Origin of the sequence: Streptococcus oralis, from assembly GCF_021497945.1 — a bacterium.
Classification (GTDB): domain Bacteria; phylum Bacillota; class Bacilli; order Lactobacillales; family Streptococcaceae; genus Streptococcus; species Streptococcus oralis_BR.
In genome coordinates, this window is the sequence record NZ_CP046524.1 from 147,501 (window position 1) to 202,500 (window position 55,000).

Sequence of the window (55,000 nt, forward strand, 5' to 3'; positions counted from 1 at the left end):
AGTTGCTTCTGCACGCTATCAGATGTTAATGAACTATTTGAAGTTGAGCAGAACTCTTCCAGGTATGGATTTACACGATTATCCACGATATGGTGCTTTTATCTGTGGGAGCCAAGTTCAATTGGATGTTTCAAAGTCTAACTTTCTGCGGGTCATCAATGCTTTTACTCAAATTGAAGCAGCAAAAGCCTATTTGTTTGCCAATTCTGTGTTTTCGGGGGCAGACTGGGATACCAAAGTTTCAAGAGATATTTTTTGGGAAAAATCTATGCATGGGATCTATCCAGAGAATGTAGGTGTCAATGCTAGACTCTTTAAAGATGAAGCTGATTTTTTGGACTATCTAAATCAGTCTGCGATTTTTACAGCAGAGCGGGATGGTGAAACCTATTATTTTTATCCAATTCGAGCAAAAGATTACTTAGGAACCCCTGAAATTCATGCCTTCGCTCTTGATGGGGAAGAGATCCTTCTTTATCCTCAGGAGAAGGACTTTCAGACACACCGTAGTTATCAGTACCAAGACTTAACGACTCGAGGAACAGTTGAGTTTCGTAGTGTGTGTACTCAGCCGCTTGATAGGACTTTTGCTTCTGCTGCCTTTCACTTGGGATTGTTGGTTAATTTAGATCAATTAGAAACTTATTTGCAAAAGGCTCCATTTTTTATCACATTTGGACGTGATTACAAGTCATTGAGACGGCAATTTTCTAAGAAAAAACTCACATATGAGGAAGAATCTGCAATTGTTGAGTTTTCAAAAGGCTTACTCCTTCTTGCTGAGGAAGGACTGGAGAAGAGAGGCCAGCATGAAATGACCTATTTACAGCCTTTGAAAGAAGAATTGAGCCTATAATTTCTCTTATAAAGGGAGAATTTTCTGAAAAATCATGATATAATGGAATGGACTATAGATAAAGGATAGAGATTATGACATTAGTTTATCAATCAACGCGTGATGCGAATAATACAGTAACTGCCAGCCAAGCTATTTTGCAAGGTTTGGCGACGGATGGTGGTCTATTTACACCTCTTACTTATCCAAAGGTCGATTTGGACTTTGACAAATTAAAAGATGCTTCTTACCAAGAAGTAGCTAAGCTGGTCTTGTCAGCATTTTTGGATGACTTTACAGCAGAGGAGTTGGATTACTGTATCACCAATGCCTACGATAGTAAATTTGATACCCCAGCTATTGCTCCTTTGGTGAAACTAGATGGGCAATACAACTTGGAACTCTTCCACGGGTCAACCATTGCCTTTAAGGATATGGCCTTGTCCATCTTGCCATACTTTATGACAACAGCTGCTAAGAAACATGGTTTGGAGAACAAGATTGTCATTTTGACAGCGACATCGGGTGATACTGGGAAAGCTGCTATGGCGGGGTTTGCAGATGTCCCTGGTACGGAGATTATCGTTTTTTATCCAAAAGATGGTGTCAGCAAGGTACAAGAGTTACAAATGACTACTCAGACTGGCGACAATACTCATGTTATTGCTATTGATGGTAACTTTGACGATGCGCAAACTAACGTCAAACATATGTTTAACGATGTAGCTCTTCGTGAAAAGTTGGCTGCTAATAAACTGCAATTTTCATCAGCTAACTCTATGAACATTGGTCGTTTGGTACCACAGATTGTTTATTATGTTTATGCCTACGCTCAGTTGGTCAAGACTGGTGAGATTGTGGCTGGTGAAAAGGTCAACTTCACAGTACCAACTGGGAATTTCGGCAATATCTTGGCTGCCTTTTATGCTAAACAAATTGGTCTGCCAGTTGGCAAATTGATCTGTGCTTCAAATGACAACAATGTCTTGACAGACTTCTTTAAAACACGTGTCTATGACAAGAAACGTGAGTTTAAGGTGACGACTAGTCCATCTATGGATATCTTGGTATCTTCAAACTTGGAGCGTTTGATTTTCCATCTTTTGGGGAATGATGCGGTTAAGACAACTGAACTCATGAATGCCTTGAATGCACAAGGACAATATGAATTAACAGATTTTGATGCAGCGATTCTGGATCTCTTTGCAGCTGAATATGCGACTGAGGAAGAAACTGCGGCAGAAATTAAACGTGTTTATGATACAGATGCTTATATCGAGGACCCACATACGGCGGTTGCCTCAGCTGTTTATAGAAAATACCAAGTGGCTACTGGCGATGCGACTAAGACAGTGATTGCTTCAACAGCTAGTCCATACAAGTTCCCAGTGGTTGCCGTAGAAGCTGTAACAGGGAAAGTTGGCTTAACTGACTTTGAAGCTTTGGCTCAATTACATGAAATTTCAGGAGTGGCAGTGCCACCAGCAGTTGATGGCCTAGAAACAGCTCCAGTTCGTCATAAAACAACAGTGGCAGCTGCTGATATGCAAGCAGCGGTTGAGGCTTATCTAGGACTTTAAGACAGAGGGAGTAAACTCGGTTGGGAAACCAACTGAGTTTCTTTGCATCAGGAGGAGAGATTGTTTAAAAAAAATAAAGATATTCTCAACATTGCCTTGCCAGCTATGGGTGAAAACTTTTTGCAAATGCTCATGGGGATGGTAGATAGTTACTTGGTCGCTCACTTGGGCTTAATCGCTATTTCAGGTGTTTCAGTGGCTGGCAATATTATTACGATTTACCAGGCGATTTTCATCGCTCTTGGGGCAGCTATTTCCAGCGTTATTTCAAAAAGTTTGGGGCAGAAAGATCAGTCCAAGTTGGCTTATCACGTGACAGAGGCTCTCAAGATAACCCTATTGCTGAGTGCACTTTTAGGCACCTTATCGCTCTTTGCTGGGCAAGAGATGATAGGACTTTTGGGAACTGAGCAGGCTGTGGCCGAAAGCGGAGGACTTTACCTTTCTTTGGTAGGCGGATCGATTGTTCTCTTGGGCTTGATGACGAGTTTGGGGGCTTTGATTCGTGCAACTCATAATCCACGTCTGCCTCTTTATGTTAGTTTTTTATCTAATGCCTTGAATATTCTTTTTTCAAGTCTAGCTATTTTTGTTCTTGATATGGGGATAGCTGGTGTTGCTTGGGGGACTATTCTGTCTCGCTTGGTGGGTCTTGTGATTTTATGGTCGCAATTAAAACTGCCTTATGAAAAGCCGACTTTTGGTCTAGATAAGGATTTGTTGACTTTGGCTATACCAGCAGCAGGAGAACGTCTCATGATGCGGGCTGGAGATGTCGTCATCATTGCCTTAGTTGTTTCTTTTGGGACGGAGGCAGTAGCGGGAAATGCAGTCGGAGAAGTTTTGACCCAGTTTAACTACCTGCCAGCCTTTGGCGTCGCTACGGCAACGGTCATGCAGGTAGCTCGAGCAGTTGGAGAGAATGATTGGGAAAGAGTAGACAATTTAAGCAGGAAAAGTTTTTGGATTTCTCTGATTTTCATGTTGCCCCTAACTCTTGGGATCTATATCCTAGGAACACCTCTAAGTCACTTCTACACTAGCAATCCAGTAGCGGTTGAAGCAAGTGTTCTCGTGACACTTTTCTCTCTACTAGGAACCCCGATGACGACAGGAACAGTCATCTATACAGCAGTTTGGCAGGGTTTGGGGAATGCTCGGCTTCCCTTTTATGCGACAAGTATAGGAATGTGGTGTATCCGCATTGGAACAGGATATCTGATGGGGATTGTTCTTGGTTGGGGCTTGCCTGGTATTTGGGCCGGAACTCTTTTGGATAATGGTTTTCGTTGGTTATTTCTACGCTACCGTTACCAACGTTATATGATGTTGAAAGGATAGAAAATGCAAAAAACAGCTTTTATTTGGGATTTAGACGGGACTTTATTGGACTCTTACGAAGCGATTTTGTCAGGGATTGAGGAGACCTTTGGCCAGTTTGCTATTCCTTATGATAAGGAGAAAGTGAGAGAGTTTATCCTCAAATTTTCGGTGCAGGATTTGCTGGAGCAAGTGGCAGAGGAAAGAGATTTGGATGCGGCGGTTCTCAATCAGGTGCGGGGGCAAAGTTTGGCAGAAAAGAATGCACAAGTTGTGTTGATGCCTGATGCACGTGAGGTGCTAGCTTGGGCTGCTGAACAAGGCATTCAACAGTTCGTTTACACTCACAAGGGGGATAATGCCTTTACAATCTTACGTGATTTGGGTTTAGCTGAGTATTTTACAGAGATTTTGACGGGGCAGAGCGGTTTTGCACGAAAACCAAGTCCAGAAGTGGCTACCTATTTGCTAGACAAGTATCAGCTGAATCCTGAGAAGACTTATTATATAGGGGATAGAACTTTGGATGTGGAATTTGCCCAGAATAGCGGTATTCAAAGCATCAACTTTTTAGAATCTTCTTTTGAAGGCAATCACATGATTCAAGCACTAGCAGATATTCCTCATATTTTTGAGAGTAAGTAACGAGAAGATTATGTCAGTTTTGTGACAGAGACCTAACAAACTATTTCAAGTAATCGAGTTTGTTACAAGGAATAGACAGTTCTATTAAATAGGCCCGAGAGGGCTTTTTTTCTGCTTTTTTTGTGATATGATAGACAGGTATTTATTTGAAAGGAATAGGAAAGAATGAAGAAAAGAATTATTTTAGCCTCAACAGTAGCCTTGTCATTTGCCCCAGTATTGGCAACCCAAGCAGAAGAAGTCCTTTGGACTGCACGTAGTGTTGAGCAAATCCAAAACGATTTGACTAAAACGGACAACAAAACAAGCTATACAGTACAGTATGGTGATACCTTGAGCACCATTGCAGAAGCCTTGGGTGTAGATGTCACAGTTCTTGCAAATTTGAACAAAATCACCAATATGGACTTGATTTTCCCAGATACTGTCCTCACTACAACTGTCAATGAGGCAGAAGAGGTGACGGAAGTTGAAATCCAAACTCCTCAAGCAGATTCTAGTGAAGAAGTGACGACTGCGACAGCTGATTTGACGACCAACCAAGTAACAGTTGATGAAGAGACAGTTCAAGTAGAAGATCTTTCTCAACCAATTGAGGAAGTTCCAACTGCAACAGAGACTGAAAAACCAACAGAAGTAGCGTCAAATTCAGAAGTTTCTGAGACAGCGACCACTACTGAAGAGACACCATCTACAGAAGTCCCTGTGGCAGAAGAAACAACTCCAGCGGAAGCACCGGTAGCAGAAACGCCTGCTGATACAAGAGGAACAAGTACAGCAGAAGAAACAACAAATTCTGACACTGCAACTTCGACTTATCAAGCAGAGCAGAGCCAAACTCCTTCAAGAACTTATTCAGCTCCAGCGGCTCCTGACTATGCAGGACTTGCTGTAGCTAAGTCTGAGAATGCTGGTCTTCAACCACAAACTGCAGCCTTTAAAGAAGAAATCGCCAACTTGTTTGGCATCACATCCTTTAGTGGTTACCGTCCTGGTGACAGTGGTGACCATGGAAAAGGTTTGGCCATCGACTTTATGGTTCCAGTGAGTTCAGCGCTCGGTGACCAAATTGCGGAATATGCGGTTCAAAACATGGCTAGCCGTGGTATCAACTACATCATCTGGAAGCAACGTTTCTACGCTCCATACGATAGCAAATATGGACCAGCCTACACATGGAATCCAATGCCAGACCGTGGTAGCGTAACCGAAAATCACTATGACCACGTTCACGTATCAATGAACTAACAGAAAAAGAAGCTGAAAATTCGCAAGATTTGAGGCTTCTTTTTGTGATTATGTGACTTTCAGTCCGTCTCGCTCCGCTAGGTGCGAGACAAATAAACCACTCACTATGCGGGTGCACGTTGAAGGTTATACCAAAAAACTCCAAACGCGATACAATAAAGGTGTTCAAGCCAATTGTAAAGCGAAAGGAGAAAAATATGGCACAAAAGGCACATAGTTTATCACACACAAAATGGATGTGTAAATATCACATTGTGTTCACCCCTAAGTATAGACGAAAAGTTATCTATAATCATTATCGAAGTAGTTTGGGAGAAATATTTCACCGATTATGTAACTATAAAGGTGTTGAGATTATCGAAGGACACTTAATGCCAGATCATGTTCATATGTTGGTGAGCATTCCACCGAGGTTATATTCTATGAAGTGTAGATTAGAAAAATAAAAAGGGGGAAAAGTCAATGGCTACAAACAAAAAAATAACTGCCCTCTACGAAAGACTTTCTCGTGATGATGAAATGGTAGGGGACAGTACTTCAATTATAAACCAAAAGAAAATGCTTGAAGATTATGCTAATAAAAATGGTTATACCAATATCTTGTATTTTACCGATGACGGATATTCAGGAGGCTCATTTGAAAGACCGGCTTGGAAGAAATTCATCGAGGGAGTAGAAAATAACATCATAGATACTGTGATAGTTAAGGATATGAGTCGTGTCGGTCGTGATTATCTTCAGGTAGGCTTTTATACCGAAGTGATGTTTAGAGAAAAGGGAGTACACTTTATAGCTATCGCAAATAGTGTTGATAGTAATAAAACAGAAAGTGCTGAATTTGCTCCATTTCTAAATATTATGAATGAATGGTACATCAGAGATGCCAGTAAAAAGATAAAGAGTGTATTAAAATCAAGAGGATTGGAGGGAGGACATCATATATCAAACCATGCTATCTACGGCTATCGTAAAGATAAAGACAATTCAAGCAAATGGATTATTGATGAAGAAACCTTTAATACAGTTCAAAAACTTAGAAAGACCATTAGAAGAACAGATAGCGTAGGGATAGCAAATCCATTAACTGGACTTGTTTTTTGTGCAGATTGTGGAGCTAAAATGTATAACCATCGTGGAAAAGCAGGATTTAAGAGGGATTGGTTAGGAAGAAAAACAGATAAAAGGCGTCCTCTAAAAGATGAATATATTTGTTCAACCTATAACTTGGCAAGAGGAAATTTTGAAGAAAAATGCTCATCACACTATATCCGAAGTGAAGTTATCAATAAATTAGTTTTAGATACCATAAAGGAAGTAAGTGAATATGTAAAATTGAATGAAGAAGAATTTATTAAAAAAGTATATCGGGCATCAAAGGAGCAACAGGGAAAAACCTCAAAGCTATTAAAGAAAAGATTAGCAAAAGAAGAAAAAAGAATATCTGAAATAAATAGTTTAATCCGAAAGCTATATGAAGATAATGTAAGCGGAAAACTTTCTAATAAGCATTTTGATATGATGTTAAAAGATTTTGAAAAAGAACAAACAGCATTAGAAAAATCAATAGAGCAAACAAAATACACATTAAGAGATTTTGAAGAAGACAGTATCAGAGCGGACAAGTTTATCGCACTTGTAAAGAAATATACTGACTGTAGCGAACTCACAACCCAAATGATCAATGAATTTGTCGATAAGATAGTAGTTCACGAGGGGAAATGGGAAAATTGTGAGAGGATACAGGAAGTTGAAATATACCTAAAGTTTATTGGTAAGTTTGAAATGCCGAAGAAAGAGCCTACAAAAGAAGAACTTGAGGAACTCGAAAAACTAAGGAAAAAGAGAGAAAAGAAGCGTGAGTATAATTATAGGTATATGAAAAAAGTAAAGGATAGAATTGAAGCAGAGGGAATATCAGGAAAGGTATAAAGCGAGGAGAGAAAAAACATGAAAGCTAAAGAGTTTAAGAAAAGACTATGAAAAAGCATAAAATAACAAGATTAAAATCAATTGACAATTTGTCAGTTTAGATGTATTATAGAAATAATAGGAGGTATAAAATGAGAGATGTAAAAGAACCTGAAATACGACGTGCAGAGATTATGGATGCTGCAATGATACTCTTTATGGAGAAAGGATATACTAATACAACAACTCAGGATATAGTTGATAAAGTAAATATATCAAGAGGGTTGTTATATTATCACTTTAAGAATAAAGAGGATATCTTATATTGTCTTGTAGAACAATATTCAGATAGACTACTGAAAGATATTTATATTATTGCTTATGATGAAGATAAAACTGCGATAGAAAAAATCAGATCATTTATAGATGTCACAATTATATCTTCGGAAAATATTTCAGCAGAGGGTACAGTGCTACAAAGAACAGTTGACCTTAAAGAAAATCAATATATGATAGATAAGTTATCCCATAAGCTTGTTGAAAAACTGACAATATATTTTGAAAAGATTATAAATCAAGGAATAACGGAAAAAGTTTTTTCTGTAAAATACCCATTAGAAACAGCAGAGTTTCTTATGACAGCTTATGTTTTTGCTTCAAATAACATAAGTATAAGATATCTAAAGAAAGAACCTGTTAATAACTACTTAAATGCGTTTAAGGTAATGCTTGAACAAAACTTAAATACAAAAAAGCTCTTTAGTAATTAAAAAAGAATAGAATTTTTGCAAAGAGAATAATATGCCGATAGCTACTGCTAAACAAGTTATCGGTTTTATCTTAAAGAATAACTGACAAATTGTCAATGGAGGTAGGAATTATGTTAGAGATAAAGAATTTTAGTAAATTCTATGGAGACAAAAAAGTTGTTGATAACTTATCCATTTCAGTACAGTCTGGAGATATTTATGGATTCATTGGTGCAAATGGAGCCGGAAAAACTACAACAATAAAAGCAGTAGTTGGGATTCATGATTTTGAGAATGGAAGTATAACGATTGATGGGCATTCCATTAAAGAGGAGCCTATTATTTGTAAAAAAATGATGGCATACATTCCGGATAATCCAGACTTATATGAACATATGACGGGATTTCAGTACATCAATTTTATTGCAGATTTATTTGAAATTTCTACTGAAATACGCAGAGAAAGAATTCGAAAATATAGTGATTTATTTGAAATGACTAAGCATCTTTCGGGGATGATATCTTCGTATTCACATGGTATGAAGCAAAGAACGGCGATTATTTCTGCACTGGTGCATTCTCCAAAGTTACTAATTTTAGATGAACCTTTTGTTGGGCTTGATCCGAAAGCAACTTTTCTACTAAAGAAAATAATGCACGAATGCGTATCAGATGGAGGAGCTATTTTCTTTTCAACACATGTATTGGATGTTGCAGAAAAATTATGTAATAAAATTGCAATTATAAAAAATGGAAAGTTAATTGCGAGCGGAAATACAGAAGAAGTCAAAGGCAATAAATCTTTGGAAACTTTTTTCATGGAGGTGCAGGATAATGAGCAAAATTTGGATACTAATTAGAGCACAATTGATAAATTTCTTTCCGATCAACGAAATGAAAGAGCCGGGAAATAAAAAACAAAGTTCAATTGTTATTGCAAGTTTTGGAATAATAACTCTTGCTATATTTTTCTTTGTTTATAATATCATAACAGCCAAAACATTGGTACGACTGGGACAGCAGGAGTTGATACCGGCATATATGGTATCGGTATCAAGCTTTGCAATATTATTTTTGACAATATTTTATTCGAATGGGATTTTATTTGGCAGTCGTGATATGGAAAATCTTTTGTCATTGCCTGTAAAAAGTTCGGATATTATAAGCAGCAAGTTTATGTTTATGTATTTATTGAATTTTTTAATAGGATTGATGTTTATGCTTCCGGGGGGAATTGTTTGGGTGTTAAACGGAAGTTTAAATGCATTACAGATTATATTGTATTTTACTTCCATAATTTTTGTTCCGTTGATACCTATGTGTATAGCAGCATGTATGGGAATCATTATTGTTGTTGCCTCATCTTTCTTTAAGAGAAAGAATGTTATTGCTTTAATTTTTTCATTTGCAATGATAGGGATAATTGGATATATTGCAGTGTCAGCTATGAAATCAGGTAATGAAAATAGTATTGGGATTATGCTTTCTAAGCAAATTACCGGATTGTACCCGTTATCTAAGCTATTTATGGAATACTATAATTTTCCAATGTACATTGGAGTAGAATTATTTATTGTTCTCTCAATAGTATTTTTTTATATATTTGCCAAAGTGGTTTCATTGAAGTATGGATTGCTTAATACTCTTGCTAAAACAACAACAAGATATTCTGACAACAAAAATTCGAATAATAGAAAATCAGTATTTTTTGCCCTATATAAAAAAGAAATGGGACGGTTTCTAAATTCATATATGGCAGTGTTGAATGCAGGCCTTGGTGTAATACTTTTATGTGTTTTCAGCATATTTCTTCTTTTTAATTCTTTACAACAAATAGGGGAATATTCGGGAATCGAAAATGTTAATGAATATCTTTCAAATTTTGCTCCGATGTGTATTGCTTCAATGTTTTTACTTAGTTGTCCGGCAGCATTTTCCATATCTTTAGAAGGTAAAAATGTTTGGATTTTGCAAAGTTCTCCTATTTCAATAAAAACGATTTTAAATTCTAAGATTGCAGTAAATCTTACGCTTCATTTAATTGGATATATTGTTTCTGTGTTTATATTTTTGCTAAAGCTTGATATGGATATTATTCAAACCATCAGCTTAATAATTGTTCCTATTTGTTATTCCGTTTTTATAACAGTGATTGGAATTTCTTTGAATAAAAAATTTCCCAACTTTGAATGGGAAAGTGAGATGATGATAGTAAAACAGAGTATGCCTGTTATTGTGTCTGCAATTATTGGAATGGCTGCGTTAGTTATACCAATTCTTCTCCATTGGTTTTTGCATTTTCCTATATTATTAACATTGTTAGGAGTAGCATTTATTTTGCTTATTATTGCAGGTGGTGTTTATATAAAAACTTGTAAATTAAATTTTTAGTTTAAGGAGGCGATATTCTATGAAAAAAAGATTTTTAAAAGATACATTGGTGTTGATAGGGATAATGTTTGTAATATTTATTGTTTGCATATTTCTCCCAGAGAAAATTCCTGTTCATCTCAATGCAAAAGGAATCCCCGATATGTTTGCTAATAAATATTATCTTCTATTTGCTGCGGTTATTCCATATTCTGCATATTGGAAATTCGTACGAGGAAGAAAAAATAAAAATAAATGAATGTATATCTATATTTGCAAATTGCTTCAGCGTTAAGAGTGTCTATTTTAAGAGGCGATTATATTACGGAACAACAGATGCCACCTATAAGGGCTTTAGCACAGAGGGAGGGATGTAATCCTGCAACAGTTCAAAAAGCTTTAAAAGTTCTTGAGAAACAGGGACTGATTGTTAGTCGTGGAAGTAAAGGATATTTTGTTATTGAAAGTGATCAGAAAATAATTGAGTTAAGAAATCAGGATTCGAATACACTAACAAAAATGTTGTTGGAAAAACTATATGAGTTAGGATTTTCGGATACTGAGATAATCAAGATGTTTGAAGAATATGTTGCAACTAAAAATAAATGATTAACATGGAAAAACTAATCTAAGAAGGGAGAAATATTTGATTTATATAAGTTTTATGGAGGGATAAATAATGGGAACACCAAATTCTGTTATTAGCATAAAATATGCCAATCTCAAATACAAGTTTGGGAATCGGCATTTCTGGGCAGAAGGTTATTATGTGAGTACAGTGGGACTTAATGAAGCCACAATCAGGAAATATATTCAAGATTAAAGAAATTATCCAGTGGATGATTTCTTCACGAGTATGAAAATTCGAGAACGAGTAAAGCATGATATAGCACTGGATAAATTGAGTGTAAAAGAATATGAGGATCCCTTTAGGGATAGTGGTAAGTAATACCCAAGCCTCTTCGAGAGGCAAGTGACGAGTCAAGAGCAATGAGGCTTGAACAACGTGAAAGCCAGCGTCTTTAGGCGCTGGCTGGTGATTTGGGCTTATAGCCCTGGTACAAACCACCCGTTTGACGGGTGGTTATGATTTTAAGTCGAAATGTTTTCAAATCTATGCTATAATCAAACTGAAGTTGACTGAAAATCAAGTATTTTTATTTTAGTAGAAGGTGGCAACACTATGATGAATAGTTTGAAAAAAACATTTGAGAAAACCATTGACGACTTTGAAAAAGAATTTTGTGGTGAAGTCGTTGAACTCTTGATTATCACCTTACAAAATGTGGGAGGCGCGGCTGTTTTAAAGAATGGATGGAAGTTGCCTTCGGTTCATTTTGTAGCAAGTGTGAATGTGGAGACAAAGGAGTTCTCGGAAATAGAGGGACGTTTGGAGTGGTTGGTGAGTCCAGAGGAATATGAAGAGAGGGGCTTGCTCTATAGCTATAGTTTCGAGCCCTATCAGATTCATCACATCAAATGTCAGAAAAGACCACAAAGGCAATTAGAACCTTATATGGCAGCAGTAGCAAATAACTGTTATCGTCTACTGGAATACATTGAAGATGGGCAGTCGGATAGTAGATTAGAGGCTCTGATTGCAGAATATGTTAAACCAGTCGTCATCAAAGATTCTATAGGCGAATTTACTTTAAATAGGGCTTATTCATGGTTTGAGGGAAATATGGATCTTGCGGGAAGCAAGGTTAGCGTGATGTTGGATGCAAATGAAGATGCCAGCTTACCACCAAAATCATTTGGTTACTTGAAAACATTTGTCGGAGATATTGACCGAAGAGACTCTGGAATCCGAGACGTTATAGTAAAAGAGATGTGGGAAACAGCAGAGGACTGGCTAGCTTCAGACGGAGATGCCGAAGTATTAACAGAGGACTATTTTTATAATTCCTTGTATCTGGGGGAACTGTCTATCAGCGAAGCGGGGGATTTGACTCTTTATTATGGAGATAAAGAGGATATTTTTGCTGGGCATGCGGTAGAGGTCAGGGCAACTATCGAAGGAAGTATAGAAAATGTGTGCTTGGTAGGGTAAATGGAAAGCATGTGACTCTTTCTTTGTTGTGAAGAAGCGACTTAGTCCTGTTACAGAAGTTATAGAATTAAGAAGAACACTTCATCACTATTTGAGTGAAAGATGTTTTGCTTAATTCTTTTTTTATTGAAGAATTTGAGCGAAAGGAGAAAGCGGAAAACACACAGGAAGCAGTCCACCCTATGGATATATCAAAGACAAAGACGATAAAAATCAGTGGATTATAGACGAAAAAGCGGCAGAGGTTGTCCGAAGAATATTCCATCTGACATTGGACGGAAAAGGACCCTATGCCATTGCAAGGAGATTAGAAGCCGACAAACCTGCCTATCATCAGCAGAAATTGGGATATGGACTACATCAAAGCAAAGTGTTTGAATATCCGTATCGTTGGGGTAGTTCCACGATTGAAAGTATCCTAAAAAAGTAAGAATACTTAGGGCATACGGTCAACTTCAAAACCAGAAAGCATTTCAAAGACAAGAAAACTAAATATGTATCCGAAGATAAGTGGCTCATCTTTGAGAACACCCACGAGCCGATTATCGACCAAGAAACCTTTGATAATGTGCAGAGAATACGAGGAAATGTCAAACGGTATCCCGATGGTTGGGGGGACTATCACCCCCTTACAGGGTTTATATACTATTCTGATTGTGGAAGTAAAATGTATGTTCACAGAACGAGCAATTACAAGAATATCCCCTATTATACTTGCAGTGCCTACACAAAAGTACCTTGTGGAACACTTTGTCCCTCCGCTCACAGGATAAAAGCGGAAGTGGTATTAAATCTCATTCAAAGCACCCTACAAGACATTAAGAAAAGCCTTGATGAAGATAACGAAGACTTTCTCCATTCCATTCAAAACGAAATGGAAGAAAGTGAGAAAATGGAAATGGAAAAGAAAAGGACAAGGCTCACAGATAGTACAAACAGGCTTCAGGAACTGGAACGCTTAATGTGTCGGATATACGAAGATATGATATTGGAGAAGATACCGGACAACCGATATGAAATCTTAAACAATCAGTATGAAACCGAGTAAAGGGAACTTAGCAAAGAAATCGATGGGTTGGAAAAAGCCATCAAGCGATACGAAAAAGAAACAGACAGAGCCAAAAAGTTTACCCGGTTGATTGAACGCTATGATAACTTTGATGAACTGACACCGACCATCATCAACGAGTTTGTAGAAAAAATCTTAGTCCACGAACGAGATCGAAAAGGCAGTCAAACCGCTAATCAGAAAGTCGAAATCTACTTCAACTTTATCGGTAACTATGAACCGTTGAAAGAAGAATTATCCGAAGAAGAAACAAAGAAATTAAGGGAGGAGGAAGAAAAAAACGAGCAAGAAAAGACAAACTTCACCAAAACTACCTCAAGCGTAAAGCAAATGGCAAGCAAAAAGAATATGAGGACAGATACAAGGAGAAAAGGGAGCAACTCAAACAGGAAAAAATGAAAACGCTGAAAAAAAGCGGAATACCATTAAGTAAATATAAAGAACTAATGAAAAAAGAAGCCTAATTATAGACTTCTTTTTTAATAATAATATCCGGAATTCTTAATAATTATATTTAATATCTCTTTGTATTTTTAGACTTGTTGAGTTCAGCAATATAATCTAAACCAAAGACCTCTATTTCATTTAATACTCTTTGGAATTTTGTACCTAATGCACTCAAAGAATACTCAACATGAGGAGGAACTTCCGGAAAAACTTTTCTGACGATTAGTTTGTCTTGTTCCAATTGACGGAGCTGTCTTGTTAAAACGGTTCGGGTAACATCAGGTATTAACCGTTCAAGTTCACTAAATCTTTTCGTGCCTGTACTTAGATGATATAAAACTACAATCGCCCATTTTCCTTGTAAAACTTTTTGAGTCGTAACATAGGGACATTTATCATAAACATTTGACATTGTAACCTCCTTAGAAAACTAACAGTATCTTATTAGATACTATGTATTATAAATGTTCGTACTTCTAAAATCAAGTCTTAAGGAGTATAATAATTACAAGAGAAAATCATTTCTCAAAAAATGAAAGGAGATCAGCTATGAAAAATGAAGTTATGAAAGTGTTTCATGCTTACACAGAAGCATTATCAAAAGGAGATTTTGGAGCGGTTTTTGAAATGATGTCGGATAATATTGTATGGCATATGGGAGGAGAGAGTTCACTTTCCGGTGTGATAGTGGGAAAACAGGTATTAGGGGAGCGTTTGGGAGAATTTTCAAAAAGAAGTAACGGAACATTTAGGGTGATAACAAATTGGGCTGCAAGCAATGACTGTTTTGTGGCTGCCAGTGTTGTTTCTTTAGCAGAAAGAGGAGAAGAAAAACTAAATGATCCGGGGATTGACCTATTCAGGATAGAGAATGGTAAGATACAGGAAGTTTGGACTTTCGCAGAAAAACAAGAGGAAGAAGATAAGTTTTGGGAATAAATTATATCTATACTCAATAAAAATTAGGAAGTTATGTGTAAATGATATGACAAGTGCTTTTTTTCTGAAAAACCAAAATAAATGAAATCAGCACCTTCTTTAGAAAGTGCTGATTTTTTTGAGATAGTAGAAAGTTTATATTTTTCGGCGTTTGAGAGCGAGTAAAGTTCGATAGAAAATGATTTGGCTGCTCTGGATATAGGGAAGGATTGAAAAACTAGCAATTCCAAAAGTAATCCAATTGAGGAAGTACCAAGGGAGTAGTTGTAGGTCGAGGACAAAGCGCTGGAATTTGTAACCCTTCATCAAGAAACGGCTAGTTTTAAGGATTTGGCTTGGTTTAGCTTGTCCTAAATCCAGAGTGTCGCAGAGGAGGAATTCTACCTGCGAGTAAGCATAATGTTGCGGTACGTAGAGGAGATTGCCCACAATCATCAAGATGAGGCTCGCGAAAAAGTAGAGCCCAAAGGTCATAAGGAATTGCTCGGTTTCAACAGATGAGAGGTCAAGATTAGGAAATTCAGGATGTAGGGCAACAAATCTTCGAGCCAAGAGATTGCTATAAAAAAGAAAATAAACCCCTACTAAGTTTGGAATGCTCCATAAAAAGAGGTAGAAACGTTTGAGGAGCAGAGTTAGGAAGGTTTGCGAGAAGCGCTCTTCAGCAAAGAGGGCCAGGCTTGATTTTACTGAGAGTTCCGTATCAGGATCCTTGAGGAGTCGGAGTGTCGCAAAGGCAGCACCTGCTAGAAAAATCGTGCTCATAAAAGAAACCACTAGCGGGAAGAGATAGGCTTGGAGCACTTGTGCCAGCATGCTGAAAAAGGATTGCTCTAAAACACTTTCCTGGAGACGAGCCAAGGGGTTGAGAAAGCCTGACAAGATGACTAGCATGCTAGGTAAGAGATAGACCAGAAAGAGGCGGGGATTTTCAGCCTGAAATTGCCTAGTCTGCAGACGAATGGTTTTTAAATCAATTTTTGGGTATTTCATTCTCTCATTATACCATAGTTCGTGACAGTTCCTGGTTTTTTTGATAAAATCATACAGTATGCCTTTGGGCACAAAGTATGAACTGGGACTGTCTTTCCCAGCTTCGGAGGTAGAAAATGTCAGATTCACCAATCAAATACCGTTTGATTAAGAAAGAAAAACACACGGGAGCCCGTCTGGGAGAAATCATCACTCCGCATGGTACCTTCCCAACACCTATGTTTATGCCGGTTGGGACCCAAGCCACTGTTAAAACCCAGTCGCCTGAAGAATTGAAGGAGATGGGATCAGGGATTATCCTCTCTAATACTTATCATCTCTGGCTTCGCCCAGGGGACGAACTCATCGCACGCGCAGGTGGTCTCCACAAATTTATGAACTGGGACCAGCCAATCTTGACGGATAGTGGTGGTTTTCAGGTTTATTCTCTAGCAGATAGCCGAAATATCACAGAAGAAGGAGTAACCTTTAAAAACCACCTCAATGGTTCCAAGATGTTCCTATCACCAGAAAAAGCTATCTCCATTCAGAACAATCTGGGTTCAGACATCATGATGTCCTTTGATGAATGCCCTCAGTTTTACCAACCCTATGACTACGTTAAGAAATCCATCGAGCGTACTAGTCGTTGGGCTGAGCGTGGTTTGAAGGCTCATCGCCGTCCGCATGACCAAGGCTTGTTTGGAATTGTGCAGGGGGCAGGATTTGAAGACCTTCGTCGTCAGTCGGCTCACGACCTTGTCAGCATGGATTTCCCTGGATACTCTATCGGTGGTTTGGCAGTGGGAGAAACCCACGAAGAGATGAATGCCGTCTTGGACTTCACAACCCAACTTCTTCCTGAAAACAAACCTCGCTATTTGATGGGTGTGGGAGCGCCAGATAGCTTGATTGATGGTGTGATTCGTGGTGTGGATATGTTTGACTGTGTCTTACCAACTCGTATCGCTCGTAACGGAACTTGTATGACCAGTCAAGGTCGTTTGGTTGTCAAAAATGCCCAATTCGCTGAAGACTTTACGCCACTGGATCCTGAGTGTGATTGCTACACATGTAAGAATTATACACGCGCTTATCTTCGTCACCTGCTCAAGGCTGATGAAACCTTTGGTATCCGCTTGACTAGTTACCACAATCTTTACTTCTTGCTTAACCTGATGAAGCAGGTCCGCCAAGCTATCATGGATGACAATCTCTTGGAATTCCGTGAGTATTTTGTGGGAAAATATGGCTACAACAAGTCAGGACGCAATTTTTAAAATGGAATTTATAGAAGCTAAAAATCCTACGTTTTCTCGTAGGATTTTTCTTCTTTTTTTGATAGAATAAAGTGTATAACGAAAGGGAGAATAGACTCGTATGCGTATTAAATGGTTTTCCTTGATTAGGATTACAGGTTTACTTCTGGTGCTTCTGTACCACTTCTTTCAGACCATCTTTCCTGGAGGATTTTTCGGGGTAGATGTCTTTTTCACATTTTCGGGATTCTTGATTACCTCCCTCCTTTTAGAAGAGTTTGGAAAGAAAAGCCAGATTGATTTGCTGGGCTTTTTTAAGAGACGGTTTTATCGGATCGTGCCACCTGTGGTTCTGATGGTTTTGGTGACCATGCCCTTTACCCTCTTAGTTCGCCAAGACTATGTTGCTGGAATTGGTGGCCAGATTGCTGGAGTTCTCGGTTTTATGACCAACTTCTACGAAATGTTAACAGGGGGAAGTTATGAATCCCAGTTCATTCCGCATCTCTTTGTTCACAACTGGAGTCTAGCTGTTGAGGTTCACTACTATATTCTCTGGGGCTTAGCGGTTTGGTTCTTGTCGAAACGTTCAAAATCTAGTAGTCAATTGAGAGGGATGGTATTTCTTCTTTCTACGGGAGCTTTCATCATTAGCTTTTTCTCCATGTTTATTGGTAGTCTAATGGCTAGTTCCCATTCATCTGTCTACTTTTCAAGTTTAACCCATGTTTATCCCTTCTTTTTAGGAAGCATTTTGGCGACAGTTGTGGGGGTTCGTCAGACGAGCGATTTAGTCAAGCAGTTTGACCGGACATGGGATATTCGTCAGAATCTACTGGTATTTGCTGCAGGTCTCTTGGTGTTAATGCTCTTGACTTTCTTTGTCAAGTTCACCTATCTGTTTGCATACTTATTTGGCTTCTTGCTAGCAAGTTTAGCGGCAGTGACCATGATTTTTGCTGCGCGTGTCTTGCATGAGAAAACGCCTGAGATACAAGAACCTCGGATCATTACATTTTTAGCGGATACCAGCTACGCGGTTTATCTCTTCCACTGGCCTTTTTATATTATCTTTTCTCAGTTGATGAGTAATCTGCCTGCTGTTATTCTGACAATCATCTTTTCTTATTTCTTTGCTATCCTATCCTTCTATATTATTGAGCCGTTGATTGCTGGTAAATCCAATCCTTTAATACGGAAGATTAGTCGATTGCCTCATATTAAACCAATTAGTGCTGGTGCTGCTGGCATTCTTACCTTGCTTACCTTGATTATCATAGCTGTGGCTCCCCAAGTTGGAGCTTTTGAGACAGACTTGATGGTCAATGGTTTCAAACAAGCCCAGACCAATATAGGGCAAACAAAGACTCTTGCTGAACAAGCTGAACTGAGTCGCCTAGGAATTTCTGAGGGAACAAGCCTAATAGGAGATTCGGTAGCTTTGCGTGCCAATACAGCCTTACAAGAGGCACTTCCTGAAGCAAATATCAATGCCCAGGTTAGTCGAACGACCAAGCAAGCCAATGACATCATGCTCAATAATAGCCAGAACAAGGCGCTTTTAAAAACAGTTGTCATTGCAACGGGGGTCAACAATCCTGAAGGTTATAAGAATGATTTGGACAGCATCGTGAACAATCTACCGAAAGGACACCATCTGATACTGGTGACACCTTATGAGGGAGACAAGAGCAAGGACACTTATGCATCAGTGGAGCAGTATGCGGCTTATGCGAGAGAATTAGCTGAAAAGAATCCATATGTGAGCATCGCTGACTGGAATAAGGTCGCTAAGGAACACCCTGAAATCTGGGCTGGAACCGACCAAGTCCACTTTGGAAATGATAGCAACATGATTGAAGAAGGTGCTAAGCTTTACGCAGAAACGATTGCAGCTGCTGTTAAGGCTGCTCAAGAACTGCCTGTAAAATCAAAATAAGATTAAAGAGTTGGAGAAATCCAGCTCTTTTAAAATATCCACGAAAAATAGGTCTATACCATTTACAAATGAAAAAGAAAGGTTTATAATGTAATTGACATAATAAATTCTAGAAACAATCTATCAAGGAGGTTATCATTATGCCTAATTATATTAAAGCGGATCAGTTTTTCTACCCACACGGAGTTCGTCGTGGTGGTTACTTAGAACTTGTGGATGGCAAGTTTGGAAAACATGTAGAACAGATTCCTGAAGGAGCTGAGGTGATTGACTATACAGGTTATAGCATTGCCCCAGGACTTGTGGATACCCACATTCATGGATTTGGCGGTGTGGATGTCATGGATAATAACATCGAAGGAACCCTTCATACCATGAGTGAAGGACTACTTAGCACGGGTGTTACTAGCTTCTTGCCAACGACGTTGACTTCCTCTTACGAGCAGTTGCTTGCGGTAACTGAAAATATCGGTGCTCGTTACCAGGAAGCAAGTGGAGCCAAGATTCGTGGAATCTATTTTGAAGGCCCTTATTTCACAGAGAAATACAAAGGAGCTCAAAACCCTGCCTATATGAAAGATCCTCGTATGGATGAGTTTCGTGCTTGGCAAAAAGCTGCCAATGGCTTGCTTAATAAAATTGCCCTTGCGCCAGAACGCGAAGGTGTAGAAGACTTTGTTCGTACAGTTACGGGTGAAGGAGTGACTGTTGCTCTTGGACACTCCAATGCGACTTTTGATGAAGCTAAAAAAGCAGTCGATGCTGGAGCAAGCGTTTGGGTACATGCCTACAATGGGATGCGTGGGTTGACTCACCGTGAACTCGGTATGGTCGGAGCCATGTATGAGTTGCCACATACTTACGCAGAATTGATTTGTGACGGTCACCACGTAGATCCAAAGGCCTGTGACATTTTGCTCAAACAAAAGGGAACTGAAAATATTGCCCTTATCACAGACTGTATGACAGCGGGTGGCTTGGAAGATGGAGACTACATGTTGGGAGAATTCCCGGTAGTAGTTGCCAATGGAACTGCTCGCCTCAAATCTACAGGCAATTTGGCAGGTTCTATCCTCAAACTCAAAGATGGTTTGAAGAATGTGGTTGAATGGGGCATTGCGAATCCACATGAAGCAGTCATGATGGCCAGTCTCAACCCAGCAAAATCTGTTCACATTGATGATGTCTGTGGTCAAATCCGTGAAGGTTACGATGCTGACTTTATCGTACTAGATAAAGATTTGGAATTAGTTGCAACCTATCTAGATGGTGTGAAACGTTATCAAGCATAATAAAAAGCAGAGGCTGTGACTCAGCCTTTGCTTTTCTATTTAGAGGTATCTTCAGAAAGCTAGAAGATTATTCTATAATGAAGCAAAATCCTTTCATTGTTCTAGAAAATTCGTTATAATATACGGTACAAAGGAAGTAGTGAAAATGTATCGTGTTATAGAAATGTATGGGGATTTTGAACCGTGGTGGTTTATAGAAGGCTGGGAAGAAGATGTCATCATGAGTCAATCTTTTGACAAGTATTATGATGCCCTAAAATATTATAAATCATGCTGGTTTGAGTTGGAAAAGAAGAATCCTCTTTATAAGAGTCGGAGTGATTTGATGACTATTTTTTGGGATCCTGCTGATAAACGCTGGTGTGATGAGTGTGATGAGTACTTGCAGCAGTATCATTCTTTGGCTCTTTTACAGGATGAGCAAGTCATCCCCGATGAAAAGCTACGTCCAGGCTACGAAAAACAAACAGGTCAAGAAAAACACCGTTCTTGCCGCATGAAATGGAGATAAAAAGTAACTTTTAAAAGTTGCTTTTTATTTTTTCCAATTTTTTCGAATAGTATAGGTGAGGAGGTAAGTATGGTTCAAGAAATCGCACAAGAGATCATTCGTTCGGCTAGGAGAAAAGGTGCACAAGACATTTATTTTGTTCCTAAATTAGATGCGTATGAACTCCATATGAGAGTGGGAGACGAAAGATGTAAAATCGGTTGTTATGATTTTGAAAAATTTGCTGCTGTGATTAGTCATTTCAAGTTTGTAGCTGGGATGAATGTAGGAGAAAAGCGTCGCAGTCAGCTGGGTTCTTGTGATTATCAGTATGACGAAAAGGTTTCTTCACTGCGTTTGTCCACCGTGGGAGATTATCGGGGACATGAGAGTTTGGTCATTCGTTTGTTACACGATGAGGAGCAGGATCTGCATTTCTGGTTTCAGGATATTGGAGAACTGGGCAAGCAATACAGGCAACGGGGTCTCTATCTATTTGCAGGTCCCGTCGGAAGTGGCAAGACGACGCTGATGCACGAATTGGCTAAGTCTCTGTTTAAGGGGCAGCAGGTTATGTCCATCGAAGACCCTGTCGAGATCAAGCAGGAAGAGATGTTGCAGTTGCAGTTGAATGAGGCGATTGGCTTGACCTATGAAAATCTAATCAAACTATCCTTGCGTCATCGTCCCGATCTTTTGATTATCGGTGAAATTCGTGACAGCGAGACGGCGCGTGCAGTGGTCAGAGCCAGTTTGACAGGGGCGACAGTTTTTTCAACCATTCATGCCAAGAGTATCCGAGGTGTTTATGAACGTCTTCTGGAGTTGGGTGTGACGGAGGAGGAACTAGCAGTTGTCCTGCAAGGAGTCTGCTACCAGAGATTAATCGGGGGAGGAGGAATCGTTGACTTTGCAAACAAAGACTATCAAGAACACCAGCCAACTAGCTGGAATGAGCAGATTGACCAGCTTCTTAAAGATGGACATATCACAAGTCTTCAGGCTGAAACGGAAAAAATTAGCTACAGCTAAGCAGAAGAAAATCATCACCCTGTTTAACAATCTCTTCTCCAGTGGTTTTCATTTGGTGGAAATTATTTCTTTCTTGGGGAGAAGTGCCTTGCTAGAAAAGGACTATGTGACACAGATGCACCAAGGGCTGTCTCAGGGGAAATCTTTCTCAGAAATGATGGAAAGTTTAGGATTTTCAGGTGCCATTGTGACTCAGTTATCCCTAGCTGAAGTTCATGGGAATCTTCATCTGAGTTTGGGAAAGATAGAAGAATATTTGGATAATTTGGCCAAGGTTAAGAAAAAGTTAATCGAAGTGGCGACCTATCCTTTGATTTTGCTGGGATTTCTCTTGTTAATCATGCTGGGATTGAGAAACTATCTACTACCCCAACTGGACAGTAGCAATATTGCCACCCAAATCATCGGTAATCTGCCACAAATTTTTCTTGGACTAGTGTTGGTTTGCTCTCTGTCTCTACTTTTAGCTCTCACTTTCTACAAAAGAAGTACCAAGATGGGGGTCTTCTCGATGTTGGCACGGATTCCCTTTCTTGGAATCTTTGTCCAGACCTATCTGACAGCTTATTACGCGCGTGAATGGGGCAATATGATTTCGCAGGGAATGGAGCTGACGCAGATTTTTCAAATCATGCAGGAACAAGGTTCTCAGCTCTTTAAAGAAATCGGTCAAGATTTGGCTCAAGCCCTGCAAAATGGCCGCGAATTTTCTCAAACCATAGCGACCTATCCTTTCTTTAAAAAGGAGTTGAGTCTCATCATTGAGTATGGGGAAGTCAAGTCCAAGCTGGGGAGTGAGTTGGAAATCTATGCCGAAAAAACTTGGGAAGCCTTTTTTACCCGAGTCAACCGCACCATGAATCTGGTGCAGCCACTGGTTTTTATCTTTGTGGCCCTGATTATCGTTTTACTTTATGCGGCAATGCTTATGCCCATGTATCAAAATATGGAGGTAAATTTTTAAAATGAACAAACTCATGACAAATTTTAAAAAAGCCAAGGTTCAAGCTTTCACTCTGGTAGAGATGTTAGTCGTCTTGCTCATCATCAGCGTACTCCTCTTGCTCTTTGTGCCCAATTTGACCAAGCAAAAGGATGTTGTTGATGACAAAGGAAAGGCTGCAGTTGTCAAGGTGGTGGAAAGCCAGGCAGAACTTTATAGTCTGGACAAGAATGAAGATGCTAGCTTAAGTAAATTACAGGCGGACGGACGTATCACAGCAGAGCAAGTCAAGGCTTATAAAGACTACTATGCGAAACAAAAAACAAGTCAGACTGTTGCAGATTAAGGCCTTTACCATGTTTGAAAGTCTCTTGGTTTTGGGACTTGTGAGTATCATTGCTTTGGCTTTGTCAAGCTCAGTCCAGTCTAGTTTTGCTGCGGTTGAGGAGCAGATTTTCTTTATGGAATTTGAAGAACTCTATCGGGAAACGCAAAAACGCAGTGTTGCTAGTCAGCAAAAGACCAGCTTGAATTTAGAGGGACAGACCATTAGCAATGGCAGTCAAAAATTAATCGTTCCCAAAGGAATTCAAGCACCATCAGGACAGACGATTCACTTTGACCGAGCTGGTGGGAATAGATCTCTGGCTAAGGTTGAATTTCAGACCAGCAAAGGAGCAATCAGCTATCGATTATATCTAGGAAATGGAAAAATTAAACGCATTAAAGAAACAAAAAATTAGGGCAGTGATTTTACTAGAAGCAGTAGTAGCTCTGGCCGTATTTGCCAGTATTGCAACCCTTCTTTTGGGACAAATCCAGAAAAATAGACAAGAAGAGGCAGAAATTTTGCAAAAAGAGGAAGTCTTACGTGTCGCTAAGATGGCCTTGCAGACGGGACAAAATCAAGTGAAGGTCAACGGAGTTGAGATTCAGGTATTTGCTAGTGAAAAAGGAGTGGAGGTCTACCATGGTTCAGAGAAGTTGCTCGACCTTAAAGAGCAGTAAGGTAAGAGCTTTCACTCTTTTAGAATCTCTGATTGCCCTTATCGTCATTAGCGGAGGCTTGCTCCTCTTTCAAGCTATGAGTCAGCTCCTCATTTCAGAAGTTCGTTACCAGCAGCAAAGAGAGCAAAAGGAGTGGCTCTTGTTTGTGGATCAGCTGGAGGCGGAGTTAGAGCGTTCGCAGTTCGAAAAGGTGGAAGGCAATCGTATTTATATGAAGCAGGATGGCAAGGAAATTGCGATAGGCAAGTCTAAATCGGAAGATTTTCGAAAAACCGATAGCAGTGGACGAGGCTACCAACCTATGGTTTATGGATTGAAATCAGCACAAATCACAGAGGAAAATCAACTGGTTCGCTTTCACTTCCAATTTCAAAAAGGCTTAGAAAGGGAGTTCATCTATCGTGTGGAAAAAGCAAAAAGTTAAGGCAGGCGTTCTCCTATATGCAGTGACTATGGCAGCCATCTTTAGTCTATTGCTGCAGTTTTATTTGAATCGGCAAGTAGCCCATCACAAAGACTTTGCCCTAAACAAAGAAAAGTTGGTAGCTTTTGCCATGGCCAAGCGAAGTAAAGATAAGGTTGAACAAGAAAGTGGGGAACGAGTCTTTAACCTGGGAAAAGTTACTTATCAAAATACGAAAACAGGTTTTGCAACAAGTGTTCGAATGAATAAGAGCAACTATGAATTTCTCTTTCCTTCGATGAAACCCAAGGAAAAGAAAACGGATAAAAAGCAACAGGTAGCGACTGATTCAAGTCAAGAACTAAATCAGACAAAAACAGAAAATAAGGCAGATAAGAAAGCCAATTCCTAGGTAATTCAACTTCTTTGTGTTAAACTAAAAGTATGAAACACGATTTTAATCACAAAGCAGAAACCTTTGATTCGCCCAAAAATATCTTCCTTGCAAACTTGGTTTGTCAAGCAGTTGAAGCACAGATTGATTTTCTATCAGACAAGGCAATACTGGACTTTGGTGGTGGGACGGGTCTGTTAGCCTTGCCTCTAGCTAAGCAAGCCCAGTCGGTTACCCTTGTAGACATCTCGGAGAAAATGCTGGAGCAAGCCCGTTTGAAAGCAGAGCAACAAGACATCAAGAATATCCAGTTTTTGGAGCAGGATTTACTGGCAAATCCCTTGGGACAGCAATTTGACCTGATTGTTGTCAGTCGAGTTCTTCATCATATGCCCGATCTAGATGCGACTCTTGCCATGTTTCACCATCACCTTAGGGAGAATGGACAGGTCCTCATTGCTGATTTTACCAAGATAGAGCCTAACCATCATGGTTTTGATTTAGCAGAACTGGAAACCAAGCTCGCCCAGTTTGGTTTTTCAAGCATTGACAGTCAGATCCTCTATAGTGCTAAAGACTTGTTTCAAGGAAATTACGCAGAACTCTTTTTAACAGTAGCCCAAAAATCACTTGCTGACTAAAGCAGTGATTTTTTCTCTTCAGATGGAAAAAAGGAGGGAAATTTGATAAGATAGGAATATGGATTTTGAAAAAATAGAACAAGCTTATACGTATTTACTAGAGAATGTCCAAGTCATCCAAAGTGATTTGGCGACCAACTTTTATGATGCCTTAGTAGAGCAAAATAGTATCTACCTAGATGGCGAGACCAAACTAGAGCAGGTCAAGGAGAACAATCAAGCTCTTAAGCGCTTAGCACTTCGCAAGGAAGAGTGGCTCAAGACCTACCAGTTTCTCTTGATGAAGGCAGGACAAACGGAGCCTTTGCAGGCCAATCACCAGTTTACACCAGATGCCATTGCCCTCCTCTTGGTACTTGTTGTGGAAGAATTGCTTGATCAAGAGGAAGTTAGTATCCTCGAAATAGGTTCTGGTATGGGAATTTTGGGGGCTACTTTCTTGACATCTCTTGCTAAAAAAGTGGATTACTTGGGAATTGAAGTGGATGACTTGCTGATTGATTTGGCGGCTAGCATGGCAGATGCGATTGGTTTGCAGGCTGGTTTTGTCCAAGGAGACGCCGTTCGTCCGCAAATGCTTAAAGAAAGCGACGTTGTCATCAGCGACTTGCCTGTCGGCTATTACCCAGACGACACTATCGCTTCACGCTATCATGTGGCTTCTAGCCAAGAACATACCTATGCCCACCATTTGCTCATGGAACAAGGTCTCAAGTACCTCAAGTCAGATGGCTATGCTATTTTTCTGGCTCCGAGTGATTTGTTGACCAGCCCTCAAAGTGATTTGTTAAAAGATTGGCTCAAAGACGAAGTCAGTCTTGCTACCATCATCACTCTGCCAGAGGATATTTTCTCAACGGTCAGTCAGGCTAAGAGTATTTTCGTTTTACAGAAGAAAACCGAACAGGAACTGCAACCTTTTGTCTATCCGCTAGAAAGTTTGCAAGATCCAGCTGCACTATTGAAATTCAAAGAAAATTTTCAAAAATGGAGCAAAGGTACTGAAATGTAAGGTAAATTTTGTTATAATAGTTGAAAACGCTTAAAAGAGGTATCATGTTATGACTAAAACAATTGCAATCAATGCAGGAAGCTCGAGTTTGAAATGGCAACTTTACCAAATGCCAGAAGAAATAGTATTAGCGAAAGGCTTGATTGAACGTATTGGCTTGAAGGACTCTATCTCAACTGTAAAATTCGACGGCCGTTCTGAACAACAAATTCTTGATATTGAAGATCACATACAAGCTGTTAAAATTTTATTAGATGATCTGATTCGTTTTGACATCATCAAAGGTTATGATGAAATAACTGGTGTTGGGCACCGTGTTGTGGCTGGTGGTGAATATTTCAAAGAGTCAACCTTGGTAGAGGGAGATGTTTTGGAAAAGGTTGAAGAGTTGGGACTTTTAGCTCCTCTTCACAACCCAGCCAACGCAGCAGGAATTCGCGCATTTAAGGAATTGCTTCCAGATATTACCAGCGTTGTTGTTTTTGATACATCATTCCATACAACAATGCCAGAGAAAGCCTATCGTTACCCTCTTCCAAACAAATACTATACTGAAAATAAAGTTCGTAAGTATGGAGCCCACGGGACAAGTCATCAGTTTGTAGCAGGAGAAGCAGCTAAAATTTTAGGTCGCCCCCTAGAAGAGTTGAAATTGATTACCTGCCATATTGGTAATGGTGCTTCTATTACAGCTGTCAAAGGCGGTCAGTCTGTTGATACATCCATGGGCTTCACTCCACTTGGTGGTATTATGATGGGGACTCGTACAGGTGATATTGATCCAGCAATTATCCCCTATTTAATGCAACATACAGAGGACTTCAATACACCAGAGGATATCAGTCGAATTCTCAATCGTGAGTCAGGACTTTTGGGTGTTTCTGAGAGATCAAGCGATATGCGTGATATTCACGAAGCTATGCGTGCGGGTGATGAGAAAGCGCAGCTGGCAAATGAGATTTTTGTAGATCGTATCCAAAAATACATTGGTCAGTATTTAGCAGTTTTGAATGGTGCAGATGCCATTATCTTTACAGCCGGAATTGGAGAAAACTCTGTAACGATTCGTCAGATGGTTATTGAAGGCATTTCTTGGTTTGGCTGCGATGTCGATCCAGAAAAGAATGTCTTTGGAGCAACAGGTGATATCTCAACAGAGTCTGCTAAAGTTCGTGTCTTGGTTATCCCAACTGATGAAGAATTGGTCATCGCTCGTGATGTTGAACGCTTGAAAAAGTAAGGTGAACTGAATAAAATTACAAGGTAAGATACAATAAAAAGGAGTTGGGAGATAAAATTTCCCAACTTTTTGTTGTTAAAACAGTCTAAAACCTTGTCATTATTGGCTTTTTTGAAATTTATGGTATAATAGTAGTAATTTAATAGATGGAGTTGAGTTTTGAAGAAAAGCTTTCGTGTAAAAAGAGAGAAAGATTTTAAGGCTATTTTCACGGATGGAACAAGTTTTGCTAATCGTAAATTTGTTGTCTACCAATTGGAGAATCAGAAAAGTCATTTTCGAGTAGGGCTGTCCGTCAGTAAGAAATTAGGGAATGCAGTCACTAGAAATCAAATTAAAAGACGGATTCGACACATTTTGCTAAGTGTAAGGGAGCAGTTAGCTGATAACGTTGATTTTGTCGTAATTGCTCGAAAAGGGGTTGAAGGCTTGGATTATGCAGAAATGGAGAAAAATCTACTCCACGTATTAAAGTTATCAAAGATTTACCGGGAAGGAATTAGGAGTGAAAAAGAAACTACAGTTGATTAGTTTGCTGGGCTTGTCCTTATTTGTCATGACAGCCTGTGGGACGAGCGATGTTGCAGCAGATTCTACAGATATATGGAGTAAATTTGTCTATTTTTTTGCTGAAATCATCCGCTTCTTGTCCTTTGACATTAGTATCGGAGTGGGGATTATCCTCTTTACGATCCTGATTCGTACGATTCTATTGCCAGTCTTTCAGACTCAGATGGTGGCCTCTAGAAAAATGCAAGAGGCTCAACCACGCATCAAGGCTCTGCAAGAACAATATCCAGGTCGTGATATGGAAAGTAGAACCAAGCTGGATCAGGAGATGCGGAAGGTCTATAAAGAATTAGGGGTCAAACACTCCTCTTCTCTCTGGCCGATTTTGATTCAAATGCCGGTTCTCTTGGCTCTCTTCCAAGCCTTGACTCGAGTAGACTTTTTGAAAACAGGGCATTTTTTGTGGGTGAACCTTGGGGGAGTAGACACAAGCTTTATTCTTCCGATTTTGGCGGCAGTCTTTACCTTCTTAAGTAGTTGGTTATCGAATAAGGCTTTACCTGAAAGAAGTGGAGCTATGACAGGGATGATGTACGGGATGCCTGTACTGATCTTTATCTTTGCCATCTCTTCACCTAGTGGCGTAGCCTTGTACTGGGCAGTATCCAATGCTTATCAAGTTTTGCAAACTTACTTCTTAAACAATCCTTTTAAGATTATTGCAGCGCGTGAGGCGGAAGTACAAGCTAAAAAAGATTTGGAAAATAGAAAAAGAAAAGCCAAGAAAAAGGCTCAGAAAACGAAATAATAAGGAGGAATCTGATAATGGTATTATTTACAGGTTCAACGGTTGAAGAAGCAATCCAAAAAGGATTGAAAGAATTAGACATTCCAAGAATGAAGGCACACATCAAGGTCGTTTCGAAAGAGAAAAAAGGATTCTTAGGCTTGTTTGGTAAGAAGCCAGCTCAAGTTGATATCGAAGCGATTAGTGAAACGACTGTGATTAAAGCCAATCAACAAGCTGTAAAAGGTGTTCCGAAAGAAATCAATGAACAAAACGAACCTGTTAAGACAGTAACAGAGGCGACAGTTGATTTGGGATATGTGGTTGAAGCCATCAAGAAAATTGAAGAAGAAGGCCAAGGTGTCTCTGAAGAGGTCAAGGCTGAAATCTTGAAAAACGAGAAACATGCTAGCACGATTTTAGAAGAAACAGGTCACATCGCGATTTTAAATGAATTGCAGACAGGAGATGCTGGAGTGGAAGACCCAGCAGAGTGTGAAGAATTTGTATCTATGTCAGAATCGGTAGAAAGCCAGTCTTTGGAAGATCTAGGTTTGAAGGTGGAGCCGAGTTATGACATCGAACAAGTAGCAGCTCAAGTGACTAACTATGTTCAAACCATTGTGGATGATATGGATGTTGAAGGGACTATTTCAAGCGGCTACAATCGCCGCACCATCAATCTTCAAATTGACACCAATGAACCAGGTCGTATTATCGGCTACCACGGAAAAGTATTGAAAGCACTTCAGCTTTTGGCGCAAAACTACCTCTACAATCGTTATTCAAGAACTTTCTATATCACAATCAACGTCAATGATTACGTTGAACATCGTGCAGAAGTGTTGCAAACCTACGCTCAAAAATTAGCGACTCGTGTTCTAGAAGAAGGTCGAAGTCAACAAACAGATCCAATGTCAAATAGCGAACGCAAGATTATCCATCGCATTATTTCACGCATGGCTGGCGTGACGAGTTACTCTGAGGGTGATGAGCCAAATCGCTATGTAGTCGTAGATACAGAATAAATAAAATCAGGCTTGTCCTGATTTTTTGTTAGAAAAGGGAGAAGAAACAGATGATGGAAGCAATCAGGAACTATCTATCTTATGCAGGTATCCAATATCGTCATCCAGATAAGGCTGGAGATGAGCGAGAGAAGATGCTGGCGTTGCGCCACAAAGGGCAGGGGGCTCGCAAGGCTTTTACGAACTTAGCCAAGGCCTTCCAAGAAAAGCATCCAGAATGGCAACTGCAACAAACTAGTCAGTGGATGAATCAAGCGCAACGCTTGCGACCACATTTCTGGGCCTATCTACAGAGAGACGGAGAAGTGACAGAACCTATGATGGCCTTGCGTTTGTATGGAAATCCCTCAGACTCTGGTATTTCCTTAGAAGTCAGTTTCATCGAGCGCAAGAAAGATGAGCAGACTCTGGGCAAACAAGCCAAGGTTTTAGATATTTCACCGGTAGAAGGAATGTATTATCTAGCATATACCGATGACCAGAGTCAAAAGGTAGAAGCCACAGAAGAAGATCGTCAGCTCTTACGCGAGAAGGTGCAATGTCAGGAAATTCGTAAAGTTTTGGTCAAGGCAGATGTTTCCTTCATTGAAAATCAGTCAGTAGAAGCGATATTGGAGAAGTTAGAAGACGCTTTTACACGCTTGTTGCCTTACTATGAGGTGACGAGGAAGTAAAATTTCTCAAAAAATATCATAAATCGTACAGTCCAAGAGTGAACAGTCCGCTGTGTAATTCTTGGTCTTTTTGTTTGCGCTTTCAAAATATATAATAAAGTTACAAAAACAATTCAAATAAAGGAGAGCAGTTATGGAAGTCATTTCAGGTGTTCTAAATTGGTTTTCTAGCAATATTTTGCAGAATCCCGCATTTTTCGTAGGTCTATTGGTACTGATTGGGTATGCGCTTTTGAAAAAGCCAACTCATGAAGTCTTTTCAGGATTTGTAAAAGCGACAGTTGGTTATATGTTGCTAAACGTTGGTGCGGGGGGCTTGGTTACCACTTTCCGTCCGATCTTGGCAGCGCTCAACTTTAAATTCCAAATTGGTGCGGCAGTTATCGACCCTTACTTCGGACTTGCAGCAGCAAATAACAAAATTGCAGCTGAGTTTCCTGACTTTGTCGGAACTGCAACAACAGCCCTTTTGATTGGTTTCGGGGTCAATATCCTGCTAGTGGCTTTCCGTAAACTCACCAAAGTGAGAACCCTCTTTATCACAGGGCATATCATGGTGCAACAAGCAGCAACTGTTTCTCTTATGGTTCTCTTCTTGGTTCCACAATTGCGCAATGCTTATGGGACAGCGGCTATCGGAATTATCTGTGGACTTTACTGGGCTATCAGCTCAAACATGACTGTTGAAGCAACTCAACGTTTGACTGGTGGTGGTGGTTTTGCGATTGGTCACCAACAACAATTTGCTATCTGGTTTGTAGATAAAATCGCAGGACGCTTTGGTAAGAAGGAAGAAAGTCTAGACAATATTAAATTGCCTAAATTCCTCTCTATCTTCCATGATACAGTAGTTGCCTCTGCAACTTTGATGTTGGTCTTCTTTGGTGCAATTCTTTTGATCTTGGGACCAGAAATCATGTCAAACAAAGAAGTGATCACTTCAGGAACTTTGTTCAATCCTGCTAAGCAAGACTTCTTCATGTATATTATCCAAACAGCTTTCACTTTCTCAGTTTACTTGTTTATCTTGATGCAAGGTGTTCGCATGTTCGTATCTGAATTGACAAATGCCTTCCAAGGTATCTCAAGCAAACTTTTGCCAGGTTCATTCCCAGCGGTGGACGTTGCGGCTTCTTATGGATTTGGTTCTCCAAATGCTGTTTTGTCAGGTTTTGCCTTTGGTTTGATTGGGCAATTGATTACAATCGTTCTACTTATCGTCTTCAAAAACCCTATCCTTATCATCACAGGATTTGTACCGGTGTTCTTTGATAATGCAGCCATCGCCGTTTACGCTGATAAACGTGGTGGTTGGAAAGCGGCAGTTATCTTGTCCTTCATCTCAGGTGTACTTCAAGTTGCCCTTGGTGCTCTTTGCGTAGCCCTTCTCGACTTGGCAGCTTATGGTGGTTACCATGGAAATATTGACTTTGAATTCCCATGGCTTGGATTTGGCTACATTTTCAAATACCTCGGTATTATTGGTTATGTACTTGTTTGCCTCTTCTTGCTTGTCATTCCTCAAATTCAGTTTGCCAAAGCAAAAGATAAAGAAAAATACTATAACGGCGAAGTACAAGAAGAAGCTTAGAATTTAGAAAAGGAGAAATAAAATGGTTAAAGTATTAGCAGCATGTGGAAATGGTATGGGTTCATCAATGGTTATCAAGATGAAGGTGGAAAATGCGCTCCGTAAGCTAAACCAAACAGACTTTACAGTAAACTCATGCAGTGTCGGCGAAGCTAAAAGTTTGGCTGCTGGCTATGATATTGTTATCGCTTCTCTTCACCTAATCCAAGAATTGGAAGGCAGAACAAATGGGAAGTTGATTGGGCTTGACAACTTGATGGATGATAAAGAAATCACTGAAAAACTCAGTCAGGCACTACAGTAAAAGGTTGGAGGGGGCTGGACAGGAACTGTGAATACGAGGTTCTGTCCTAGTCCCTCTTTACATAAAGGAGGCAACTATGAATTTAAAACAAGCTTTGATTGAAAATGATTCAATTCGATTGGGACTTGAGGCGTCTGACTGGAAAGAAGCAGTTAAGTTAGCAGTGGAACCCTTGATTGAAAGTGGTGCAATTTTACCAGAGTACTATGATGCGATTATTGAGTCAACAGAAGAATATGGTCCCTACTATATTTTAATGCCAGGGATGGCTATGCCCCATGCTAGACCAGAGGCAGGTGTTCAGCGGGATGCTTTTTCACTGATTACCTTGCAAAATCCCGTTGTTTTTTCAGATGGAAAAGAAGTATCCGTCTTACTAGCTTTGGCTGCGACAAGCTCAAAGATTCATACAAGTGTAGCGATTCCACAAATTATTGCCTTGTTTGAGTTGGAAGATTCCATTGCCCGCTTGCAAGGATGTCAGAGTAAGGAAGAAGTTTTGGATATGATCGAAGAATCAAAAAATAGTCCATACCTTGAAGGCTTGGACTTGGAAAGCTAAAAAGGAGTAGGAAGATGACTAAAAGAATACCAAATTTACAAGTTGCACTAGACCATTCAGATTTGCAAGGCGCAATTAAGGCTGCTGTATCTGTTGGTCATGAAGTGGATATCATTGAAGCTGGTACTGTTTGCCTACTTCAAGTAGGGAGCGAATTGGTAGAAGTCTTGCGTAGCCTTTTCCCAGATAAGATCATCGTGGCAGACACCAAGTGTGCGGACGCCGGTGGAACGGTTGCCAAGAATAATGCTGTACGCGGAGCAGACTGGATGACTTGTATCTGCTGTGCAACCATTCCGACTATGGAAGCAGCGCTCAAAGCAATCACAGCTGAACGTGGAGATAGAGGAGAGATCCAAATCGAACTTTACGGAGACTGGACTTTTGAACAGGCTCAACTCTGGCTTGATGCGGGAATCTCCCAAGCAATCTACCACCAATCTCGTGATGCTCTACTTGCTGGAGAAACTTGGGGTGAAAAAGATCTAAACAAGGTCAAAAAATTGATTGATATGGGCTTCCGTGTGTCTGTTACAGGCGGACTAGATGTGGATACACTCAAACTCTTTAAAGGAGTGGATGTCTTTACTTTCATCGCAGGTCGCGGAATTACTGAGGCACCAGATCCGGCAGGAGCAGCGCGTGCCTTTAAGGATGAAATCAAACGAATTTGGGGGTAAGCCATGGCACGTCCAATTGGAATCTATGAAAAAGCTACACCCAAGCATTTTACTTGGTTGGAACGCTTGAATTTTGCCAAAGAATTGGGCTTCGACTTCGTTGAAATGTCGATTGACGAGCGTGACGAACGTTTGGCTCGTCTTGATTGGAGCAAGGAAGAACGTTTGGAGATTGTGAAAGCTATCTATGAAACAGGTATCCGAATCCCGTCCATCTGTTTCTCAGGCCATCGTCGCTATCCAATGGGTTCAAACGATCCTGTTTTAGAAAAAAAATCGCTGGAACTGATGAGAAAATGTATCAAACTGGCTCAGGATTTGGGAGTTCGTACCATTCAGCTAGCTGGATATGATGTTTATTATGAGGAAAAGTCCCCTCAAACACGTGAACGCTTTATCAAAAACCTCCGACAAGCCTGTGACTGGGCGGAGGAAGCCCAAGTGATTTTGGCTATTGAGATTATGGACGATCCTTTTATCAATAGCATTGAGAAGTACTTGGCTGTTGAAAAAGAGATTGATTCACCTTATCTCTTTGTCTATCCAGATATTGGCAATGTCTCAGCTTGGCATAATGATGTTTATAGTGAATTTTATATCGGGCACCATGCCCTTGCAGCCCTCCATCTTAAGGATACCTATCCTGTGACCGAGAATTCAAAAGGACAATTTCGAGATGTTCCTTTTGGGGCTGGTTGTGTCAACTGGGAAGCAGCTTTTGATATTTTGAAGAAAACCAACTATAATGGTCCTTTCCTAATCGAGATGTGGTCTGAAAACTGTGAAACAGTAGAAGAAACCAAAGCGGCTATCAAAGAAGCACAAGATTTCCTCTACCCATTAATAAAGAAAGCGGGTTTGATGTAAGATGAATCAAGTAATCAATGATATGAGAAAGCGTGTCTGCGAAGCCAATCAATCTCTTCCTAAGCATGGCTTGGTTAAATTCACATGGGGTAATGTCTCAGAAGTGAATCGTGAGCTAGGTGTGATTGTTATCAAACCATCTGGCGTAGATTATGATCAATTGACTCCTGAAAACATGGTGGTGACAGATTTGGATGGGAAGGTTCTTGAAGGCGATTTGAGACCATCTTCTGATCTGCCAACCCACGTAGAGTTATACAAGGCTTGGTCTGCTATTGGTAGTGTGGTCCACACTCATTCAACAGAGGCAGTTGGTTGGGCACAGGCGGGACGCGATATCCCATTTTATGGGACAACACATGCCGACTATTTTTACGGATCAATTCCTTGTGCTCGTAGCTTGACTCAGGACGAAGTTGAAGTAGCTTATGAAAAGGACACAGGCTTAGTCATTCTAGAAGAATTTGACCGTCGTGGGCTCAATCCAGTTGAAGTTCCGGGCATTGTCGTTCGCAACCACGGTCCATTCACATGGGGCAAGAACCCTGAAAATGCAGTCTATCATTCAGTTGTTCTCGAAGAAGTTGCCAAGATGAACCGTTTCACAGAGCAGATCAATCCAAGAGTTGAACCTGCTCCACAGTACATACTGGAAAAACATTACCAAAGAAAGCACGGACCAAATGCCTACTATGGTCAAAAATAAAAAACGAGCAATTGAAAAGAGGCTTGGAGATATCTAAGCCTCACTTTTGCAATGAAACCGAAAAGCAAACGAGCCCAATGATAAATATTATCATTGAAACATTTTTATTAAAGTGTTATGATAGGAAGACTGTTTGATTGATTAGTCCCGAATAATAGGAGGAGAAGATGGTATTAGATAAAACGAGTTGTGAGCTATTGCTGTACCTCATGGATCAAGAATCTCCCAAAACGATTATGACCATTTCCAAAGATTTGGGGCAATCGAGGAGAAAGGTCTACTATCATATTGATAAAATTAATGATGCGCTGGGCAATCCTGAATATCATCTGGTTAGTCTTCCTCGTATCGGTGTCTATTTGACAGAGGAGCAGAGACTTGCTTGTCAGCAACTTTTATCCGAAGTTGACTCCTACGACTATGTGATGAGCGGGGAAGAACGCATGCAGATGATGTTGTTTTGGATTGGAATTGCCAAAGAACGCATCACTATCGAAAAACTTATGGAATTAACAGAAGTTTCGCGCAACACCGTCTTAAATGACCTCAACACCATCCGTTATCAGTTAAGTTTGGAACAGTATCAAGTGACCTTGCAAGTAAGTAAATCACAAGGTTATTATCTTAGTGCGCATCCCCTAAATAAAATTCAACATCTTCAATCTCTCTTATACCACATCTTTATGGAAGGGAACGAGGCTTTTGTTACCATTCTTGAGGAAAAGATTAAGGATCGCCTTCAAGGGGAGATGCTTTTATCTAGTCAGATGCATCAATTTCTCAAGGAGCAGGTGCCTCTGGTTGAACAGGACTTAGGAAAAAAGATTAACCACCACGAAGTCACCTTTATGTTACGCGTGCTTCCCTATCTACTTTTGAGTTGCGATAATGTCACTCGCTACCAAGAGAAACATCAGGATATTGAACAAGAATTTTCTTTGATTCGCAGAAGGATAGAGTACCGAGTGTCTAAAAAATTGAGTAAACGTCTTTTTGAAAGCTTTGAGATTTCTTTATCAGAACTTGAAGTGTCCCTACTAGCAATTCTCCTTCTATCCTATAGAAAGGATAGGGACATTCATGCAGAAAGCAAAGATTTTCATCAGTTAAGGACTAGCCTGGAAGAGTTTATCTGGTATTTTGAATCGCAGACTAAGATGGAAATTGAAAACAAGGAAGACTTGTTGCGAAACTTACTGATTCACTGTAAAGCTTTGTTGTTTAGAAAAACCTATGGAATTTTTTCTAAGAATCCTCTCACAAAACAAATTCGCTCCAAGTATAGTGATCTCTTTATCATCACTAAAAAATGTGCAGAGATTTTAGAGGAGGCCTGGTTTGTACATTTGACGGACGATGAGATCGCTTATCTGACGATTCACGTTGGCGGATTTTTGAAATATACCCCCTCTTCTCAGAATACCACCAAAAAAATCTATCTTGTTTGTGATGAAGGAGTGGGAGTTTCCAAACTTTTGCTCAAACAATGTCGATTCTATCTTCCAAATGAGCAAATCGGAGCAGTTTTCACAACAGAACAGTTTAAAAGTGTCGAAGATATTGCCTTGGTGGATTTGGTGATTACAACAAATGATGAACTCGAGAGTCGCTTTCCTGTCTTAAAGGTCAATCCTATACTAGAGGCAGAGGATATCTTGCGTATCGTCGATTATCTGAAATACAAAGTTTTTCGAAAAGATGGCAGAAGTTTTAGTGAAAATTTATCAACCATTATCTCAACCTATATACCAGACAAGCATGCCGCGATGAAGTTGCAAGAGGAAATTCAAGCACTCATTAACCAAGAATTGGTTATCCAGTCATTTTTTGAAGAATGATGATATCACAGTCCAATGATGAACACAAACCTGTGTTTTTCTTGGTCTTTTTTAATATTCTCTGAGATGATATACTGAGGATGAAAACAATACTTGAACAAAATATGGAGGACATCATATGCCAAACGTAAAAGAAATTACAAGAGAATCATGGATTCTAGCAACTTTTCCAGAGTGGGGAACATGGCTCAACGAAGAAATTGAAGAAGAAGTCGTCCCTGAAGGACACTTTTCAATGTGGTGGCTTGGTAACTGTGGAACTTGGATCAAGACACCTGGTGGAGCTAACGTTGTGATGGACCTTTGGTCAAACCGTGGAAAATCTACTAAAAAAGTGAAAGATATGGTTCGTGGGCACCAAATGGCCAATATGGCAGGGGTGCGCAAATTGCAACCAAACTTGCGCGTGCAGCCGATGGTGATTGACCCATTTGCAATCAATGAGTTGGACTACTACTTGGTTTCTCACTTCCATAGCGATCACATTGATCCTTATACAGCAGCAGCGATTTTGAACAATCCAAAATTGGAGCATGTTAAATTTATCGGACCTTACCATTGCGGACTCATCTGGGAAGGATGGGGAGTTCCAAAAGAACGCATTATTGTAGTTAAACCGGGTGACACGATTGAACTTAAAGACATGAAGATTCATGCTGTTGAATCCTTTGACCGTACTTGTTTGGTAACATTACCAGTCAATGGCGCTGATGAGACAGGTGGAGAATTAGCAGGTTTGGCTGTCACTGATGAAGAAATGGCACAAAAAGCTGTTAACTATATCTTTGAAACACCAGGTGGTACCATTTATCATGGTGCAGACTCTCACTTCTCAAACTACTTTGCGAAACATGGCAAAGACTTTAAGATTGACGTTGCTTTGAATAACTATGGTGAAAATCCAGTTGGTATTCAAGACAAGATGACATCTATTGACCTTCTCCGTATGGCAGAAAACTTACGTGCTAAAGTCATTATCCCAGTTCACTATGACATCTGGTCAAACTTTATGGCTTCGACAAATGAAATCTTAGAATTGTGGAAAATGAGAAAAGACCGTTTGCAGTACAACTTCCATCCATTTATCTGGGAAGTAGGAGGTAAGTATACTTATCCTCAAGACCAACACTTGGTAGAATATCATCACCCACGTGGATTTGATGATTGCTTCGAGCAAGATTCAAATATCCAATTCAAAGCTTTACTCTAATGTAAAATATTTTTTGGAGGTTATCCGTATGTTGCATGATACGGATAATTTTCATATAATAGTAAAATAGAATGTGTGATTCATTAATCGCCTCAAAGAGAAAGGAAATTCTATGTCAAATCTATCTGTTAATGCAATTCGTTTTCTAGGTATTGACGCCATCAACAAAGCAAACTCAGGTCACCCAGGGGTGGTTATGGGGGCTGCTCCAATGGCCTATAGCCTCTTTACAAAACAACTTCGTATCAATCCAGCTCAACCAAACTGGATTAACCGTGACCGCTTTATTCTTTCAGCAGGACATGGTTCAATGCTTCTTTATGCCCTTCTTCACCTTTCTGGTTTTGAAGATGTCAGCATGGATGAAATCAAGAACTTCCGCCAATGGGGTTCCAAAACGCCAGGTCACCCAGAATTTGGTCATACAGCAGGAATTGATGCTACAACAGGTCCTTTAGGACAAGGGATTTCAACTGCTACTGGTTTTGCCCAGGCAGAACGTTTCCTAGCAGCAAAGTACAATCGTGAAGGCTACAATATCTTTGACCACTATACTTACGTTATCTGTGGAGACGGAGATTTGATGGAAGGTGTCTCAAGCGAGGCGGCTTCATACGCAGGCTTGCAAAAACTAGATAAATTGGTTGTTCTTTATGATTCAAATGATATCAACTTGGATGGTGAGACAAAGGATTCCTTTACAGAAAGTGTTCGTGACCGTTACAATGCCTACGGTTGGCATACAGCCTTGGTTGAAGATGGAACAGACCTTGAGGCTATTCATGCCGCTATCGAAACAGCTAAAGTTTCAGGCAAACCATCATTGATTGAAGTGAAGACTGTAATTGGATACGGTTCTCCAAATAAACAGGGCACTAATGCTGTACACGGTGCCCCTCTTGGAGCAGATGAAACTGTGGCTACTCGCCAAGCTCTCGGTTGGGACTACGAGCCATTTGAAATCCCAGCTGAAGTTTATGCAGACTTTAAAGAAAATGTAGCAGATCGTGGCGCGTCAGCTTATCAAGCTTGGACTAAATTAGTTGCTGACTATAAAGAAGCGCATCCAGAACTGGCTGCAGAAGTAGAAGCCATTATCGACGGACGTGATCCAGTCGAAGTGACTCCAGCAGACTTCCCAGCCTTAGAAAATGGATTTTCTCAAGCAACTCGTAACTCGAGTCAGGATGCCTTGAATGTTGTAGCAGCTAAGTTGCCAACCTTCCTAGGTGGATCAGCTGACCTTGCTCACTCAAACATGACTTATATCAAAACGGACGGACTTCAAGACGACGCTAAACGCTTGAACCGTAACATTCAGTTTGGTGTTCGTGAATTTGCAATGGGAACGATCTTGAACGGGATGGCCCTTCATGGTGGGCTTCGTGTTTACGGTGGTACTTTCTTTGTCTTCTCTGACTATGTGAAAGCAGCTGTCCGTTTGTCAGCATTGCAAGGACTTCCTGTGACTTATGTCTTCACCCACGATTCAATCGCGGTTGGTGAAGATGGTCCAACTCACGAACCAGTTGAACACCTAGCAGGTCTTCGTGCTATGCCAAATCTCAATGTTTTCCGCCCAGCAGATGCGCGTGAAACCCAAGCAGCTTGGTACCTTGCAGTGACAAGTGAGAAAACACCAACCGCCCTCGTCTTGACACGTCAAAACTTGACTGTTGAAGAAGGAACAGACTTTGGCAAGGTTGCTAAAGGTGCCTATGTTGTCTATGAAAATGCAGCAGACTTTGATACCATCTTGATTGCGACAGGTTCAGAGGTCAATCTAGCTGTTGCAGCTGCCAAAGAATTGGCTAGTCAAGGCAAAAAAGTCCGTGTAGTCAGCATGCCATCTACAGATGTCTTTGACGCACAAGACGCAGCATACAAGGAAGAAATCCTTCCAAATGCAGTTCGTCGTCGTGTTGCAGTCGAAATGGGCGCAACTCAAAACTGGTACAAATATGTCGGTCTTGATGGTGCAGTTCTTGGAATTGATACCTTCGGAGCATCTGCCCCAGCACCAAAAGTATTGGCGGAGTACGGATTTACAGTTGAAAATTTAGTCAAAGTCGTTCAAAACTTGAAATAATCGCAGAAATCAGAGTGAAAGCTCTGATTTTTTTATCATCATAAAAGTAAGGCACAACCTTGTAAAAGTAGCTGAAATTTGATATAGTAGTCCTATGTAAAAGACAAAGGAGAAAACAATGAATCCAAATATTACTTTTTTAATCATGCTTGTAGGTATGATGGCCTTGATGTTCTTTATGCAACGTTCTCAAAAGAAACAAGCGCAAAAGCGTATGGAAAGCTTGAACAAGCTTCAAAAAGGCTATGAAGTTATTACAATTGGTGGCCTTTACGGAACAGTGGATGAAGTAGACACTGAGAAGAGAACAATCGTACTGGATGTAGATGGGGTCTATTTGACTTTTGAATTGGCTGCTATCAAGACCGTTTTGCCGCTCAAAGAGGCTGTGACACCAGAAGGAACAGTTGTTGACGAAAGCGGAGCAATCGAAGAATAAAACGGGACCTGTCACTCCCGTTTTTCTATGAAGTGAGAGGAAAAGGGATGAGAAAAATAGTATTTGTGTGCTTAGGGAACATCTGCCGTAGCCCCATGGCAGAGTTTGTGATGAAATCCATGACGAGCGATTACCAGATTGAGAGTCGTGCGACTTCGTCTTGGGAACATGGCAATCCGATTCATAAGGGAACGCAAGGGATTTTCCAGCAATATCAGATTCCTTATGACAAAGACAAAACATCACTCCAGGTTCGTAGAGAAGATTTTGAGTCATTTGATTACATTATCGGGATGGATGCTTCAAACGTTTCAGATCTGCGTCAAATGTGTCCTCAGGAATTGCAGCATAAGATCTACCCTTTTGCATCTGAAAGTGTTCCAGATCCTTGGTATACAGGAGATTTTGAGGAAACCTATGCTCGCATCACAAGTGGCTGTAAAAGCTGGCTAGATCGATTAGAAAATGAGAGTGACAATGGAAAAGCTTAAAGAAATCTTCGAAAAATATCGAGTTTATCTAACTCGCCCACGTATAGAGATTGCAACTGTCCTTCTAATCGTTATCTGTGCCGTCTCAGTTTTTCTACTAAACACACCAAAAAAGGGTGTCCTGACACTTGATGGTGGTGCGCTTATTTATGATGGTACCTTGATACGAGGGAAAATGAATGGTCAAGGAACCCTGACCTTTGAAAATGGGGACCAATACACAGGTGAGTTCAACAATGGGGCCTTCAATGGTAAAGGAACCTTCCAGTCCAAATCTGGCTGGAAATATGAAGGTGATTTTGTAAATGGCCAGGCCGAAGGACAAGGAAAATTGACTACCGAGCAAGAAGTTGTCTATGAAGGCAGCTTTAAACAAGGCGTCTTTCAACAAAAACAATAGCCTCCTAATAAGGGGGCTATTGTCAAAAATAAAAAAGAAAGCGTTTTCTAGAAGTGGAGTTGATGTCTGATTATCAACGATAAAAAACTTTGTGAAATAAAAAAATTTTCTCCATAATTTCACAATCATCCAGACAAAACTCTATTGCGCAGGTGTATTGAGAAAAAGTTCACAATCTCATAAAATTTCTTTGTGAAATGCTTATGAAACGGTTTACAAAGTCTTGAAAAAGAGTTATAATAAAATTGTGAAAAAATTAACAAAGGATTGAATCCTTGAAGGCTATGGAGGACAATATGGCTGATAAAAAAACGTTAACACCTGAGGAAAAACAACTCGCTGCTGAAAAGCATGTCGACGGGTTAGTAAAAAAAGCCTTGGTTGCGCTTGATGAAATGCGCAAGTTGAATCAAGAGCAAGTTGACTACATCGTAGCGAAAGCTTCAGTTGCAGCTCTTGATGCACATGGTATCCTTGCTCAACACGCAGTTGAAGAAACTGGTCGTGGTGTATTTGAAGATAAGGCTACAAAAAACCTTTTTGCCTGTGAACACGTAGTGAATAATATGCGTGGTGTTAAAACTGTCGGAGTTATCGAAGATGATCCAGTTACAGGCTTGACTAAAATTGCAGAACCTGTCGGAGTAGTCTGTGGTGTCACTCCAACAACTAACCCTACTTCAACAGCAATTTTCAAATCATTGATTGCTTTGAAAACACGTAATCCAATCGTGTTTGCTTTCCACCCATCAGCTCAAGAATCTTCTGCTCACGCAGCACAAATCGTTCGTGATGCAGCTATTGCAGCTGGAGCACCTGAAAACTGTGTTCAATGGATTACAGAACCATCTATGGAAGCAACTGGAGCGCTTATGAACCACGAAGGTGTTGCAACTATCCTTGCAACTGGTGGTAATGCCATGGTTAAGGCAGCTTACTCATGTGGGAAACCAGCTCTTGGGGTAGGTGCCGGAAACGTTCCTGCTTATGTAGAAAAATCTGCCGACCTCCGTCAAGCTGCTCATGATATCGTAATGTCTAAATCATTTGATAACGGTATGGTCTGTGCATCAGAACAAGCGGTTATCATTGATAAAGAAGTATATGACGAATTTGTTGCAGAATTCAAGTCGTACCACACTTACTTTGTAAACAAAAAAGAAAAAGCGCTTCTTGAAGAATTTTGCTTTGGCGCTAAAGCAAACAGCAAAAACTGCGCGGGTGCTAAACTAAACGCAAATATCGTTGGTAAGCCAGCTGCATGGATTGCAGAACAAGCAGGATTCAGCGTGCCAGAAGGTACAAATATCTTGGCTGCAGAATGTGCGGAAGTTGGACCAAAAGAACCATTGACTCGTGAAAAATTGTCACCAGTAATTGCTGTCCTAAAAGCTGAAGACACTGAAGACGGCCTTACAAAAGCACGTCAAATGGTTGAGTTTAACGGACTTGGTCACTCAGCAGCTATCCATACAAAAGACGAAGCTCTTGCTAAACGCTTTGGTACAGAAATCAAAGCTATGCGTATTATTTGGAACTCTCCATCTACTTTCGGTGGTATCGGTGACGTATACAATGCCTTCATTCCATCATTGACACTTGGATGTGGTTCATACGGACGTAACTCAGTTGGTGATAACGTTAGCGCTATTAACCTCCTTAACATCAAGAAAGTAGGGAAACGTAGAAATAATATGCAATGGTTTAAAGTTCCTTCAAAAATTTACTTCGAACGCAACTCTATCCAATACCTTCAAACATGTGAAGATATTGAACGCGTTATGATTGTTACTGACAAAGCGATTGAAAAACTCGGATTTGTTCAACGTGTTATCGACCAATTGAACGCACGTAACAACCGTGTAACGATCCAAGTCTTCTCAGATGTTGAACCAGATCCAGACATCACAACTGTAGAACGTGGTGCTGAAGTGATGAAAGCATTTGAACCAGATACTATCATCGCTCTTGGTGGTGGTTCTCCAATGGACGCAGCCAAAGTAATGTGGCTCTTCTACGAACAACCAGAAATTGACTTCCGTGACTTGGTTCAAAAATTCATGGATATCCGTAAACGTGCCTTCCGCTTCCCATCACTTGGTAAGAAAGCGAAGTACATCGGTATCCCAACAACTTCTGGTACAGGTTCAGAAGTAACACCATTTGCTGTTATCTCTGATAAGAAAAACAATCGTAAATACCCATTGGCTGACTACTCATTGACACCAACTATTGCCATTGTTGACCCTGCTTTGGTTGAATCAGTTCCAGACTTCATCGCTGCTGATACAGGTATGGACGTCTTGACTCACGCGACTGAAGCCTACACTTCAAACTTTGCTAACGACTACACAGACGGTATCGCCCTTCAAACAATCAAACTTGTCTTTGAATGGTTGGAAAAATCTGTTAAGACAGCTGACCCAGAAGCACGTGAAAAAATGCATAATGCATCTACAATGGCTGGTATGGCCTTCGCCAATGCCTTCCTTGGTATGAGCCACTCAATGGCCCACAAGATTGGTGGTGTTCACCATACTGTTCACGGACGTACAAACGCAATCTTGCTTCCATACGTCATCCGTTACAACGGTACTCGTCCATCTAAGACAACTACATGGCCTAAGTACAACTACTGGAAAGCTGATGAGAAATTCCAAGACATCGCGAAGATGCTTGGATTGCCTCACTCAACTCCAGAAGAAGCAGTTGAAGCTTATGCCAAAGCAGTTTACGATCTTGGTGAAGCAGTCGGAATCACAATGAATTTCAAAGGCTTTGGAATCGATGAAAAAGTTTGGAAAGACAGCTTGCATGAAATTGCTTTGCTTGCTTATGAAGACCAATGTTCACCTGCAAACCCACGCTTGCCAATGGTAGCCGACATGGAAGAAATCATGGCAGATGCATACTATGGTTATGCAGAACGACCAGGACGTCGCAAATAATCGTTTATCAGCCTAGAGACAGGAGTTATCCTGTCTCTTTTCATAGTCCTATTTCTGAAGTTAGAGTTGAACTATGAGAAGAGAGGATTATGCGGATAGGATAGAAGGTCCTAGAAATAAAAGCTTAGGTGAATGAAGGGGATTGAAAAGTAGAAAAGCAAGAGAGAAAAACAACGCCCGTACTTGCAATTCTACTTAAATAGTTATATAATAATAATGTTGAAAGGTGATTTGTAGTGATTCAAGTTACTCTTTTCACAATAAAATTTTCAGGATTTTCATAAGGAGGAAATCACTAATGGTAGTTAAAGTTGGTATTAACGGTTTCGGACGTATCGGTCGTCTTGCTTTCCGCCGCATCCAAAACGTAGAAGGTGTTGAAGTTACTCGCATCAACGACCTTACAGATCCAGTTATGCTTGCACACTTGTTGAAATACGACACAACTCAAGGTCGTTTCGACGGTACTGTAGAAGTTAAAGAAGGTGGATTTGAAGTTAACGGTAAATTCATCCGTGTTTCTGCTGAACGTGATCCAGAACAAATCGACTGGGCTACTGACGGTGTAGAAATCGTTCTTGAAGCAACTGGTTTCTTTGCTAAGAAAGCAGCGGCTGAAAAACACTTGCACGCTGGCGGAGCTAAAAAAGTTGTTATCACTGCTCCTGGTGGAAACGATGTTAAAACAGTTGTATTCAACACTAACCACGACGTTCTTGACGGTACTGAAACAGTTATCTCAGGTGCTTCATGTACTACAAACTGCTTGGCTCCAATGGCTAAAGCTCTTCAAGACAACTTCGGTGTTGTAGAAGGATTGATGACAACTATCCACGCTTACACTGGTGACCAAATGATCCTTGATGGACCACACCGTGGTGGTGACCTTCGCCGTGCTCGCGCTGGTGCTGCAAACATCGTTCCTAACTCAACTGGTGCTGCTAAAGCTATCGGTCTTGTAATCCCAGAATTGAACGGTAAACTTGACGGATCTGCACAACGTGTTCCAACTCCAACTGGATCAGTTACTGAATTGGTAGCAGTTCTTGAAAAGAACGTTACTGTTGATGAAGTAAACGCAGCTATGAAAGCAGCAGCTAACGAATCATACGGTTACACAGAAGATCCAATCGTATCTTCAGATATCGTAGGTATGTCTTACGGTTCATTGTTTGACGCAACTCAAACTAAAGTTCTTGACGTTGACGGTAAACAATTGGTTAAAGTTGTATCATGGTACGATAACGAAATGTCATACACTGCACAACTTGTACGTACTCTTGAATACTTCGCAAAAATCGCTAAATAATTCTTGAGTCGATAAAAGCAAGGCTTTCTGGTCTTGCTTTTTTGTATAGAAAAATGGATGATAGTGTCATCCATTTTGTTTTAATTCTGTTTCGAAAGTATCCGAGAGGGCAGTGAAACTCAATTTTTCTAAGGTGAGTGGATGGGTAAGGGATAGTCGGAAGGCATGGAGCATCAGCCGGCTTGCTTTTGATCTAGAGTTATAGAGAGGATCGCCTAGGATAGGATGCTTGTGATGAGAGAGGTGAACACGAATCTGATGTGTCCGCCCGGTCTTTAGTTTGCAACGAACTAGAGAAGTCTTGTTTGGAAATTGCTTTAATCGGCTTACCTGAGTTTCGGCATGTTGCCCATTTTTGGCATCCACCACTCGTTTTCTGCGATCATGACGATCGCGGCCAATTTTATCTCGGAAGATAAGTTCTTTACTCTCTACTTGCCCCTCTACGAGTGCCCAGTACTCGCGAGCAATTTCTTTTTTCTCCAACAAACGATTGAGAATAGGAAGGATAAAAGGATTTTTAGCAAAAAGCACTAAACCGCTTGTTTCCATATCCAGGCGATGAACGACATAGCAAGTTTGGCTGACGTAGGCAGAGACATGGTTTAGAAGGGCGATTTCATCTGGTTGATTACCGTGGGTCTTCATACCCTCAGGTTTGTTGACGATAATGAGATGTTGGTCTTGATAAACTTCCTCAACGAGATCTGGGTTGCCCCAAAGAATTTCCTTTGGGGGATAGTCCTCCTCGTCAAAAGTCAATTGGCAAACATCCCCTGGTTTGACCATCTCGTTCCAGTAAACTTGTTTTTGATTGATTAAGATATTCTTCTTGGTTCTTAGAAAATAGCGAATCTTTCTAGGAATGAGGAGTTGTTCCTCTAGGAATTGTTTGACCGTCATTTGAGGCAAGGATTCGGGTAATGTAAATGTGAATTGCATACAGATATTGTAACAAAAAAAGCCCTATTTGGATAGGAAATAGCTAAATTCTTGAGTTCCTATGGTGAAGATGATAAAATAAACGCATGAAATTAGATAAATTATTTGAGAAGTTTCTTTCTCTCTTTAAAAAAGAAATGGGTGGATCAGCAGAGTCTGATTCGACTAGCATGCGTCGTTCACGGAGCGATAGAAAAAAACTGTCCCAAGTAGGCCCAATTCGAAAATTTTGGCGTCGTTATCATCTGACAAAAATCGTCATCATTTTAGGGTTAAGTGCAGGTTTGCTAGTAGGAACCTACCTATTTGCAATAGCCAAGTCTACCAATGTCAATGACTTGCAAAATGCCTTGAAAACGCGAACTCTGATTTTTGACCGTGAGGAAAAAGAGGCAGGAGCCCTGTCAGGTCAAAAGGGAACCTATGTTGAGCTGACAGATATCAGTAAAGACTTGCAGAACGCTGTCGTCGCGACAGAGGACCGTTCCTTTTATAAAAATGATGGAATTAACTATGGTCGTTTCTTCCTAGCTATCGTCACAGCAGGTCGTTCTGGAGGTGGCTCTACCATCACCCAACAGTTGGCAAAAAATGCCTATCTTTCTCAGGATCAGACCGTTGAACGGAAGGCTAAGGAGTTTTTCCTAGCTTTAGAGTTGACAAAGAAATACAGCAAGGAGCAAATCCTTACTATGTACCTCAATAACGCCTACTTTGGAAATGGAGTCTGGGGTGTAGAGGATGCGAGTAAGAAATATTTCGGAGTATCGGCTGCGGAATTAACCCTTAATCAGGCGGCAACTCTAGCTGGGATGCTCAAGGGACCAGAATTGTATAATCCTTTGAATTCCATTGAAGATTCGACTAACCGCAGGGATACGGTGCTACAAAATATGGTTGCAGCAGGCTATATTGATAAAAATCAAGAAACGGAAGCAGCTGGAGTAGATATGGCTTCTCAACTGCAAGATAAGTATGAGGGAAAGATCTCTGATTATCGTTACCCATCCTATTTTGACGCAGTAGTCAACGAAGCAGTATCCAAGTACAATCTCACAGAAGAAGAGATTGTCAACAACGGCTATCGAATCTATACAGAGCTTGACCAAAACTACCAAGCAAACATGCAGGTTATTTACGAAAACACTTCCCTATTTCCAACGGCAGAAGACGGAACGCATGCTGAATCAGGTAGTGTTGCTCTAGAGCCTAAAACGGGTGGAGTGCGTGGAGTTGTTGGTCGCGTAGCTGGTGATGACAAATCAGGCTTCCGTAATTTCAACTATGCAACTCAGTCTAAACGCAGCCCAGGCTCGACGATTAAGCCTTTGGTCGTTTACACTCCAGCCGTGGAAGCTGGATGGGCTCTGAACAAGCAACTGGACAACCACACCATGCAGTATGACAGTTATCAAGTAGACAACTATGCTGGCATTAAGACTTCTCCTGAAGTACCTATGTATCAAGCCCTGGCGGAATCACTCAACCTACCAGCAGTTGCGACTGTAAATGATTTGGGAATCAATAAGGCTTTTGAAGCTGGAACGAGATTTGGTCTGAATATGGATAAAGTTGACCGTGTTCTCGGAGTTGCCCTAGGTGGAGGAGTAGAGACGAATCCTCTTCAGATGGCACAAGCCTATGCAGCCTTTGCTAATGAAGGACTGATGCCTGAGGCGCATTTCATCACTCGTATCGAAAATGCCAGTGGACAGGTCATCAAGAGCCATAAAAACTCCCAAAAACGAGTGATTGATAAGTCTGTAGCTGATAAAATGACCAGCATGATGCTAGGAACATTTACCAATGGTACAGGAATTAGTTCGTCGCCAGCAGATTATGTCATGGCTGGTAAAACAGGTACGACTGAAGCTGTTTTCAATCCGGAATATACCAGTGACCAGTGGGTGATCGGCTATACTCCAGATGTTGTAATCAGCCACTGGCTCGGCTTCCCAACAACAGATGAGAACCATTATCTGGCAGGGTCGACTTCTAATGGAGCAGCCCATGTCTTTAGAAGTATGGCTAATACCATTTTGCCATACACTCCAGGTAGTACCTTTACGGTTGAGAATGCCTATAAGCAGAATGGCATTGCGCCAGAAAACACGAAAAAGCAGGTCGTTGAAAATGAGACGAACCAGTCCGAGGATCCGCTAGGAGATATTCGTAGTCGTGCACAAAATCTTGTAGATGAAGCGGGACGTGCGATTTCGGATGCAAAGATAAAAGAAAAAGCCCAGACAATCTGGGACTCTTTCGTCAATCTCTTTCGTTAAGAGGCTTGTCAAAGCCTAGGTTTCTTGTTATAATAGATAAGATGGAGGCGTTATGGCACTAAAAAAAGCAAGCCTAGCTTGTGCAGTTTGCGGTTCAAGAAATTACTCAATCAAAATTAGTGGGAACCCCAAGCCAACACGACTAGAAGTAAATAAATTTTGTAAACATTGTGGGAAATATACGACACATAGAGAGACGAGATAGGAGAGAACGATGGGTTTTATTAAGGATATCTTCAAACTTCTTAAGGAAACAACATGGCCAACTCGCAAAGAAAGCTGGAGAGATTTTCGCTCTATTATGGAATACACAGCCTTCTTTGTGGTCATCATTTACATTTTTGACCAGTTGATTGTTTCAGGTTTGATTCGATTTATTAACATTTTTTAGAAGAAAAGCGGAGAACTTCTGCTAGCTTTCTTCTGCTATGAAAGGAAATATCATGGATAGTTTTGACAAAGGATGGTTTGTTCTACAAACTTATTCTGGCTATGAAAATAAGGTAAAAGAAAATCTATTGCAACGTGCACAAACGTATAACATGTTGGATAATATTCTACGCGTTGAGATTCCAACACAAACCGTGCAAGTTGAGAAAAATGGAAAGAAAAAAGAAATTGAAGAGAATCGCTTTCCAGGTTATGTCCTTGTAGAAATGGTCATGACCGATGAAGCATGGTTCGTTGTTCGAAACACACCGAACGTAACAGGATTCGTCGGATCCCACGGCAACAGATCAAAACCAACTCCGTTATTGGAACAAGAAATCCGTGATATTCTGGTTTCAATGGGACAAACTGTTCAAGAGTTCGACATTGACGTTGAAGTTGGCCAGACTGTCCGTATCATTGATGGTGCTTTTGCAGACTACACAGGTAAAATTACTGAAATTGATAACAACAAAGTGAAGATGATGATCTCTATGTTTGGTAATGATACGATTGCAGAAGTAAACCTAAACCAAATTGCAGAATTATAACCCAGAGAGGCCAAGCCTCTCTTTTTGTGTGCAGTTGAGAGTGGAAAGGGAGCAGAAGAGGAGAAGAAGATCAAAGGCTTGATGCATTTTGCTAAACTAAATGCAGAAAGGAGAGGTCTATGAATCTAAAAGAATTATACGAAGAAAGCAAAGGAATCGTTCATAAGTGCCGCAAAGAATACCATTTACATCTGTGGGAGAAAGAGGACTGGGACCAGGAGGGGATGCTGTGCCTGTATGAACTGGTCAGTCACCATCCAGAATTGCTAGTGGGTGAACGACACCGACTATATGTCTGCTTTAAAACCAAATTCCGCAATCGTATCCTAGATTACATCCGTAAACAGGAAAGTCACAAGCGCCGTTTCGACAAAGAACCCTATGAAGAGGTGAGTGAGATTAGCCATCGTCTAGGAGAAAAAGGACTCAGACTGGATGATTATTATCTCTTTCACGAACTTCTAAAGACTTACAAATCAAAGCAGAGTATGGAAAAACAAGAGTTAGTGGACCGTCTCATGGGAGGGGAAGTCTTCAGAGGACGTAAAGCTCTTCTAAGAGAACTTTCCCTTATCTTTTCAGAATTTCGATAAAGAGGAAAAAAGTTCTTGACAAAGTTGAAAAAGTAGGTATAATAGGAAGAGTTGAAAAGCTCAAGGTCCGTTGGTCAAGGGGTTAAGACACCGCCTTTTCACGGCGGTAACACGGGTTCGAATCCCGTACGGACTATGTGTGTATCACAGGGATGAAAAAAGTAAAAAAAGTTTCAAAAAAGTGTTGACATAGGTCAACAGCTGTGATATACTAATATAGTTGTCGCTTGAGAGAGATTGAGTGACAAAGACCTTTGAAAACTGAACAAGACGAACCAATGTGCAGGGCACTATAACTAAGGTTATAGTACTGAACAATGAAAAAACAATAAATCTGTCAGTGACAGAAATGAGTGAGAACTCAAACTTTTAATGAGAGTTTGATCCTGGCTCAGGACGAACGCTGGCGGCGTGCCTAATACATGCAAGTAGAACGCTGAAGAGAGGAGCTTGCTCTTCTTGGATGAGTTGCGAACGGGTGAGTAACGCGTAGGTAACCTGCCTGGTAGCGGGGGATAACTATTGGAAACGATAGCTAATACCGCATAAAATTAATTATCGCATGATAATTAATTGAAAGGTGCAAATGCATCACTACCAGATGGACCTGCGTTGTATTAGCTAGTTGGTGGGGTAACGGCTCACCAAGGCGACGATACATAGCCGACCTGAGAGGGTGATCGGCCACACTGGGACTGAGACACGGCCCAGACTCCTACGGGAGGCAGCAGTAGGGAATCTTCGGCAATGGACGGAAGTCTGACCGAGCAACGCCGCGTGAGTGAAGAAGGTTTTCGGATCGTAAAGCTCTGTTGTAAGAGAAGAACGAGTGTGAGAGTGGAAAGTTCACACTGTGACGGTATCTTACCAGAAAGGGACGGCTAACTACGTGCCAGCAGCCGCGGTAATACGTAGGTCCCGAGCGTTGTCCGGATTTATTGGGCGTAAAGCGAGCGCAGGCGGTTAGATAAGTCTGAAGTTAAAGGCTGTGGCTTAACCATAGTACGCTTTGGAAACTGTTTAACTTGAGTGCAAGAGGGGAGAGTGGAATTCCATGTGTAGCGGTGAAATGCGTAGATATATGGAGGAACACCGGTGGCGAAAGCGGCTCTCTGGCTTGTAACTGACGCTGAGGCTCGAAAGCGTGGGGAGCAAACAGGATTAGATACCCTGGTAGTCCACGCCGTAAACGATGAGTGCTAGGTGTTAGACCCTTTCCGGGGTTTAGTGCCGCAGCTAACGCATTAAGCACTCCGCCTGGGGAGTACGACCGCAAGGTTGAAACTCAAAGGAATTGACGGGGGCCCGCACAAGCGGTGGAGCATGTGGTTTAATTCGAAGCAACGCGAAGAACCTTACCAGGTCTTGACATCCCTCTGATCGCTCTAGAGATAGAGTTTTCCTTCGGGACAGAGGTGACAGGTGGTGCATGGTTGTCGTCAGCTCGTGTCGTGAGATGTTGGGTTAAGTCCCGCAACGAGCGCAACCCCTATTGTTAGTTGCCATCATTCAGTTGGGCACTCTAGCGAGACTGCCGGTAATAAACCGGAGGAAGGTGGGGATGACGTCAAATCATCATGCCCCTTATGACCTGGGCTACACACGTGCTACAATGGCTGGTACAACGAGTCGCAAGCCGGTGACGGCAAGCTAATCTCTTAAAGCCAGTCTCAGTTCGGATTGTAGGCTGCAACTCGCCTACATGAAGTCGGAATCGCTAGTAATCGCGGATCAGCACGCCGCGGTGAATACGTTCCCGGGCCTTGTACACACCGCCCGTCACACCACGAGAGTTTGTAACACCCGAAGTCGGTGAGGTAACCTTTTAGGAGCCAGCCGCCTAAGGTGGGATAGATGATTGGGGTGAAGTCGTAACAAGGTAGCCGTATCGGAAGGTGCGGCTGGATCACCTCCTTTCTAAGGATAAGGAACTGCACATTGGTCTTGTTTAGTCTTGAGAGGTCTTGTGGGGCCTTAGCTCAGCTGGGAGAGCGCCTGCTTTGCACGCAGGAGGTCAGCGGTTCGATCCCGCTAGGCTCCATTGGTGAGAGATCACCAAGTAATGCACATTGAAAATTGAATATCTATATCAAATAGTAACAAGAAAATAAACCGAAACGCTGTAGTATTAAAAGAGTTTATGACTGAAAGGTCAAAAAATAAGGTTAAGTTAATAAGGGCGCACGGTGGATGCCTTGGCACTAGGAGCCGAAGAAGGACGTGACAAACGACGATATGCCTTGGGTAGCTGTAAGTAAGCGATGATCCAGGGATTTCCGAATGGGGGAACCCAACAGGTACTACCTGTTACCCGCATCTGTTAAGGATGTGAGGAGGAAGACGCAGTGAACTGAAACATCTAAGTAGCTGCAGGAAGAGAAAGCAAAAGCGATTGCCTTAGTAGCGGCGAGCGAAACGGCAGGAGGGCAAACCGAAGAGTTTACTCTTCGGGGTTGTAGGACTGCAATGTGGACTCAAAGATTATAGAAGAATGATTTGGGAAGATCAGCCAAAGAGAGTAATAGCCTCGTATTTAAAATAGTCTTTGTACCTAGCAGTATCCTGAGTACGGCGGGACACGAGAAATCCCGTCGGAATCTGGGAGGACCATCTCCCAACCCTAAATACTCCCTAGTGACCGATAGTGAACCAGTACCGTGAGGGAAAGGTGAAAAGCACCCCGGGAGGGGAGTGAAATAGAACCTGAAACCGTGTGCCTACAACAAGTTCGAGCCCGTTAATGGGTGAGAGCGTGCCTTTTGTAGAATGAACCGGCGAGTTACGATATGATGCGAGGTTAAGTTGAAGAGACGGAGCCGCAGGGAAACCGAGTCTGAATAGGGCGTATTAGTATCATGTCGTAGACCCGAAACCATGTGACCTACCCATGAGCAGGTTGAAGGTGCGGTAAGACGCACTGGAGGACCGAACCAGGGCACGTTGAAAAGTGCTTGGATGACTTGTGGGTAGCGGAGAAATTCCAAACGAACTTGGAGATAGCTGGTTCTCTCCGAAATAGCTTTAGGGCTAGCGTCGACATTAGAGATTCTTGGAGGTAGAGCACTGTTTGGGTGAGGGGTCCATCCCGGATTACCAATCTCAGATAAACTCCGAATGCCAAAGAATTATGGTCGGCAGTCAGACTGCGAGTGCTAAGATCCGTAGTCGAAAGGGAAACAGCCCAGACCACCAGCTAAGGTCCCAAAATAATTGTTAAGTGGAAAAGGATGTGGGGTTGCACAGACAACTAGGATGTTAGCTTAGAAGCAGCTATTCATTCAAAGAGTGCGTAATAGCTCACTAGTCGAGTGACCCTGCGCCGAAAATGTACCGGGGCTAAAACAATTTACCGAAGCTGTGGATACCTTTATAGGTATGGTAGGAGAGCGTTCTATGTGTGATGAAGGTATACCGTGAGGAGTGCTGGAACGCATAGAAGTGAGAATGCCGGTATGAGTAGCGAAAGACAGGTGAGAATCCTGTCCACCGTAAGACTAAGGTTTCCAGGGGAAGGCTCGTCCGCCCTGGGTTAGTCGGGACCTAAGGAGAGACCGAAAGGTGTATCCGATGGACAACAGGTTGATATTCCTGTACTAGAGTATGTAGTGATGGAGGGACGCAGTAGGCTAACTAAAGCAGACGAATGGAAGTGTCTGTCTAAGCAGTGAGGTGTGAATTGAGTCAAATGCTTAATTCTATAACATTGAGCTGTGATGGGGAGCGAAGTTTAGTAGCGAAGTTAGTGACGTCACACTGCCAAGAAAAGCTTCTAGCGTTTAAACATACTCTACCCGTACCGCAAACCGACACAGGTAGTCGAGGCGAGTAGCCTCAGGTGAGCGAGAGAACTCTCGTTAAGGAACTCGGCAAAATGACCCCGTAACTTCGGGAGAAGGGGTGCTGACTTCGGTCAGCCGCAGTGAATAGGCCCAAGCAACTGTTTATCAAAAACACAGCTCTCTGCTAAATCGTAAGATGATGT

Annotated in this window: 53 protein-coding genes, 2 tRNA genes, 2 rRNA genes and 3 pseudogenes (2 of these 60 only partly in view); 57 read left to right on the top strand and 3 right to left on the bottom strand. The window is 41.0% G+C overall.

Annotated features, from left to right (window positions below; genetic code table 11):
* The 15 genes and pseudogenes from GOM47_RS00795 to GOM47_RS00865 form a co-directional block, all read left to right on the top strand.
* A protein-coding gene (locus tag GOM47_RS00795) for a gamma-glutamylcysteine synthetase (RefSeq protein WP_235080761.1) crosses the window boundary here: on the top strand, nucleotides 1-856 show its 3' portion. Its footprint begins 422 nt before the window's first position; the window shows 856 of its 1,278 coding nt (coding positions 423-1,278); its start codon lies beyond the left edge, outside the window; its stop codon occupies nucleotides 854-856.
* Between the two features lie 74 nt (nucleotides 857-930).
* Nucleotides 931-2,415, top strand: a complete 1,485-nt coding sequence (thrC, locus tag GOM47_RS00800) for a threonine synthase (RefSeq protein ID WP_235080762.1) — start codon at nucleotides 931-933, stop codon at nucleotides 2,413-2,415.
* A 60-nt stretch (nucleotides 2,416-2,475) separates the two neighbouring features.
* Nucleotides 2,476-3,756, top strand: a complete 1,281-nt coding sequence (locus tag GOM47_RS00805; RefSeq protein WP_235080763.1) for an MATE family efflux transporter — start codon at nucleotides 2,476-2,478, stop codon at nucleotides 3,754-3,756.
* Nucleotides 3,757-3,759: 3 nt separating this feature from the next.
* On the top strand, nucleotides 3,760-4,380 hold the full coding sequence (locus GOM47_RS00810; protein WP_235080764.1) for an HAD family hydrolase: 621 nt from the start codon (nucleotides 3,760-3,762) through the stop codon (nucleotides 4,378-4,380).
* Nucleotides 4,381-4,545: 165 nt separating this feature from the next.
* On the top strand, nucleotides 4,546-5,628 hold the full coding sequence (locus tag GOM47_RS00815; protein WP_235080765.1) for a LysM peptidoglycan-binding domain-containing protein: 1,083 nt from the start codon (nucleotides 4,546-4,548) through the stop codon (nucleotides 5,626-5,628).
* Between the two features lie 197 nt (nucleotides 5,629-5,825).
* Nucleotides 5,826-6,044 (top strand): annotated as a pseudogene (gene tnpA, locus GOM47_RS00820) (IS200/IS605 family transposase); the annotation flags it as partial.
* Nucleotides 6,045-6,090: 46 nt separating this feature from the next.
* A complete protein-coding gene (locus GOM47_RS00825) occupies nucleotides 6,091-7,557 on the top strand; it encodes a recombinase family protein (protein ID WP_235080766.1) in 1,467 nt (488 codons plus the stop codon).
* 131 nt (nucleotides 7,558-7,688) lie between these two features.
* On the top strand, nucleotides 7,689-8,306 hold the full coding sequence (locus GOM47_RS00830) for a TetR/AcrR family transcriptional regulator (protein WP_235080767.1): 618 nt from the start codon (nucleotides 7,689-7,691) through the stop codon (nucleotides 8,304-8,306).
* A gap of 110 nt (nucleotides 8,307-8,416) precedes the next feature.
* A complete protein-coding gene (locus GOM47_RS00835; protein WP_235080768.1) occupies nucleotides 8,417-9,145 on the top strand; it encodes an ABC transporter ATP-binding protein in 729 nt (242 codons plus the stop codon).
* The gene (locus GOM47_RS00840; RefSeq protein WP_235080769.1) at nucleotides 9,120-10,676 is read left to right on the top strand and encodes a hypothetical protein; all 1,557 of its coding nucleotides are present in this window, start codon (nucleotides 9,120-9,122) and stop codon (nucleotides 10,674-10,676) included. The genes GOM47_RS00835 and GOM47_RS00840 overlap by 26 nt, the downstream gene beginning before the upstream one ends.
* A 19-nt stretch (nucleotides 10,677-10,695) precedes the next feature.
* Nucleotides 10,696-10,914: a DUF1648 domain-containing protein gene (locus GOM47_RS00845; protein WP_235080770.1), complete on the top strand. Its 219-nt coding sequence runs from the start codon at nucleotides 10,696-10,698 to the stop codon at nucleotides 10,912-10,914.
* Entirely contained in the window at nucleotides 10,911-11,264 is a 354-nt protein-coding gene (locus GOM47_RS00850) for a GntR family transcriptional regulator (RefSeq protein ID WP_106085154.1), read from the top strand. The genes GOM47_RS00845 and GOM47_RS00850 overlap by 4 nt, the downstream gene beginning before the upstream one ends.
* Nucleotides 11,265-11,364: 100 nt before the next feature.
* Nucleotides 11,365-11,604, top strand: a pseudogene (locus tag GOM47_RS00855) (transposase); the annotation flags it as partial.
* A gap of 234 nt (nucleotides 11,605-11,838) precedes the next feature.
* Entirely contained in the window at nucleotides 11,839-12,708 is an 870-nt protein-coding gene (locus GOM47_RS00860; RefSeq protein WP_235080771.1) for a DUF2262 domain-containing protein, read from the top strand.
* A 139-nt stretch (nucleotides 12,709-12,847) separates the two neighbouring features.
* A pseudogene (locus GOM47_RS00865) lies at nucleotides 12,848-14,241 on the top strand (DUF4368 domain-containing protein); the annotation flags it as partial.
* Nucleotides 14,242-14,291: 50 nt separating this feature from the next.
* Here the strand turns inward: GOM47_RS00865 and GOM47_RS00870 are convergent.
* Nucleotides 14,292-14,636 carry a winged helix-turn-helix transcriptional regulator gene (locus GOM47_RS00870; protein WP_235080772.1) on the bottom strand — a complete coding sequence of 115 codons (345 nt, stop codon included), beginning with the start codon at nucleotides 14,634-14,636 and terminating at the stop codon, nucleotides 14,292-14,294.
* Between the two features lie 137 nt (nucleotides 14,637-14,773).
* On the opposite strand from GOM47_RS00870, the gene GOM47_RS00875 reads away from it, so the two are divergent.
* A complete protein-coding gene (locus GOM47_RS00875; RefSeq protein ID WP_235080773.1) occupies nucleotides 14,774-15,163 on the top strand; it encodes a nuclear transport factor 2 family protein in 390 nt (129 codons plus the stop codon).
* Nucleotides 15,164-15,298: 135 nt separating this feature from the next.
* Here GOM47_RS00875 and GOM47_RS00880 read toward each other — a convergent pair whose 3' ends face one another.
* Nucleotides 15,299-16,156, bottom strand: a complete 858-nt coding sequence (locus GOM47_RS00880; RefSeq protein WP_235080774.1) for a DUF975 family protein — start codon at nucleotides 16,154-16,156, stop codon at nucleotides 15,299-15,301.
* 116 nt (nucleotides 16,157-16,272) lie between these two features.
* Between GOM47_RS00880 and tgt the strand changes: the two genes are divergently transcribed.
* The 32 genes from tgt to gap all read left to right on the top strand — a co-directional run bounded on the left by tgt (nucleotide 16,273) and on the right by gap (nucleotide 46,221).
* On the top strand, nucleotides 16,273-17,415 hold the full coding sequence (tgt, locus tag GOM47_RS00885; RefSeq protein WP_235080775.1) for a tRNA guanosine(34) transglycosylase Tgt: 1,143 nt from the start codon (nucleotides 16,273-16,275) through the stop codon (nucleotides 17,413-17,415).
* A 100-nt stretch (nucleotides 17,416-17,515) separates the two neighbouring features.
* Nucleotides 17,516-19,333 (top strand): acyltransferase family protein, encoded by a 1,818-nt coding sequence (locus tag GOM47_RS00890; protein WP_235080776.1) that lies wholly within the window; start codon nucleotides 17,516-17,518, stop codon nucleotides 19,331-19,333.
* Nucleotides 19,334-19,473: 140 nt separating this feature from the next.
* Nucleotides 19,474-20,625, top strand: coding sequence for an N-acetylglucosamine-6-phosphate deacetylase (gene nagA / locus GOM47_RS00895; protein ID WP_001134447.1), 1,152 nt, complete (start codon nucleotides 19,474-19,476; stop codon nucleotides 20,623-20,625).
* A 145-nt stretch (nucleotides 20,626-20,770) separates the two neighbouring features.
* On the top strand, nucleotides 20,771-21,136 hold the full coding sequence (locus GOM47_RS00900) for a DUF1033 family protein (protein ID WP_000286396.1): 366 nt from the start codon (nucleotides 20,771-20,773) through the stop codon (nucleotides 21,134-21,136).
* A 69-nt stretch (nucleotides 21,137-21,205) separates the two neighbouring features.
* Entirely contained in the window at nucleotides 21,206-22,147 is a 942-nt protein-coding gene (gene comGA / locus GOM47_RS00905) for a competence type IV pilus ATPase ComGA (RefSeq protein ID WP_235080777.1), read from the top strand.
* Entirely contained in the window at nucleotides 22,095-23,111 is a 1,017-nt protein-coding gene (comGB, locus tag GOM47_RS00910; protein WP_235081262.1) for a competence type IV pilus assembly protein ComGB, read from the top strand. Before comGA ends, comGB begins: the two co-directional genes overlap by 53 nt.
* A gap of 1 nt (nucleotide 23,112) precedes the next feature.
* Nucleotides 23,113-23,436 (top strand): competence type IV pilus major pilin ComGC, encoded by a 324-nt coding sequence (gene comGC, locus GOM47_RS00915; RefSeq protein ID WP_235080778.1) that lies wholly within the window; start codon nucleotides 23,113-23,115, stop codon nucleotides 23,434-23,436.
* Complete coding sequence (gene comGD, locus GOM47_RS00920) at nucleotides 23,399-23,833, top strand: competence type IV pilus minor pilin ComGD (protein ID WP_235080779.1); 435 nt, start codon at nucleotides 23,399-23,401, stop codon at nucleotides 23,831-23,833. The genes comGC and comGD overlap by 38 nt, the downstream gene beginning before the upstream one ends.
* Nucleotides 23,796-24,098: a competence type IV pilus minor pilin ComGE gene (gene comGE / locus GOM47_RS00925; RefSeq protein ID WP_235080780.1), complete on the top strand. Its 303-nt coding sequence runs from the start codon at nucleotides 23,796-23,798 to the stop codon at nucleotides 24,096-24,098. Before comGD ends, comGE begins: the two co-directional genes overlap by 38 nt.
* Nucleotides 24,061-24,522 (top strand): competence type IV pilus minor pilin ComGF, encoded by a 462-nt coding sequence (gene comGF / locus GOM47_RS00930; protein ID WP_235080781.1) that lies wholly within the window; start codon nucleotides 24,061-24,063, stop codon nucleotides 24,520-24,522. Before comGE ends, comGF begins: the two co-directional genes overlap by 38 nt.
* Complete coding sequence (gene comGG, locus GOM47_RS00935; RefSeq protein WP_235080782.1) at nucleotides 24,500-24,913, top strand: competence type IV pilus minor pilin ComGG; 414 nt, start codon at nucleotides 24,500-24,502, stop codon at nucleotides 24,911-24,913. The genes comGF and comGG overlap by 23 nt, the downstream gene beginning before the upstream one ends.
* 32 nt (nucleotides 24,914-24,945) lie before the next feature.
* Nucleotides 24,946-25,536 (top strand): class I SAM-dependent methyltransferase, encoded by a 591-nt coding sequence (locus tag GOM47_RS00940; RefSeq protein ID WP_235080783.1) that lies wholly within the window; start codon nucleotides 24,946-24,948, stop codon nucleotides 25,534-25,536.
* Between the two features lie 58 nt (nucleotides 25,537-25,594).
* Nucleotides 25,595-26,548: a class I SAM-dependent methyltransferase gene (locus tag GOM47_RS00945; protein WP_235080784.1), complete on the top strand. Its 954-nt coding sequence runs from the start codon at nucleotides 25,595-25,597 to the stop codon at nucleotides 26,546-26,548.
* A gap of 49 nt (nucleotides 26,549-26,597) precedes the next feature.
* Nucleotides 26,598-27,788, top strand: coding sequence for an acetate kinase (locus tag GOM47_RS00950; RefSeq protein ID WP_235080785.1), 1,191 nt, complete (start codon nucleotides 26,598-26,600; stop codon nucleotides 27,786-27,788).
* 159 nt (nucleotides 27,789-27,947) lie between these two features.
* On the top strand, nucleotides 27,948-28,319 hold the full coding sequence (gene rnpA / locus GOM47_RS00955; RefSeq protein WP_000748124.1) for a ribonuclease P protein component: 372 nt from the start codon (nucleotides 27,948-27,950) through the stop codon (nucleotides 28,317-28,319).
* A complete protein-coding gene (locus GOM47_RS00960; RefSeq protein ID WP_000728094.1) occupies nucleotides 28,294-29,106 on the top strand; it encodes a YidC/Oxa1 family membrane protein insertase in 813 nt (270 codons plus the stop codon). The genes rnpA and GOM47_RS00960 overlap by 26 nt, the downstream gene beginning before the upstream one ends.
* Nucleotides 29,107-29,123: 17 nt before the next feature.
* Nucleotides 29,124-30,113 carry an RNA-binding cell elongation regulator Jag/EloR gene (jag, locus tag GOM47_RS00965; protein ID WP_235080786.1) on the top strand — a complete coding sequence of 330 codons (990 nt, stop codon included), beginning with the start codon at nucleotides 29,124-29,126 and terminating at the stop codon, nucleotides 30,111-30,113.
* 50 nt (nucleotides 30,114-30,163) lie between these two features.
* A complete protein-coding gene (locus GOM47_RS00970; protein WP_235080787.1) occupies nucleotides 30,164-30,787 on the top strand; it encodes a ribonuclease P in 624 nt (207 codons plus the stop codon).
* A 133-nt stretch (nucleotides 30,788-30,920) separates the two neighbouring features.
* Complete coding sequence (locus tag GOM47_RS00975; protein ID WP_235080788.1) at nucleotides 30,921-32,378, top strand: PTS ascorbate transporter subunit IIC; 1,458 nt, start codon at nucleotides 30,921-30,923, stop codon at nucleotides 32,376-32,378.
* A 22-nt stretch (nucleotides 32,379-32,400) separates the two neighbouring features.
* Nucleotides 32,401-32,682 carry a PTS sugar transporter subunit IIB gene (locus GOM47_RS00980; RefSeq protein WP_195217493.1) on the top strand — a complete coding sequence of 94 codons (282 nt, stop codon included), beginning with the start codon at nucleotides 32,401-32,403 and terminating at the stop codon, nucleotides 32,680-32,682.
* A 76-nt stretch (nucleotides 32,683-32,758) separates the two neighbouring features.
* Nucleotides 32,759-33,244: a PTS sugar transporter subunit IIA gene (locus GOM47_RS00985; RefSeq protein ID WP_235080789.1), complete on the top strand. Its 486-nt coding sequence runs from the start codon at nucleotides 32,759-32,761 to the stop codon at nucleotides 33,242-33,244.
* Between the two features lie 14 nt (nucleotides 33,245-33,258).
* Nucleotides 33,259-33,924, top strand: a complete 666-nt coding sequence (locus GOM47_RS00990; protein WP_235080790.1) for a 3-keto-L-gulonate-6-phosphate decarboxylase UlaD — start codon at nucleotides 33,259-33,261, stop codon at nucleotides 33,922-33,924.
* A gap of 3 nt (nucleotides 33,925-33,927) precedes the next feature.
* The gene (locus GOM47_RS00995) at nucleotides 33,928-34,791 is read left to right on the top strand and encodes an L-ribulose-5-phosphate 3-epimerase (protein WP_235080791.1); all 864 of its coding nucleotides are present in this window, start codon (nucleotides 33,928-33,930) and stop codon (nucleotides 34,789-34,791) included.
* A gap of 1 nt (nucleotide 34,792) precedes the next feature.
* Nucleotides 34,793-35,497, top strand: coding sequence for an L-ribulose-5-phosphate 4-epimerase (locus GOM47_RS01000; RefSeq protein ID WP_235080792.1), 705 nt, complete (start codon nucleotides 34,793-34,795; stop codon nucleotides 35,495-35,497).
* A 167-nt stretch (nucleotides 35,498-35,664) separates the two neighbouring features.
* Complete coding sequence (locus GOM47_RS01005) at nucleotides 35,665-37,335, top strand: BglG family transcription antiterminator (RefSeq protein WP_235080793.1); 1,671 nt, start codon at nucleotides 35,665-35,667, stop codon at nucleotides 37,333-37,335.
* Nucleotides 37,336-37,453: 118 nt separating this feature from the next.
* Nucleotides 37,454-38,545 carry an L-ascorbate 6-phosphate lactonase gene (gene ulaG, locus GOM47_RS01010; protein WP_235080794.1) on the top strand — a complete coding sequence of 364 codons (1,092 nt, stop codon included), beginning with the start codon at nucleotides 37,454-37,456 and terminating at the stop codon, nucleotides 38,543-38,545.
* A gap of 112 nt (nucleotides 38,546-38,657) precedes the next feature.
* Nucleotides 38,658-40,634 carry a transketolase gene (gene tkt, locus GOM47_RS01015; RefSeq protein ID WP_235080795.1) on the top strand — a complete coding sequence of 659 codons (1,977 nt, stop codon included), beginning with the start codon at nucleotides 38,658-38,660 and terminating at the stop codon, nucleotides 40,632-40,634.
* Nucleotides 40,635-40,752: 118 nt separating this feature from the next.
* Nucleotides 40,753-41,073 (top strand): preprotein translocase subunit YajC, encoded by a 321-nt coding sequence (yajC, locus tag GOM47_RS01020; RefSeq protein ID WP_001069056.1) that lies wholly within the window; start codon nucleotides 40,753-40,755, stop codon nucleotides 41,071-41,073.
* Between the two features lie 47 nt (nucleotides 41,074-41,120).
* Nucleotides 41,121-41,564, top strand: a complete 444-nt coding sequence (locus tag GOM47_RS01025; protein ID WP_002876368.1) for a low molecular weight protein-tyrosine-phosphatase — start codon at nucleotides 41,121-41,123, stop codon at nucleotides 41,562-41,564.
* Nucleotides 41,551-41,964, top strand: a complete 414-nt coding sequence (locus tag GOM47_RS01030) for an MORN repeat-containing protein (RefSeq protein WP_235080796.1) — start codon at nucleotides 41,551-41,553, stop codon at nucleotides 41,962-41,964. The genes GOM47_RS01025 and GOM47_RS01030 overlap by 14 nt, the downstream gene beginning before the upstream one ends.
* A 296-nt stretch (nucleotides 41,965-42,260) precedes the next feature.
* On the top strand, nucleotides 42,261-44,912 hold the full coding sequence (gene adhE / locus GOM47_RS01035) for a bifunctional acetaldehyde-CoA/alcohol dehydrogenase (protein WP_235080797.1): 2,652 nt from the start codon (nucleotides 42,261-42,263) through the stop codon (nucleotides 44,910-44,912).
* A 298-nt stretch (nucleotides 44,913-45,210) separates the two neighbouring features.
* Nucleotides 45,211-46,221: a type I glyceraldehyde-3-phosphate dehydrogenase gene (gap, locus tag GOM47_RS01040; protein ID WP_000260669.1), complete on the top strand. Its 1,011-nt coding sequence runs from the start codon at nucleotides 45,211-45,213 to the stop codon at nucleotides 46,219-46,221.
* A gap of 66 nt (nucleotides 46,222-46,287) precedes the next feature.
* Here the strand turns inward: gap and GOM47_RS01045 are convergent, their stop codons facing one another.
* The gene (locus tag GOM47_RS01045; RefSeq protein WP_235080798.1) at nucleotides 46,288-47,163 is read right to left on the bottom strand and encodes an RluA family pseudouridine synthase; all 876 of its coding nucleotides are present in this window, start codon (nucleotides 47,161-47,163) and stop codon (nucleotides 46,288-46,290) included.
* Nucleotides 47,164-47,249: 86 nt separating this feature from the next.
* Between GOM47_RS01045 and pbp2a the strand changes: the two genes are divergently transcribed.
* From pbp2a to GOM47_RS01090, 9 genes are all read left to right on the top strand, one after another.
* Nucleotides 47,250-49,445 carry a penicillin-binding protein PBP2A gene (gene pbp2a / locus GOM47_RS01050; protein ID WP_235080799.1) on the top strand — a complete coding sequence of 732 codons (2,196 nt, stop codon included), beginning with the start codon at nucleotides 47,250-47,252 and terminating at the stop codon, nucleotides 49,443-49,445.
* 52 nt (nucleotides 49,446-49,497) lie between these two features.
* Entirely contained in the window at nucleotides 49,498-49,650 is a 153-nt protein-coding gene (rpmG, locus tag GOM47_RS01055; RefSeq protein WP_001809375.1) for a 50S ribosomal protein L33, read from the top strand.
* 9 nt (nucleotides 49,651-49,659) lie between these two features.
* On the top strand, nucleotides 49,660-49,836 hold the full coding sequence (gene secE / locus GOM47_RS01060; protein WP_000505776.1) for a preprotein translocase subunit SecE: 177 nt from the start codon (nucleotides 49,660-49,662) through the stop codon (nucleotides 49,834-49,836).
* 52 nt (nucleotides 49,837-49,888) lie between these two features.
* Nucleotides 49,889-50,425, top strand: a complete 537-nt coding sequence (gene nusG, locus GOM47_RS01065; RefSeq protein WP_000376729.1) for a transcription termination/antitermination protein NusG — start codon at nucleotides 49,889-49,891, stop codon at nucleotides 50,423-50,425.
* A 119-nt stretch (nucleotides 50,426-50,544) separates the two neighbouring features.
* Nucleotides 50,545-51,018: a sigma-70 family RNA polymerase sigma factor gene (locus GOM47_RS01070; protein WP_235080682.1), complete on the top strand. Its 474-nt coding sequence runs from the start codon at nucleotides 50,545-50,547 to the stop codon at nucleotides 51,016-51,018.
* A gap of 64 nt (nucleotides 51,019-51,082) precedes the next feature.
* Nucleotides 51,083-51,154 (top strand) — tRNA-Glu (locus GOM47_RS01075).
* Between the two features lie 232 nt (nucleotides 51,155-51,386).
* Nucleotides 51,387-52,935, top strand: a 16S ribosomal RNA gene (locus GOM47_RS01080).
* 51 nt (nucleotides 52,936-52,986) lie between these two features.
* Nucleotides 52,987-53,059, top strand: a tRNA-Ala gene (locus tag GOM47_RS01085).
* A gap of 122 nt (nucleotides 53,060-53,181) precedes the next feature.
* Nucleotides 53,182-55,000 (top strand): 23S ribosomal RNA (locus GOM47_RS01090); it runs 1,084 nt beyond the window's last position.
* The 16S and 23S rRNA genes sit together here with 2 tRNA genes alongside, the layout of an rRNA operon.

What these genes read in the sequence shown, in the direction of transcription:
- thrC (WP_235080762.1), top strand. Translation starts at nt 931, where the DNA reads ATGACATTAGTTTATCAATCAACGCGTGATGCGAATAATACAGTAACT.
- GOM47_RS00810 (WP_235080764.1), top strand. Translation starts at nt 3,760, where the DNA reads ATGCAAAAAACAGCTTTTATTTGGGATTTAGACGGGACTTTATTGGAC.
- GOM47_RS00815 (WP_235080765.1), top strand. Translation starts at nt 4,546, where the DNA reads ATGAAGAAAAGAATTATTTTAGCCTCAACAGTAGCCTTGTCATTTGCC.
- GOM47_RS00825 (WP_235080766.1), top strand. Translation starts at nt 6,091, where the DNA reads ATGGCTACAAACAAAAAAATAACTGCCCTCTACGAAAGACTTTCTCGT.
- GOM47_RS00830 (WP_235080767.1), top strand. Translation starts at nt 7,689, where the DNA reads ATGAGAGATGTAAAAGAACCTGAAATACGACGTGCAGAGATTATGGAT.
- GOM47_RS00835 (WP_235080768.1), top strand. Translation starts at nt 8,417, where the DNA reads ATGTTAGAGATAAAGAATTTTAGTAAATTCTATGGAGACAAAAAAGTT.
- GOM47_RS00840 (WP_235080769.1), top strand. Translation starts at nt 9,120, where the DNA reads ATGAGCAAAATTTGGATACTAATTAGAGCACAATTGATAAATTTCTTT.
- GOM47_RS00845 (WP_235080770.1), top strand. Translation starts at nt 10,696, where the DNA reads ATGAAAAAAAGATTTTTAAAAGATACATTGGTGTTGATAGGGATAATG.
- GOM47_RS00850 (WP_106085154.1), top strand. Translation starts at nt 10,911, where the DNA reads ATGAATGTATATCTATATTTGCAAATTGCTTCAGCGTTAAGAGTGTCT.
- GOM47_RS00860 (WP_235080771.1), top strand. Translation starts at nt 11,839, where the DNA reads ATGATGAATAGTTTGAAAAAAACATTTGAGAAAACCATTGACGACTTT.
- GOM47_RS00870 (WP_235080772.1), bottom strand. Translation starts at nt 14,636, where the DNA reads ATGTCAAATGTTTATGATAAATGTCCCTATGTTACGACTCAAAAAGTT.
- GOM47_RS00875 (WP_235080773.1), top strand. Translation starts at nt 14,774, where the DNA reads ATGAAAAATGAAGTTATGAAAGTGTTTCATGCTTACACAGAAGCATTA.
- GOM47_RS00880 (WP_235080774.1), bottom strand. Translation starts at nt 16,156, where the DNA reads ATGAAATACCCAAAAATTGATTTAAAAACCATTCGTCTGCAGACTAGG.
- tgt (WP_235080775.1), top strand. Translation starts at nt 16,273, where the DNA reads ATGTCAGATTCACCAATCAAATACCGTTTGATTAAGAAAGAAAAACAC.
- GOM47_RS00890 (WP_235080776.1), top strand. Translation starts at nt 17,516, where the DNA reads ATGCGTATTAAATGGTTTTCCTTGATTAGGATTACAGGTTTACTTCTG.
- nagA (WP_001134447.1), top strand. Translation starts at nt 19,474, where the DNA reads ATGCCTAATTATATTAAAGCGGATCAGTTTTTCTACCCACACGGAGTT.
- GOM47_RS00900 (WP_000286396.1), top strand. Translation starts at nt 20,771, where the DNA reads ATGTATCGTGTTATAGAAATGTATGGGGATTTTGAACCGTGGTGGTTT.
- comGA (WP_235080777.1), top strand. Translation starts at nt 21,206, where the DNA reads ATGGTTCAAGAAATCGCACAAGAGATCATTCGTTCGGCTAGGAGAAAA.
- comGB (WP_235081262.1), top strand. Translation starts at nt 22,095, where the DNA reads ATGGACATATCACAAGTCTTCAGGCTGAAACGGAAAAAATTAGCTACA.
- comGC (WP_235080778.1), top strand. Translation starts at nt 23,113, where the DNA reads ATGAACAAACTCATGACAAATTTTAAAAAAGCCAAGGTTCAAGCTTTC.
- comGD (WP_235080779.1), top strand. Translation starts at nt 23,399, where the DNA reads ATGCGAAACAAAAAACAAGTCAGACTGTTGCAGATTAAGGCCTTTACC.
- comGE (WP_235080780.1), top strand. Translation starts at nt 23,796, where the DNA reads ATGGAAAAATTAAACGCATTAAAGAAACAAAAAATTAGGGCAGTGATT.
- comGF (WP_235080781.1), top strand. Translation starts at nt 24,061, where the DNA reads ATGGTTCAGAGAAGTTGCTCGACCTTAAAGAGCAGTAAGGTAAGAGCT.
- GOM47_RS00940 (WP_235080783.1), top strand. Translation starts at nt 24,946, where the DNA reads ATGAAACACGATTTTAATCACAAAGCAGAAACCTTTGATTCGCCCAAA.
- GOM47_RS00945 (WP_235080784.1), top strand. Translation starts at nt 25,595, where the DNA reads ATGGATTTTGAAAAAATAGAACAAGCTTATACGTATTTACTAGAGAAT.
- GOM47_RS00950 (WP_235080785.1), top strand. Translation starts at nt 26,598, where the DNA reads ATGACTAAAACAATTGCAATCAATGCAGGAAGCTCGAGTTTGAAATGG.
- jag (WP_235080786.1), top strand. Translation starts at nt 29,124, where the DNA reads ATGGTATTATTTACAGGTTCAACGGTTGAAGAAGCAATCCAAAAAGGA.
- GOM47_RS00970 (WP_235080787.1), top strand. Translation starts at nt 30,164, where the DNA reads ATGATGGAAGCAATCAGGAACTATCTATCTTATGCAGGTATCCAATAT.
- GOM47_RS00975 (WP_235080788.1), top strand. Translation starts at nt 30,921, where the DNA reads ATGGAAGTCATTTCAGGTGTTCTAAATTGGTTTTCTAGCAATATTTTG.
- GOM47_RS00980 (WP_195217493.1), top strand. Translation starts at nt 32,401, where the DNA reads ATGGTTAAAGTATTAGCAGCATGTGGAAATGGTATGGGTTCATCAATG.
- GOM47_RS00985 (WP_235080789.1), top strand. Translation starts at nt 32,759, where the DNA reads ATGAATTTAAAACAAGCTTTGATTGAAAATGATTCAATTCGATTGGGA.
- GOM47_RS00990 (WP_235080790.1), top strand. Translation starts at nt 33,259, where the DNA reads ATGACTAAAAGAATACCAAATTTACAAGTTGCACTAGACCATTCAGAT.
- GOM47_RS00995 (WP_235080791.1), top strand. Translation starts at nt 33,928, where the DNA reads ATGGCACGTCCAATTGGAATCTATGAAAAAGCTACACCCAAGCATTTT.
- GOM47_RS01000 (WP_235080792.1), top strand. Translation starts at nt 34,793, where the DNA reads ATGAATCAAGTAATCAATGATATGAGAAAGCGTGTCTGCGAAGCCAAT.
- GOM47_RS01005 (WP_235080793.1), top strand. Translation starts at nt 35,665, where the DNA reads ATGGTATTAGATAAAACGAGTTGTGAGCTATTGCTGTACCTCATGGAT.
- ulaG (WP_235080794.1), top strand. Translation starts at nt 37,454, where the DNA reads ATGCCAAACGTAAAAGAAATTACAAGAGAATCATGGATTCTAGCAACT.
- tkt (WP_235080795.1), top strand. Translation starts at nt 38,658, where the DNA reads ATGTCAAATCTATCTGTTAATGCAATTCGTTTTCTAGGTATTGACGCC.
- yajC (WP_001069056.1), top strand. Translation starts at nt 40,753, where the DNA reads ATGAATCCAAATATTACTTTTTTAATCATGCTTGTAGGTATGATGGCC.
- GOM47_RS01025 (WP_002876368.1), top strand. Translation starts at nt 41,121, where the DNA reads ATGAGAAAAATAGTATTTGTGTGCTTAGGGAACATCTGCCGTAGCCCC.
- GOM47_RS01030 (WP_235080796.1), top strand. Translation starts at nt 41,551, where the DNA reads ATGGAAAAGCTTAAAGAAATCTTCGAAAAATATCGAGTTTATCTAACT.
- adhE (WP_235080797.1), top strand. Translation starts at nt 42,261, where the DNA reads ATGGCTGATAAAAAAACGTTAACACCTGAGGAAAAACAACTCGCTGCT.
- gap (WP_000260669.1), top strand. Translation starts at nt 45,211, where the DNA reads ATGGTAGTTAAAGTTGGTATTAACGGTTTCGGACGTATCGGTCGTCTT.
- GOM47_RS01045 (WP_235080798.1), bottom strand. Translation starts at nt 47,163, where the DNA reads ATGCAATTCACATTTACATTACCCGAATCCTTGCCTCAAATGACGGTC.
- pbp2a (WP_235080799.1), top strand. Translation starts at nt 47,250, where the DNA reads ATGAAATTAGATAAATTATTTGAGAAGTTTCTTTCTCTCTTTAAAAAA.
- rpmG (WP_001809375.1), top strand. Translation starts at nt 49,498, where the DNA reads ATGGCACTAAAAAAAGCAAGCCTAGCTTGTGCAGTTTGCGGTTCAAGA.
- secE (WP_000505776.1), top strand. Translation starts at nt 49,660, where the DNA reads ATGGGTTTTATTAAGGATATCTTCAAACTTCTTAAGGAAACAACATGG.
- nusG (WP_000376729.1), top strand. Translation starts at nt 49,889, where the DNA reads ATGGATAGTTTTGACAAAGGATGGTTTGTTCTACAAACTTATTCTGGC.
- GOM47_RS01070 (WP_235080682.1), top strand. Translation starts at nt 50,545, where the DNA reads ATGAATCTAAAAGAATTATACGAAGAAAGCAAAGGAATCGTTCATAAG.